At 51.8% G+C, this 57,062-nt stretch carries 61 protein-coding genes and 2 tRNA genes (2 of these 63 running past the window's edge); 23 read left to right on the top strand and 40 right to left on the bottom strand.

The features are described from left to right. Both FJ146_02680 and FJ146_02675 read left to right on the top strand, forming a co-directional pair. Positions 1–164, top strand: partial view of a PilZ domain-containing protein gene (locus FJ146_02680; protein MBM4250853.1) — the 3' end only. 799 nt of this gene lie to the left of the window's left edge; the window shows 164 of its 963 coding nt (coding positions 800–963); its start codon lies off the left edge, out of view; its stop codon occupies positions 162–164. A 4-nt stretch (positions 165–168) separates the two neighbouring features. After that, positions 169–999, top strand: a complete 831-nt coding sequence (locus FJ146_02675) for a 3'(2'),5'-bisphosphate nucleotidase CysQ (protein MBM4250852.1) — start codon at positions 169–171, stop codon at positions 997–999. Here the strand turns inward: FJ146_02675 and FJ146_02670 are convergent. The 15 genes from FJ146_02670 to FJ146_02600 all read right to left on the bottom strand — a co-directional run bounded on the left by FJ146_02670 (position 986) and on the right by FJ146_02600 (position 11,588). Continuing rightward, positions 986–1,372, bottom strand: coding sequence for a hypothetical protein (locus tag FJ146_02670; protein MBM4250851.1), 387 nt, complete (start codon positions 1,370–1,372; stop codon positions 986–988). The genes FJ146_02675 and FJ146_02670 overlap by 14 nt on opposite strands. A gap of 2 nt (positions 1,373–1,374) precedes the next feature. Continuing rightward, entirely contained in the window at positions 1,375–2,100 is a 726-nt protein-coding gene (locus FJ146_02665) for an acyltransferase family protein (GenBank protein MBM4250850.1), read from the bottom strand. After that, entirely contained in the window at positions 2,097–3,038 is a 942-nt protein-coding gene (dapF, locus tag FJ146_02660; protein MBM4250849.1) for a diaminopimelate epimerase, read from the bottom strand. Before dapF ends, FJ146_02665 begins: the two co-directional genes overlap by 4 nt. A 9-nt stretch (positions 3,039–3,047) precedes the next feature. Continuing rightward, complete coding sequence (locus tag FJ146_02655) at positions 3,048–3,767, bottom strand: response regulator transcription factor (protein ID MBM4250848.1); 720 nt, start codon at positions 3,765–3,767, stop codon at positions 3,048–3,050. Positions 3,768–3,796: 29 nt separating this feature from the next. After that, entirely contained in the window at positions 3,797–4,774 is a 978-nt protein-coding gene (locus FJ146_02650) for a HAMP domain-containing histidine kinase (protein MBM4250847.1), read from the bottom strand. A gap of 19 nt (positions 4,775–4,793) precedes the next feature. Then, the gene (locus FJ146_02645) at positions 4,794–5,618 is read right to left on the bottom strand and encodes an SDR family oxidoreductase (protein ID MBM4250846.1); all 825 of its coding nucleotides are present in this window, start codon (positions 5,616–5,618) and stop codon (positions 4,794–4,796) included. Positions 5,619–5,637: 19 nt separating this feature from the next. Then, on the bottom strand, positions 5,638–6,255 hold the full coding sequence (locus FJ146_02640) for a hypothetical protein (protein MBM4250845.1): 618 nt from the start codon (positions 6,253–6,255) through the stop codon (positions 5,638–5,640). A 32-nt stretch (positions 6,256–6,287) separates the two neighbouring features. Next, positions 6,288–6,707 carry a transcription antitermination factor NusB gene (gene nusB / locus FJ146_02635; protein ID MBM4250844.1) on the bottom strand — a complete coding sequence of 140 codons (420 nt, stop codon included), beginning with the start codon at positions 6,705–6,707 and terminating at the stop codon, positions 6,288–6,290. After that, a complete protein-coding gene (locus FJ146_02630) occupies positions 6,704–7,153 on the bottom strand; it encodes a 6,7-dimethyl-8-ribityllumazine synthase (protein MBM4250843.1) in 450 nt (149 codons plus the stop codon). Before FJ146_02630 ends, nusB begins: the two co-directional genes overlap by 4 nt. A 28-nt stretch (positions 7,154–7,181) precedes the next feature. Further along, positions 7,182–8,339: a 3,4-dihydroxy-2-butanone-4-phosphate synthase gene (ribB, locus tag FJ146_02625; GenBank protein ID MBM4250842.1), complete on the bottom strand. Its 1,158-nt coding sequence runs from the start codon at positions 8,337–8,339 to the stop codon at positions 7,182–7,184. Between the two features lie 98 nt (positions 8,340–8,437). Beyond that, the gene (locus FJ146_02620) at positions 8,438–9,064 is read right to left on the bottom strand and encodes a riboflavin synthase (GenBank protein ID MBM4250841.1); all 627 of its coding nucleotides are present in this window, start codon (positions 9,062–9,064) and stop codon (positions 8,438–8,440) included. Then, positions 9,064–9,516 carry a transcriptional repressor NrdR gene (gene nrdR / locus FJ146_02615; GenBank protein MBM4250840.1) on the bottom strand — a complete coding sequence of 151 codons (453 nt, stop codon included), beginning with the start codon at positions 9,514–9,516 and terminating at the stop codon, positions 9,064–9,066. Before nrdR ends, FJ146_02620 begins: the two co-directional genes overlap by 1 nt. 30 nt (positions 9,517–9,546) lie before the next feature. Next, positions 9,547–10,791 (bottom strand): serine hydroxymethyltransferase, encoded by a 1,245-nt coding sequence (locus FJ146_02610; GenBank protein ID MBM4250839.1) that lies wholly within the window; start codon positions 10,789–10,791, stop codon positions 9,547–9,549. 70 nt (positions 10,792–10,861) lie between these two features. After that, positions 10,862–11,326, bottom strand: coding sequence for a ribose 5-phosphate isomerase B (gene rpiB, locus FJ146_02605; protein ID MBM4250838.1), 465 nt, complete (start codon positions 11,324–11,326; stop codon positions 10,862–10,864). A gap of 19 nt (positions 11,327–11,345) precedes the next feature. Further along, positions 11,346–11,588, bottom strand: a complete 243-nt coding sequence (locus FJ146_02600) for an acyl carrier protein (protein ID MBM4250837.1) — start codon at positions 11,586–11,588, stop codon at positions 11,346–11,348. Between the two features lie 143 nt (positions 11,589–11,731). On the opposite strand from FJ146_02600, the gene FJ146_02595 reads away from it, so the two are divergent. Further along, positions 11,732–12,532: a hypothetical protein gene (locus FJ146_02595; GenBank protein ID MBM4250836.1), complete on the top strand. Its 801-nt coding sequence runs from the start codon at positions 11,732–11,734 to the stop codon at positions 12,530–12,532. On the opposite strand, the gene FJ146_02590 is transcribed toward FJ146_02595, so the two are convergent. The 7 genes from FJ146_02590 to FJ146_02560 all read right to left on the bottom strand — a co-directional run bounded on the left by FJ146_02590 (position 12,519) and on the right by FJ146_02560 (position 22,641). Next, positions 12,519–13,412 carry a trypsin-like peptidase domain-containing protein gene (locus tag FJ146_02590; protein ID MBM4250835.1) on the bottom strand — a complete coding sequence of 298 codons (894 nt, stop codon included), beginning with the start codon at positions 13,410–13,412 and terminating at the stop codon, positions 12,519–12,521. The genes FJ146_02595 and FJ146_02590 overlap by 14 nt on opposite strands. 117 nt (positions 13,413–13,529) lie before the next feature. Continuing rightward, entirely contained in the window at positions 13,530–14,882 is a 1,353-nt protein-coding gene (locus tag FJ146_02585; GenBank protein MBM4250834.1) for a hypothetical protein, read from the bottom strand. Positions 14,883–14,986: 104 nt separating this feature from the next. Then, entirely contained in the window at positions 14,987–16,786 is a 1,800-nt protein-coding gene (locus FJ146_02580) for a hypothetical protein (GenBank protein MBM4250833.1), read from the bottom strand. Beyond that, positions 16,752–18,245: a SpoVR family protein gene (locus tag FJ146_02575; GenBank protein MBM4250832.1), complete on the bottom strand. Its 1,494-nt coding sequence runs from the start codon at positions 18,243–18,245 to the stop codon at positions 16,752–16,754. Before FJ146_02575 ends, FJ146_02580 begins: the two co-directional genes overlap by 35 nt. A 4-nt stretch (positions 18,246–18,249) precedes the next feature. Beyond that, entirely contained in the window at positions 18,250–19,359 is a 1,110-nt protein-coding gene (locus FJ146_02570; protein MBM4250831.1) for a DUF444 family protein, read from the bottom strand. Between the two features lie 24 nt (positions 19,360–19,383). Next, a complete protein-coding gene (locus FJ146_02565; GenBank protein MBM4250830.1) occupies positions 19,384–21,456 on the bottom strand; it encodes a serine protein kinase in 2,073 nt (690 codons plus the stop codon). Between the two features lie 81 nt (positions 21,457–21,537). Next, positions 21,538–22,641, bottom strand: coding sequence for a peptide chain release factor 2 (locus tag FJ146_02560; protein ID MBM4250829.1), 1,104 nt, complete (start codon positions 22,639–22,641; stop codon positions 21,538–21,540). Positions 22,642–22,727: 86 nt separating this feature from the next. On the opposite strand from FJ146_02560, the gene FJ146_02555 reads away from it, so the two are divergent. From FJ146_02555 to FJ146_02535, 5 genes are all read left to right on the top strand, one after another. Then, the gene (locus FJ146_02555; protein MBM4250828.1) at positions 22,728–22,934 is read left to right on the top strand and encodes a flagellar protein FlbD; all 207 of its coding nucleotides are present in this window, start codon (positions 22,728–22,730) and stop codon (positions 22,932–22,934) included. A gap of 30 nt (positions 22,935–22,964) precedes the next feature. Then, entirely contained in the window at positions 22,965–23,723 is a 759-nt protein-coding gene (locus FJ146_02550) for a flagellar motor protein (GenBank protein MBM4250827.1), read from the top strand. A gap of 5 nt (positions 23,724–23,728) precedes the next feature. Beyond that, positions 23,729–24,535 carry a hypothetical protein gene (locus tag FJ146_02545; protein ID MBM4250826.1) on the top strand — a complete coding sequence of 269 codons (807 nt, stop codon included), beginning with the start codon at positions 23,729–23,731 and terminating at the stop codon, positions 24,533–24,535. Continuing rightward, on the top strand, positions 24,522–26,795 hold the full coding sequence (locus tag FJ146_02540; GenBank protein ID MBM4250825.1) for a hypothetical protein: 2,274 nt from the start codon (positions 24,522–24,524) through the stop codon (positions 26,793–26,795). Before FJ146_02545 ends, FJ146_02540 begins: the two co-directional genes overlap by 14 nt. A 107-nt stretch (positions 26,796–26,902) precedes the next feature. Continuing rightward, on the top strand, positions 26,903–28,207 hold the full coding sequence (locus FJ146_02535; protein MBM4250824.1) for a hypothetical protein: 1,305 nt from the start codon (positions 26,903–26,905) through the stop codon (positions 28,205–28,207). Here the strand turns inward: FJ146_02535 and FJ146_02530 are convergent. Together FJ146_02530 and FJ146_02525 are read right to left on the bottom strand one after the other, a co-directional pair. Then, positions 28,199–29,167, bottom strand: coding sequence for a putative sulfate exporter family transporter (locus tag FJ146_02530; protein ID MBM4250823.1), 969 nt, complete (start codon positions 29,165–29,167; stop codon positions 28,199–28,201). The two genes, FJ146_02535 and FJ146_02530, sit on opposite strands and share 9 nt — an antisense overlap. 102 nt (positions 29,168–29,269) lie before the next feature. After that, a complete protein-coding gene (locus tag FJ146_02525; GenBank protein MBM4250822.1) occupies positions 29,270–29,845 on the bottom strand; it encodes a hypothetical protein in 576 nt (191 codons plus the stop codon). A 107-nt stretch (positions 29,846–29,952) separates the two neighbouring features. On the opposite strand from FJ146_02525, the gene FJ146_02520 reads away from it, so the two are divergent. Both FJ146_02520 and FJ146_02515 read left to right on the top strand, forming a co-directional pair. Next, positions 29,953–30,795 carry a hypothetical protein gene (locus FJ146_02520; protein MBM4250821.1) on the top strand — a complete coding sequence of 281 codons (843 nt, stop codon included), beginning with the start codon at positions 29,953–29,955 and terminating at the stop codon, positions 30,793–30,795. Positions 30,796–30,830: 35 nt separating this feature from the next. After that, entirely contained in the window at positions 30,831–31,460 is a 630-nt protein-coding gene (locus FJ146_02515; protein MBM4250820.1) for an HAD family phosphatase, read from the top strand. Positions 31,461–31,536: 76 nt separating this feature from the next. On the opposite strand, the gene FJ146_02510 is transcribed toward FJ146_02515, so the two are convergent. Beyond that, positions 31,537–31,623 (bottom strand) — tRNA-Leu (locus FJ146_02510). Between the two features lie 163 nt (positions 31,624–31,786). On the opposite strand from FJ146_02510, the gene FJ146_02505 reads away from it, so the two are divergent. Continuing rightward, on the top strand, positions 31,787–32,713 hold the full coding sequence (locus tag FJ146_02505) for a hypothetical protein (GenBank protein ID MBM4250819.1): 927 nt from the start codon (positions 31,787–31,789) through the stop codon (positions 32,711–32,713). A 5-nt stretch (positions 32,714–32,718) separates the two neighbouring features. Here the strand turns inward: FJ146_02505 and FJ146_02500 are convergent, their stop codons facing one another. Beyond that, the gene (locus FJ146_02500) at positions 32,719–33,966 is read right to left on the bottom strand and encodes a hypothetical protein (GenBank protein MBM4250818.1); all 1,248 of its coding nucleotides are present in this window, start codon (positions 33,964–33,966) and stop codon (positions 32,719–32,721) included. 117 nt (positions 33,967–34,083) lie between these two features. On the opposite strand from FJ146_02500, the gene FJ146_02495 reads away from it, so the two are divergent. The 8 genes from FJ146_02495 (at position 34,084) to FJ146_02460 (ending at position 42,585) form a co-directional block, all read left to right on the top strand. Continuing rightward, a complete protein-coding gene (locus FJ146_02495; protein MBM4250817.1) occupies positions 34,084–34,926 on the top strand; it encodes an outer membrane lipoprotein-sorting protein in 843 nt (280 codons plus the stop codon). A 16-nt stretch (positions 34,927–34,942) separates the two neighbouring features. Next, the gene (locus FJ146_02490) at positions 34,943–36,175 is read left to right on the top strand and encodes an ABC transporter permease (protein MBM4250816.1); all 1,233 of its coding nucleotides are present in this window, start codon (positions 34,943–34,945) and stop codon (positions 36,173–36,175) included. Between the two features lie 22 nt (positions 36,176–36,197). Further along, a complete protein-coding gene (locus FJ146_02485) occupies positions 36,198–37,448 on the top strand; it encodes an ABC transporter permease (protein ID MBM4250815.1) in 1,251 nt (416 codons plus the stop codon). A 122-nt stretch (positions 37,449–37,570) separates the two neighbouring features. Continuing rightward, entirely contained in the window at positions 37,571–39,133 is a 1,563-nt protein-coding gene (locus FJ146_02480; GenBank protein MBM4250814.1) for a hypothetical protein, read from the top strand. 111 nt (positions 39,134–39,244) lie between these two features. After that, complete coding sequence (locus FJ146_02475; GenBank protein MBM4250813.1) at positions 39,245–40,549, top strand: AarF/ABC1/UbiB kinase family protein; 1,305 nt, start codon at positions 39,245–39,247, stop codon at positions 40,547–40,549. 28 nt (positions 40,550–40,577) lie between these two features. After that, on the top strand, positions 40,578–40,922 hold the full coding sequence (locus FJ146_02470) for a PilZ domain-containing protein (protein MBM4250812.1): 345 nt from the start codon (positions 40,578–40,580) through the stop codon (positions 40,920–40,922). Positions 40,923–40,971: 49 nt separating this feature from the next. After that, a complete protein-coding gene (locus FJ146_02465) occupies positions 40,972–41,559 on the top strand; it encodes a thymidine kinase (GenBank protein ID MBM4250811.1) in 588 nt (195 codons plus the stop codon). A 3-nt stretch (positions 41,560–41,562) separates the two neighbouring features. Further along, the gene (locus tag FJ146_02460; protein MBM4250810.1) at positions 41,563–42,585 is read left to right on the top strand and encodes a 2,3,4,5-tetrahydropyridine-2,6-dicarboxylate N-succinyltransferase; all 1,023 of its coding nucleotides are present in this window, start codon (positions 41,563–41,565) and stop codon (positions 42,583–42,585) included. Positions 42,586–42,628: 43 nt separating this feature from the next. On the opposite strand, the gene FJ146_02455 is transcribed toward FJ146_02460, so the two are convergent. Then, positions 42,629–43,450: a class I SAM-dependent methyltransferase gene (locus FJ146_02455; protein MBM4250809.1), complete on the bottom strand. Its 822-nt coding sequence runs from the start codon at positions 43,448–43,450 to the stop codon at positions 42,629–42,631. 85 nt (positions 43,451–43,535) lie between these two features. On the opposite strand from FJ146_02455, the gene apaG reads away from it, so the two are divergent. Together apaG and hemH are read left to right on the top strand one after the other, a co-directional pair. Further along, on the top strand, positions 43,536–43,928 hold the full coding sequence (apaG, locus tag FJ146_02450; protein MBM4250808.1) for a Co2+/Mg2+ efflux protein ApaG: 393 nt from the start codon (positions 43,536–43,538) through the stop codon (positions 43,926–43,928). Then, positions 43,897–44,982 carry a ferrochelatase gene (gene hemH, locus FJ146_02445; GenBank protein MBM4250807.1) on the top strand — a complete coding sequence of 362 codons (1,086 nt, stop codon included), beginning with the start codon at positions 43,897–43,899 and terminating at the stop codon, positions 44,980–44,982. Before apaG ends, hemH begins: the two co-directional genes overlap by 32 nt. 11 nt (positions 44,983–44,993) lie before the next feature. Here hemH and FJ146_02440 read toward each other — a convergent pair whose 3' ends face one another. The 11 genes from FJ146_02440 to FJ146_02390 form a co-directional block, all read right to left on the bottom strand. Further along, on the bottom strand, positions 44,994–45,479 hold the full coding sequence (locus FJ146_02440) for an NADH-quinone oxidoreductase subunit B (GenBank protein MBM4250806.1): 486 nt from the start codon (positions 45,477–45,479) through the stop codon (positions 44,994–44,996). Between the two features lie 3 nt (positions 45,480–45,482). Further along, positions 45,483–45,977 carry an Rrf2 family transcriptional regulator gene (locus tag FJ146_02435; GenBank protein ID MBM4250805.1) on the bottom strand — a complete coding sequence of 165 codons (495 nt, stop codon included), beginning with the start codon at positions 45,975–45,977 and terminating at the stop codon, positions 45,483–45,485. A 28-nt stretch (positions 45,978–46,005) separates the two neighbouring features. Then, positions 46,006–46,425 (bottom strand): hypothetical protein, encoded by a 420-nt coding sequence (locus FJ146_02430; GenBank protein MBM4250804.1) that lies wholly within the window; start codon positions 46,423–46,425, stop codon positions 46,006–46,008. Then, a complete protein-coding gene (locus tag FJ146_02425) occupies positions 46,422–47,042 on the bottom strand; it encodes a NifU family protein (GenBank protein MBM4250803.1) in 621 nt (206 codons plus the stop codon). Before FJ146_02425 ends, FJ146_02430 begins: the two co-directional genes overlap by 4 nt. Then, on the bottom strand, positions 47,002–47,466 hold the full coding sequence (locus FJ146_02420; GenBank protein MBM4250802.1) for an SUF system NifU family Fe-S cluster assembly protein: 465 nt from the start codon (positions 47,464–47,466) through the stop codon (positions 47,002–47,004). The genes FJ146_02425 and FJ146_02420 overlap by 41 nt, the downstream gene beginning before the upstream one ends. After that, positions 47,463–48,698: a cysteine desulfurase gene (locus FJ146_02415; protein ID MBM4250801.1), complete on the bottom strand. Its 1,236-nt coding sequence runs from the start codon at positions 48,696–48,698 to the stop codon at positions 47,463–47,465. The genes FJ146_02420 and FJ146_02415 overlap by 4 nt, the downstream gene beginning before the upstream one ends. After that, on the bottom strand, positions 48,695–49,996 hold the full coding sequence (sufD, locus tag FJ146_02410; GenBank protein ID MBM4250800.1) for a Fe-S cluster assembly protein SufD: 1,302 nt from the start codon (positions 49,994–49,996) through the stop codon (positions 48,695–48,697). The genes FJ146_02415 and sufD overlap by 4 nt, the downstream gene beginning before the upstream one ends. A gap of 12 nt (positions 49,997–50,008) precedes the next feature. Next, the gene (gene sufC, locus FJ146_02405) at positions 50,009–50,761 is read right to left on the bottom strand and encodes a Fe-S cluster assembly ATPase SufC (protein MBM4250799.1); all 753 of its coding nucleotides are present in this window, start codon (positions 50,759–50,761) and stop codon (positions 50,009–50,011) included. 1 nt (position 50,762) lies between these two features. Further along, positions 50,763–52,208 (bottom strand): Fe-S cluster assembly protein SufB, encoded by a 1,446-nt coding sequence (gene sufB / locus FJ146_02400; protein MBM4250798.1) that lies wholly within the window; start codon positions 52,206–52,208, stop codon positions 50,763–50,765. A gap of 180 nt (positions 52,209–52,388) precedes the next feature. Continuing rightward, positions 52,389–52,478, bottom strand: a tRNA-Ser gene (locus FJ146_02395). A gap of 69 nt (positions 52,479–52,547) precedes the next feature. Further along, positions 52,548–53,537, bottom strand: a complete 990-nt coding sequence (locus FJ146_02390) for an FAD-dependent oxidoreductase (GenBank protein MBM4250797.1) — start codon at positions 53,535–53,537, stop codon at positions 52,548–52,550. Between the two features lie 166 nt (positions 53,538–53,703). Between FJ146_02390 and FJ146_02385 the strand changes: the two genes are divergently transcribed. Next, complete coding sequence (locus FJ146_02385; GenBank protein MBM4250796.1) at positions 53,704–54,246, top strand: glutathione peroxidase; 543 nt, start codon at positions 53,704–53,706, stop codon at positions 54,244–54,246. Here the strand turns inward: FJ146_02385 and FJ146_02380 are convergent. Next, the gene (locus tag FJ146_02380; GenBank protein MBM4250795.1) at positions 54,236–55,615 is read right to left on the bottom strand and encodes an NAD-dependent epimerase/dehydratase family protein; all 1,380 of its coding nucleotides are present in this window, start codon (positions 55,613–55,615) and stop codon (positions 54,236–54,238) included. The two genes, FJ146_02385 and FJ146_02380, sit on opposite strands and share 11 nt — an antisense overlap. 69 nt (positions 55,616–55,684) lie before the next feature. Beyond that, complete coding sequence (locus FJ146_02375; protein ID MBM4250794.1) at positions 55,685–56,203, bottom strand: hypothetical protein; 519 nt, start codon at positions 56,201–56,203, stop codon at positions 55,685–55,687. Positions 56,204–56,732: 529 nt separating this feature from the next. Here FJ146_02375 and htpX point away from each other — a divergent pair. Continuing rightward, positions 56,733–57,062, top strand: the beginning of a protein-coding gene (htpX, locus tag FJ146_02370; protein MBM4250793.1) for a protease HtpX. Its footprint extends 558 nt past the window's final position; 330 of the gene's 888 nt are visible here — the first part of the coding sequence; the start codon lies at positions 56,733–56,735; the stop codon falls past the right edge of the window.

The following is a 57,062-nucleotide window of genomic DNA, read 5'->3' as shown; positions in this document are numbered from 1 at the left end:
TCAAATTGTCGGGTCGGGTCCGGCGTACCCTCATGATCGGTAAAGAAGCTGGCATTAGCTTTGAGCATTTGACCGAGGAAAAAAGTCTGATGCTTGCGCGTATCATTACGAGTTTTGCGAATGCTCAGAATATGCGTCGCCCCCCCACATTGAAGATTGGCTGAAGCCATGCGTGGAAGTGAATCAGCAGTTAATTTATCCGAGCTCTGCCGTTTAGCGATAAGAGCCGGTCAAGCAGCGATGCAATGGTACAAACGGGATAACATTACCGTTACCTCGAAGCAGGACTTCTCGCCTGTAACAGCTGCGGATTTGGCCGCGCACAAGGTGCTTATAGACGGTTTGCCCCATTTACTCCCCGGGGTGCCGGTAGTTTCAGAAGAGGGAGATACTGACTCGAGGCAAAAAATACTGACAGTCATGACCGAGGATACGTACTGGCTTGTTGATCCTTTGGACGGTACGAGAGATTTTCTGGCGCAGACTGACGACTTCACAGTCAACATTGCCCTGATGGTCGAAGGCGTACCCAAAGTTGGATGTGTGGTAGCTCCGGCACGATCACAAGCCTACGTAGCAGACTTAGGGCTTGGAGCTTTTCAAGTAAGCGGTGATGGCCAAAATTTACAGACTATCAGGGTGCGGAAGGCAGATCCGTCTCAATTGGTTTTTCTCGTGAGCAGATCTCACCTCCATGGTGAGGATGGGCTCATCCAAGGTTCTCACCAAAACGCACAGATCCGTCGTGTTGGAAGCGCTCTAAAGTATGCACTCATTGCAGCCGGCCACGCGGATATCTCGGTCCGCAATTCACCAACGAGCCTATGGGACACTGCCGCAGCTCAGTGCTTGCTTGAGGCCGCTGGTGGGATGATGCTGCAATTTGACGGTTCACCAATGACATACCGAACTGGGCGATTGATAAATCCACCATTTATCGCCGTCGGAGATCTGTCCATTGATTGGCGTAAAGTCGCTGCTCTGTTTACGGATCGCTGAGTTCTGTTTGATCGACGCCCTGCGCAATAACCGCCTTCAGATAACGGATCACAGTCTGCGCCTGCGCCGTCTGATTCCAGGTTGGATCCATATAGGGCATATCGCCACTTTCGATTGACTGCAGAATGATAGCAGCATCCCGGTTAACCTGTAGCGGGGTATTGAGCTGTATGCCACCGCGGTGGTGACCATCCTGGTGACAGCGGCCACATGCTGTTTTTAAAATTCTGTGCACTGTGGGAAACGGAGGGGCTGAGGTTTCGGTCGCCTCATCGTCTGTATTTGCCAGGCCTTGAGATGAGAGGCAGACAAGACTGATAGCCATGAGCAGCACTCGCGAAAAAATACTTAAGGTTCCAAGATTGCTAATCATAATCATTCTCCACGGTGCATAAGTTCTTCCATGACTTGAACAATTTGCTGGTGGTAGCTCTCGAGGCTTTTCTCACGTTTCTTCTCGTCGTCGCTCCATTTGGGAGGAAACAAAGGTTCGCTGCAGTAGTGAGTCAATTTCACCGGCCGCGGTATGGGCGTGAGACCTAAGCCTTTAGCTAAGAATACCGGAATTTTGTAGGTCTTGTAAAACCACGCAGTGAGGTGCGATGGGTATACCTCATAAACGTCGTCGGCTTTAGGGCATGCAGCGAGCACGATGGGGGTTTGGGTCTTCATTGCTAAGCGACAGAAACCTACTCGATGATCCCAATTAATCTTGTACTTGTCTCGCGATGGTCGTAATGCCTCACGCATACCGCCTGGAGCGACAGTAATCACTTCTCCAGCCATCAGGAGATTCTCGGCAGCTTCCTGACTACCCTGTACGGCACCAAAGTAGTTTGATGCAATGGGTCCAACTACTGGGACTTTAAAAAACAGCCGATCCACTAACGGCCGTGGTAGAACGCCACGTTCTGTGTACATGGCGGTCATAAGTAAAGTTATGTCGTAAGTCGCTAGACTATGGTTGACCGCAACAATGGCACTGCGATTATTAGGTATGTTCTCAATACCGATCACCTTGTGTTGGTGATAAAGGCGCGCAGTTTCCATCGCTTGCGTCATGATTTTCAAAAAGGTTTCATGCTGTTTTGCAGGATTCAAATGCCGATCCTTCCTGAAAAAGTGCACTGTCCTGGTCCCGCCAATAGCACTGAATCACCGCTGGAGGACTCTTTTACGTAAAGTCGTCCACCGGGCATGTCTACAACCACCCAGTGCTCTCTCGCAATGAGACCCGTGTCTAGGGCTAGGGCTGCAACAGCGCAGGCTCCGCTGCCACAGGCCATGGTTTCGCCCGCTCCGCGTTCCCATACAAAGACCTGATACCCTTCTTCAGAAACCTCCTGACCAAGTTCTAGAGCTGCACGCGCATGGTCTTTTGGCGTAAGGGCGATCGGTTTGGCAATGTGCACATTGACACCGTCCCAGGGGTAACCGTCCTGTAACGCAGGTCCAAGCTTTAACATGAGTTCTCGCGTAGCCAGGTCAGTATTGATAACGATGTGAGGGTTGCCGATCTCGCAGACCCCCATGTCGCTATGCAAATCAGGAGTTTTCGTATCAGCGCCTAGTTTTTTTACGGCAGCGACAGCCACCTGATGCCAGGAAACTTCATGGTTCAACAGTGCAGATCCCATTTCGACAATCACCAAAGGCTGCGCTACGCGTCCGGGGGCAAAGCGGCAGCTCAGCTGCTCGCCCTCGACTAAAAAATTCACCAACTCTGGCAACTCTTTGGGGTTACCTAGCTCCTCATGACGTTTGCGAACGCTGAGGGCGGCACAGCGCAGACCGTTGCCGCAATTTTTTGCTATAGAACCGTCGCTATTGATGATTGTCAGACCATAAGGTGTCCAATCTTTAGGATTTTTGGTCCTGAGGACAAGCACGCCGTCGGCGCCGATACCTGTATGACGGTGACAAATAGCTTGGGCCTGGCGTTTAATGCTGTCGAGTACGACGTCACCATCGACATCACTCATCCACAGAACGACAAAGTCGTTCATGCATCCGTGCCATTTTTCAAAATTTAGATACACGATTTACCTCTAAGGTTCATCAACCAGGCGGTATCCACGTCCACGGACGCTGACGAGAAATTGCGGTTTGCTGGGCTCAGTCTCTAGGTAGCGCCTCAATCGTACGATGAAGTTGTCGACAGTGCGTGTTTCAATATCTCCCTTCATACCCCAAACTGTATCCAAAAGGTGCTGGCGCGACAGTACCCGACGTGGATTTTGCATGAACTCCTTAAGCACGTCGGCCTCTAGTGCCGTCAGCGTATGTTGTCCTGTTGGGGTTTGCAGACGTAGCAGTTCCGTATCGAGGCGAAAAGGTCCACAACTTAGAATCTTGTCCTCATCGCCGGACGCCAGAGAGGTTTGAAAATAACCTGATCTTTTAACCATGCGCTTCACCCTCAGGAGAAACTCCTTCAGATGAAACGGCTTGGTGATATAGTCATCGGCACCCGCTTCAAATCCTCGTAATCGATCTTCCTCTTTACCCAGAGCAGTCAGCATGAGGATGTGCGTCTGATCGTCCGTTTGACGGATGATTTCAGCGACTTCGAAACCATTAAACTCAGGTATCATGACATCAAGAATGACTAAGTCAAAGGGACCGTCGTGGCGGAACTTTTCAATGGCAATCTTGCCGTCAACAGCAGGCACAACCTCATAACCTTCAACCTGCAAATTAAACTGTAGGTTAAAGGCTAAGTTGGGCTCATCTTCGACTAGAAGTATTCTTTTCTTGGCCTCGCTCATTGCTGCTCCGTGGATGCTCTTTTTGCTCGCTATTCTTTTTGTTCAGTCGGTAATGAGACGTAAAAGGTAGATCCCGTCCCGCCTCCAGCGCTCTCTGCCCATACTCGTCCGCCGAGGACGCGGACTGCCGATTTAACGATATAAAGCCCTAAACCTGTGCCTGGGATCGCCTTCTTAACTGCAGCTTCGCCGCGGCGGAACAGCTTGAATAGCCGTTTCATATCTTTCTTGTCCAGTCCAATGCCCTGATCTTGAACGTACATAAAGACATCTCGGCCTCTTTGATCAAAGCCAATTTTTATCGGTGACTGACGCGGAGAGTACTTAATCGAGTTCTCAACTAAATTATTCAGGATCAAGCTAAGAGCCATCCTGGACGCCCGCAAGGTAAGTCTGGGAGGACAGTCGATCGAAAGGCGCGTTCTTAAGTCTGGGTCCATATAAGACAACTTATCGACGATTTTGTTTATTAAGTCGTCCATCGGCACGACAGAAGAAGCATCGTCAAAACTTAAAATACCGCGGTCTAAGCGTCCAGCCACGAGTATTTGATCGATCAACCGTCGTAGGCGGTCGATATCTGAGTAGATCATATCGGCAATACGCGTGCGGGTCGGTGGGTCCAATTGGTGGGTCATCATGGTTTCGAATGCTAGCTGTAGACTCGCCAATGGAGACTTTAGTTCATGGGTAACACTAGAAACAAAGGTACGTTGTTGGCGCGCAGCAGAGCTCTGTCTTTGGCCGGCGACAAAGAGGAGTATGGTTCCGACCAGTAGCACACCGAGCAAGATACACCCGACCACTAGGATGGCGACGGTGATCTCAGTGCTAAAGTATTCCTGACCAAAGCGGCGTGCCAATGCCCCAATTTCGGCGCGCTCGGTGACAAACCAAATCACCCAAATGAGAGTGATTGCTAGCCAAACGACTTGTAGTGATACAAAAATCGTGATTGGGTGCGTGACCCAACTAAGTCGCCGTATAAGTCGAGACCATCGTAGCATTATCTATGCGCCACATCATTTAGCTCTTGGCGGCTAATTTTTCCCAAGTTGCTCTGTCAACAAATGCTGGTTTTACCAACCAAGCACCACCGTCGACTACTAAGATTTCACCCGTAATGTAAGATGCCGCACCTGAGGCGAGAAATACGGCGGCGTGAGCTATGTCCTCAATAGTGCCTAGCCGACGCAGAGGCACTTCGCTCGCAATCTTTTTATCGGCGCCCATGGGAGCGAGGCGGCGCATGCCCTCGGTATCACCGATGGCCCCCGGAGCTATCGTGCATACGCGGATACCATATTCGCCCCATTCGCAGGCCAGATTTTTGGCTAAAGCATCAATGCCAGCTTTGGCAGCCATCACGTGGGACTGCATAATGGTGCCTTGGTAGTGCAAGGTAGCCGAGATGTTTAGGATGAGACTGTCGTTAGTGGCCTTGAGCTGGGTAAATGCCGCTCGCGACATATTGAATGTACCCAGGAGGTCGATATCAATGACGGTTTTAAACCCGTTGGAGCTCAACTTCTCGGTTGGGCATAGAAAATTACCAGCGGCCCCATTCAGTAGGATATCGAGTTTACCGTATTGCGCTGCGGTCGCAGCTACAGCTTTCTCGGCTTGACTAAAGTCACGGACATCACCAGCCACAAAAGAGGCCTCAATCCCCTGCTTGGCGAAGGCTACGCAAGCGTCCTTAAGGACCTCTTCGCGACGTCCCATGAGCATGAGTTTGGCCCCATGCTTGCCGAGGGAATGAGCTATTCCATGGCAAATGCCGGTGCCTCCACCGGTGATTAATGCAACTTTCCCGTTTAATATATCCTGACGAAACGGTGATTGGGGCATCTTTAATGGCTCCTGTCTTCTAGTGGTAGACGTAGAACTCAAAGTCATCCGTGCTGACCTCACGCTTAAGCCTGAGGGCAGCGTTAAGCAGGTGATTGGTGCCGTGGTTACCTGTAAGGAGGTATATCTCACGCACGCCAATACCCCGTAATACTTTGCGCAGCACTGATAGCAGCAGGGACATCTGGGGGTCGGTGCCTATCGCTTCCGGGGCTAGATAAATGCCGAGACGTGTCGGTGCCCAGGGGGTTAAAGTTGCATGCATGCTTGTTAGCCAGTTGTCGAGGTTCTGAGAGCCGCTATCAGGCACTGGCATGAGTACAAGCCCACGGGGGCGCTCACCGTCGGAGTCGAACAGCACGATGGGACCAGCTTCGCTGATACCCTCGGTTGCAGCCCTCTGCAATAAATCATCGGTGCCAATGTCTCTTAGGAGCACCAGGGGATTGTGGTTGCCTGGTTTGGTGATGCCAAACCAAAATTCGCATTCAGATTCACTGGCACTGCGGATGATGTGAGTCGTCACGCGGCGCCCTGGGTCAACGTCGACGGGTGGATTGTGCTCATTTCCGGCTTGGTCAGGTAAACCGAGGGCCGGACTTTTCGTGTCGGTGCCTTCGATCAAGGGATCACTCATGGCTCACTCCTACCAGATGTCCTCTGGTAAGATTATCCCACTGGCGTCGATTTGGCGATGCGATCGAGCAATCCGTTAACAAATCGGCCGGACTCAGCGGAGCCAAACTTCTTGGCGAGCTCGATGGCTTCGTTAAGCACCACGCGTTGAGGGGCTGCCGCCACTAGTAGCTCGAACGTAGCAAGCCGCAAGACATTGCGGTCGATCACAGACATACGCTCCAGCTTCCAGTTGGTAGACACTGATTGAATAAGGTTGTCGATTTCTGCAGTCCGCTCGAGGGTTCCTCGGGCTATTTCGCGCACCTCGGCAACGTGGCTTGCCGGAATCTGTTGATTGGCGATAAATCCCTGGAAGTGACTGTCCGAGAATAGATACAACTTCTCCATCTCAGACTGGTAAAGAAACTGTAGAGCGTATTCGCGCGACTTTGTTCTCGTATGTGTACTCACCGACGTGCAAGCTCCGCTAGACGACCCATGGTCTTGACCATACTGAGAGCCGATTGGGCGGCGTCAACACCCTTATTTCCGCCTTTGATCCCGGAACGAGTCAAAGCCTGCTCGACGGTGTCTGTGGTAATGACACCAAAGATAACCGGTACCCCCGTATCAATGCCGACGCGCTGCAGACCCGCGGCGGCTTGGCCGGCAACGAGGTCAAAATGCGGGGTGTCACCGCGTATGACTGCACCTAGACATATGATGGCCGCATAGGTCTTCGATCTGGCAGCCTGAGCAGCCACCGTCGCAAGCTCGAAAGCTCCTGGTACCCAAAGGATATCGACATGACTTTGGTCTATCCCAGCGTCCTGCAGGGTATCCTGAGCGCCACTCAGTAGTGATTTAGTGATGGTGTCATTAAAACGGCTAATAATGATTAAAAAGCGTGTGGCCATATTGTTGTCCTTATACGTTTTATTATGATTATGTCAGTTCAGACGGAATTTCGACAGTCCCAACCAGCTCCAGCCCAAAGCCGACCAGTCCCTTGAGCGGGGCGGCATGAGAACGATGCACACGCATCCGACGCACGCCGAGATTTCTTAGCAGCTGGGCGCCTATACCAAGTTGACGAGGATCCATGGGAGCGTGTTTCGCCCCTATCGCTGCGCCACTAATGGACTCTCTTGGTCGGGTCAAAATTTCAAAATCAGCGGCAAGGCTGGCCTGCGCGTCAGCCTGCGTCAGGTAGATCAGGACGGCGTGATCAGCATTGCGCAGCAGTTCCAGCGAGTAGTCTAAACGGAGGCGACTAGTACACATGCTGACGCCAAACACGTCCTGTAGCGGCCGCTGCCTGTGGACGCGAACCTCAGTCACATAATCGTCAAATTGCTCGCCCTTGATGATGGCCAGGTGAGTGAGGCCGTCAATATCACTCTTAAAGAGGACGCTTTGAAACTCACCGAAGGCGGTCGTGACTACGCCCTTTGCCACGGGCTGGATCATAGTTTCTAGGTGCAGACGATAGCTAATTAGGTCGGCGATCGTAACGATAGGCATGTCGTGACGCTTGGCAAAACCCTCAAGGTCGGGCATACGGGCCATAGTACCGTCATCATTCATGATCTCGCAGATGACCGCAGCGGGTGCTAACCCTGCCAGGCGCACCAGGTCTATCGACCCCTCAGTGTGTCCGGCACGTTGTAAAACCCCACCCCGACGGGCTTTGAGAGGGAAGATGTGTCCTGGGACTACCAGGTCTTCCGGCTTGGCCCCGGCAGAAGTAGCGACTTTGATCGTATGGGCACGATCAGCGGCGGAGATTCCAGTCGAGACCCCATCCCGAGCCTCAATGCTCACCGTGAATGCGGTTGACTTAGACGGGAGGCGTTTACTGCTGTCCTCCATCATCGGAAGCTGGAGCTGATCAACAGCCTCTTCCGTCAAGCTGAGACAAATCAAGCCTCGAGCCTCTTTGGTCATGAAGTTGATCTTAGCGGCGGATACGCTCGCAGCAGCAAAGACTAAATCACCCTCGTTCTCACGGTCTTCATCATCAACCATGATGACCATGCCGCCATTTTTGATGGCTTGGATTGCGAGGTTTACCCTAGAAGTGGCAACGTCCTGAGATGTCATAGAGCTAGCTCCGGTGGAACAGGTCGGGGATGCTAGCAAAGATTCATCACTAATGCACTGCTTTTTAGGTCTTAAAATTAATCGATGATTTTATATGGTTAGCGGACTCTTTGGGTGAGTCGTTCCACATACTTGCCAACCAAATCGACCTCAATATTGAGTCTTTGCCCCACGGCTAGGTGACGGAATGACGTGAGACTGACCGTGGTAGGGATGAGCATCACGGTGATTTCAGTGTGGTCGGTATGATCATCAACTGTGTTAACTGTTAAGCTGACACCGTCTAGGCAAATCGAGCCTTTGCAAATGACGTAGCGACTGAGGGCCTTGGATAGACTAGCCCTAAGCTCCCAGCCCTCCGGCTTTTTACCGACTGAGACTACTGCCCCAACGCCATCGACATGACCCGAGACCATGTGGCCACCAAGACGGTCACCCAACTGAAGGGCGCGCTCTAAATTGACTTCCGTACCTTCGCCTAAATCGCCGAGATTGGTTAGTTTTAGAGTTTCACTGCTGACGTCAAAAGCCAGCATCTGAAACTTGTTACTGGTAACCGTGAGGCAGCATCCATTGACGGATACGCTATCCCCTACATTAGTCTCGTAGCCCTTGCCAGCGTCTACAATCAGTTGGGTAATACCGCCCATCAGGCTCGCTGTGGCTGCTGCGGGTTGAGAGATCGAGAGTATTTTGCCCGTACGTTCCACCAGTCCAGTAAACATTAGTCTTTATCCAAGCTGTGGATCTCGCGCATGAACTCGCTGGGATCCTGAAAATCCTTATACACCGACGCAAAGCGCACATAAGCCACTTTGTCCATACCCTGTAGGTGCCCCATTATTAAGTCGCCAAGCTTTTGGCTCGGGACACTACGCTCTCCCGATTCTTGGATTTGCTTTTCAATGCGTGCAATCATCACGTCAATTTGGTCGTAACTGATAGGTCTTTTTTGACAAGCGATCTGAATCGAACGGAAGATTTTGTCGCGATTATATGGCTCAACGCGGCCATCTTTTTTTGCGACGGAAAAGGCAAAGCTCTCCTCGCGTTCGTAAGTCGTAAAGCGATAATTGCACGCCATACAACTGCGACGCCGTCGCAAACTGCGACCAGAATCCAAGATCCTACTTTCGAGCACCTTGGTGTCATCAAAGCCGCATTTTGGACATTTCACAGGTCACACTCCCCTGCCCCACTGACCACCCTAGACAGTCCAAACCGGGTAGAGCGGAAACTTACGTGCCAATGCTTCGACCTCGCGTCTTAGCACGGAAAGTTTGTGATCGTCACCGACGTGTTCAAAAGCCTGACGCGTCCAACGGGCTATTTGCGCCATCTCGGCCTGCCTGAGACCCCGGGTCGTCACGGCTGGTGTGCCAAGACGAACACCACTAGTGACGAATGGGCTTCTTTTCTCACCTGGAACCGTATTTTTATTGGCTGTTATCGCGATCTTGCCCAGAGCCTCTTCCAATTGTTTGCCGCTCACTGCGGTATCGCTCAGATTAATGAGGACCAGATGGTTATCGGTCCCGCCGGACACGAGTTTGAATCCGTGCTCCATTAAGCTCTCCGCCAAAGCGGCGGCATTACGTACCACATTTAGCTGGTAATCAAGAAACGTGGGTTGCAGGGCTTCCTGAAAGCAAACAGCCTTAGCTGCAATGATATGCTCGAGAGGGCCGCCCTGGGTGCCAGGGAATACGCCCTTATTGATTTCCTTGGTCAAGGCGTCGTCGTTCCATAGAATCACCCCACCGCGTGGACCGCGCAGCGTCTTGTGAGTTGTGGTCGTCACGACGTGGGCATGGGGGACAGGGCTTGGATGGAGTTTCGCTGCAACGAGGCCCGCAATGTGAGCCATGTCGACTACTAAATACGCACCAACCTCGTCGGCGATTTTCCTGAAAGCGGCAAAGTCTATGGTCCGCGGATAGGCGCTAGCACCTGCGACGATGATCTTAGGCTTGACCTCAAGAGCCTTAGCCCTAACCTCATCCATATCAATAAGGTCAGTGCCGGCTTGAAGCTGGTAAAAGTGTGATTCGTAGATCACGCCAGAGAAATTGACTTTGGACCCATGGGTGAGGTGCCCCCCGTGGGCTAGATCGAGTCCCAAGATCCGATCACCGGGCTTAGCCAACACCAAGAACACGGCAGCATTAGCTTGAGCGCCAGAGTGTGGCTGCACATTAGCGTACTTGGCTTCAAACAGCTTGGTAAGTCGCTCGATAGCGAGAGACTCCATGGCGTCTACAACCTCGCAGCCGCCGTAGTAACGCTTGCCTGGTAGGCCCTCGGCATACTTATTGGCGAGGACATTGCCCATACACGAGATGACCTCTGTCGAGGCGAAGTTTTCTGAGGCAATGAGCTCAAGGCCCTCCTGCTGCCTTTTTAACTCGGCTTCGATCAGCTGGAAGACCTGGGGGTCTTTATTTGCCAAAATTTGCCACGGCTTCTGCACGGTATCTCCCCCGCTACCCGCGCTCGCTCAGTGTCATTGTGATGTCACCTAGTCAGCGAACGCAGAGCTTTTTTTCAATTTCGCGAATTTTTTCTAGGCGAGCCTTATGCCTATTGCCCTCAAAAGGAGTATCCAACCAAAGGTTCACAAGTTCAGCGGCGCGATGATGGTTGAGTGCGCGCGCACCGAGACAGATGATATTGGCATCATTGTGGATACGGCTCATCTTGGCCGTGAACTCATCCCAAACCGACGCGGCCCGGACACCAGGGAACTTGTTTGCGGTGATACACATACCGATACCCGTACCGCAAATCAGTACCCCGTAGTCTAGCTTGCCTCCCGATACATCTGCCGCCAGGATGGCGGCATAGTCGGGGTAATCTACTGACTTTTCCGAATCGACGGCGACGCCATAATCGATCACATCGAGATTTTTCATTTTCACGAATTCAGCAATAAGCTGCTTCAGCTCCTTGCCGGCGTGATCCGATGCTATACCGATCTTGGTGGCCATGCGGTCGGATCCTTATGACTTAGGCGTCTTCGGCCTTTTTGATGAAGGAAACTGCGTCATCAACGGTACGGATATTTTCGGCCTCTTCGTCTGGGATGTCGACGCCAAAGGCCTCTTCCATCGCCATAACCAACTCGACGATATCGAGGGAGTCCGCACCAAGGTCTTCAATAAACTTGGCTTTGCCGACGACAGAGCTCTCTTCTACGCCAAGCTGATTGACGACAATTTGCTTTACTTTTTCTTCGACGGAAAGAGACATGAAGGCCCTCCAGATTGATGCCACGAAAAAGGTTATGATGGACGTAGCTGTCCTAAAAAACCAGACTCCTCAGTATTTTGCAAGAGCATTCCCATGCCAGACGAGGCTATGCTAGGTGTAGTTCAGACTCTAGGGCTTTGACTATGCAAGATTCACTTACATCCAATCTCCAACTCATCGCAGCTCCTTTTGTGCTGGCATCGGATGTCCACATCCAACATATGACGGATCTACGCGCACGGTTGCTACTCGACGCGCTGAGACGGTTGTCACCAGCAGTAGAGGTCGTCGTTTTAAACGGTGACATCTGTGATTTTTGCTTTGGCGGTAGTTCCTACTTCCGCCGCAAGTTTCGGCCCCTTGGAGCCGCCTTGGAGCAGTTAGTCAGCCGTGGCATCCGGGTCTACTTTGTCGAGGGTAATCATGAGTTTCATCTCGAGCGTATAGGCTGGGATGGTGTCCAGATTGTACAATCAAGAGACCTCACCGTTGCCCTAAAATCAGGCCATAAAATCAAGCTCATGCATGGGGACCTCCTGATCGACGAGCCGCTTTATCGGGTCTTCCGTGCAACGCTGAAGTCACAGCTCATCCGGCGCACCGCTGCCTTAGTACCGGGCGCTCTGCTGGACGCCTACGCATTACGTCACGCAAAGTTTTCACGAGCGCAAGATCAATACCGAGTACTTAACCATGAGCGGATACTCAGCGCATTTGCGGCGTGGCTGGCGCTTGATGAGGCCCATCATGGGATCATCGGGCACTTTCACGTGCCCTACGCAGAGAACCACCCCCAGACGGAGCGCATGATGGTTAGCGTCGACAGCTGGGACAAACCCAATCTACTTCTGTTCGCCGACGGCAAATTTAATCGCGTCCACCTGAACGAGCCTGGCGCGCCTTTTTCAGCGACGCCAGCGCAATCGCTTTTCACTTTGGCTTAGGTAACAGACATCCTGGCTTTTGGAGGTCAACAGCGATACCACTGCTGTCTAGGCAGCTGTGAAACCAGTAAACCTGCTCACCGTATCCAATACCCTTACGCACCACAATATTACCTGTGCGATCGACTTCGCAAGGGTTGTTGCGGGTACAACGGGCGCCGTTCTCGTTGATGGTGTTGTTGATGCCGACGATGGTACGGTCGCTACCAGCAATAATCGGGGCTCCTGAGGTGCCACCAATCACGGCGCAACCGTCAGCCGAATACCGAATGGCATCGCGGAAAATCCATCCGTCTTCGCGCAGTTCCGGGACGAAACCGTCGATTGTGCAGGAATAGGTACGCCGCCAGTAGCCGGATACGATGCTGATCGGGGTCCCCGTGACTGGCTTCTGGTCGGTGACGGTCAACGGGTCGATACCATACTGATCTTTTATCTCTTCGTAAGTCAGGTCGAGGAGGTAGAGAGCGACATCGGTGTCTGTCATCGTCGCGTAGAGCATAGTCTTTGCGTTCACCGTACCCAGTACGTTTCTGGCCGCGCGATCGAGCAGGTTGAAGGCGCGCCGCGACGGGATATTAACTAGAACTTCCCCAGGTTGGGGCAGTTGTCGCTCAACGCAGTGGCCGTTGGTTAGGACCAGAGCTGGGCTAGTTGGGTCGGTTTCACCAAACTGGACCAAGGCTCCAGAGCAATTGCTCAGTGCCACTGTCCCAAGAAAGTTTTGAGTATTTACTGAGACTTCACTATCCGTCGGCCCATCGCTTAGCATTTCATAAGCAGAGCTGTCCCGTAATGGGATCGCGAGGGCGGGTGCCGCTAGGCTACAGGGAAGGATTACCAATCCTAAAAATGACTTAGCAATTGTAACTAACTGCATACTTGACTCCGGGCAAAGGCCTTAGTGCCAGGGTTTCCCCATATCACAACCAGGCCCAAGTCCAGAGTGAAAAGCGACCAGGCACCGGCCAATGCTGCGGTGCCCAGCGCCAGGTGCTTAGAACGGAGTTACGTAAGTGAAGTCCCCAGTCGCGCTATCGTACTTACCTAGCGGCGCTTTATCGGAAACAGCACGTTTGGCGGCTTTGATAGCACTGCGCAGATCGGTGGACTTCGAACCCTGTGCAGCCGCAAGAGCACGATCATCGTTCAAGACGCCCTCAGAGTAGGAGCGACCCTTCAGAAAGTCTTTGCGATCGATAGTGCCCATCAGAATTTCACGGATTTCTGAAGCCTTAAGGTTTGGGTTGGCGTCTTTAATCAGGGCAGCTACTCGTGCCACTTCGGGCGCTGACATGCTGGTTCCGCTCATGGGCAGGTACATGTTTTGGCGCGGAACCGAAGACCTGGTACCTACACCTGGCGCAAAAAGATCGACGCGTGACGCACCGTAGTTGCTGAAGGGTGCAAGACCTACATTGCCGATGCTGGCGCCAACTGTAATGACGTTGTCTAGACGCACGCCAGCAGGGGCCTCCGGTAAGCGATCATTGTCCGAGCCGTCGTTGCCCGCGGCAAAGACAAACAGGATATCGGGGTACTTAGCTAGGACTTTTGCCTGCTGGTCGATCATCCGCTGCACAAAAAAGCTTGCATACTCGTCAACTAGTTCCGCCGAAGGTTCACTGCCAATCAGCGCAATGAGGATCGGAGTTACTAGTCCGCGAGCTTGCTCCATCCCGGTGCCAAACGAACCATTGGCAACACTGACACCATTAGCACTCAGGTAGGCGCCAATTTGCTCGAAGATTTTCGATTGCTGAATAGCGATGCCGTACATGCCGAGCTTAAAGACGAATTCCTGAATGAAGCCGACGTCCTTGCCTGCCGCCAGGGAGTGGCGCACGCGGTCTTTCAGGCGTTGAAACATGGTTTTGGTCGAGAGGATTTTGGCAGCGAGAATTTTTGCTTCGGGATTGTCACGAGCAACGATCCCAGCCACGTGGGTCCCGTGAGCATAACCAGCATAGGTTTGGATACTGTTTACGAAGTCAGCATCAGTTAGGCGCTCTTTCATCCACAGTTTTTCACCTTCTGTCGCGGTACCCTCAATCGCAGCAAGTTGCAGCTCAAGGAACTTTTCAATATCCGGACGATATTTTTCCTGGAGCGCATAATCGATGATCAGGGCATCGTTATCCGCGAAATTCCAACCATGGATATCATCAATTTTTCCATTGCCATCGTTGTCGGTTTTGTCCCCATCAGTCTCGGCCGTATTTGTCCACATTTTCTCTGCCAGAGCTTCATGCTCGTAGTCGACTCCGGAATCGATTACGGCTACGGTGGTGGCCTGCGCCGTCAGTGGAACCATTGCCCCAAATAAGATCGCGCACAAATTCGTTTTCACGATTCCGCTCCTCTCGCTTACTTAGTAAATTTGGCTAGATTTGTTTAGCTTCTGTTAAGCTATCCGGCCCGTCAGCGAGACTCAAGCGAAAGTTGACGCCGATTCTAGAATCTGTATTTAGCTAAGACTTGGATGTCGAAATTCCGAATCGACACATTCTGGCTGTTACCCATAGACCACGTGCCATTTCCCATGTCTATGCCAGCTCCCCAAGCTAGCACATGGGCTGGCCGGTATTGCGTGAAGGCAAGATTGATCTGCGTAGCAAAGGCAGATTGCACGCGCTGCCATTTGCCGCCAAGCCCTAGTCTACCAATGACTACCGGGATTAATGAGAACTCACCCTGCCAATCGTAGCGATCGCCCAAAAGGCTGCCGGGCAACTGGCCGTAAAGCGCAGCGAAGCCGCCGCTTGAGAACCAGTCGCCGCCACCGAATGATTCGCCGGAGACAGAGAGTCCATTGACAGTGGCTAAGCCACCGCCACGCCAGCCGTAGATGAAACCAGCGAGGATTGCGGGGAATTCAGCATCCCAATAAATACGCACAAGACCGCGATAACCACCAAATCGGCCGTTCGTGGTGCTTCCACTTAGCAATTGAGCGCCGAAGTCATTGCGGAGTCTAAACATGAGATTTCGCGTCACACTCGCGCCAATGTTATTTATGAGTAGCATGGGCATTTTGCTGCCGCTGCCTGTAATCCCACCTCCACTCATACGCCAGAGGCTAGGTCCGCCGTAGGCCTGGGCGTGTTCTACGAGACGATGGCTAGTGGCTTCTTTGGTGATGTCGTCCCATAGGTTAATGCCGGAATCCTCCCGGGATATATCCGTAGCCGTAGGGGCAGAGCCGCCCGGTTCGCCTGGAGTTGCTGGGGGGGCCTTACCAACAGGCAGGGACTCACCTATCACGACGTCAGAGGTGCTGCTGCCACTTTGATTTTCGGTTTCGTTATGCTGATCGGTTATCGCCGCTGGCCGCTCCGCTTCAACAACTTTTGCCACAGTCGGTTGCGGCATACCTGGCACGTAAATGGGTGAGACAATCACTGTGGACTGGCGTCCGGCGTCCTTGAGGCCTTGACTAGCTGCGAGGCGAGCGAATTTGACGCGCGAGCTCAGAGACTTAATTTTGGCGCCGTCGCCCACTTCTATGGCTTGGTCGTAGGTCTGGTTCAGAATTTTGGCCACGGAGGTAGTGGACTTCAGGTCCACGACTTGTGCCACGCCAGTGGGTTTTGAACTGAATTCTAGCCAGGTACCATTGGCGGGGTGAAGACTGCGGACCGAGGTGCGCACGAGCTCTACCCGATCACCCACTGCTATATTTTGCTCGGAGCCACCGGACAAAGTTATGTAATGACCTTGGATGGACGTGACTGAAACATCTATAGGCAGACGATTCACTAGGCGAAAAACTAAGCTTTCAAGCTTATCTGTGACCTCTGAGGATTTTGCCTCATTAAACCAATTTGTTTCGATGGTGTCACTTTCAAGGAGCTCAGAATGCATGTTGAGATCCACGAGGCGGACACTAAAAGTCGTTACATCATCGCGCACGGCAACAGTCAAACTAAGGAGAGCTTGAGCCTCATATTGGTCGCGCAGATCAGCGCGGCCTTTCTCCGTCTGCCACTCTTCAGCGATGAGGTCGTCTCCTAGAACGCGGAATCTGTGACTAGATCTGACAGCAGCGGGGAACTCCCGAGCAATCAACTCTTTGACTGGGAGACGGTGATAGGAGCCCTCCCACTGCACTGGGACGACTCCAACATTCTGAATGATAGGCAGCTTAACGGGGCTAACGGCTGCCCTTGCGACCGCTGCAAAAGACACGGCGACGAGAATGAGAGCGGCAAAGCGCACGTCAAATCTTTTCGATTTGGTGGTTTGATCCATCATACGAGATCCTTCTTTTAACCTCTTCGATCATGGTCTCGATGTGCACCGGTCGCTTCCATACTCGATGCAGATTCTTCAACGTTTCAAGAGTCGTGTCATGTTTTAGGTCGACACTCTCGTGACTATGCTGCAGCAGCAACTCGCCTCTATTGCGGAAATTACCGTCGACTACCTTGATAATCGGCTGGCCAAAATTCGTTAGCTGCTGAAGTAGCTTCTGCTTAATCTCACGGAAGTCCCGACTTGAGATTACATATTTATTGGAGCGCCTATCGTAATCATAGATGAACATCTTTGACTCGTGACAGAAATCCTCGTCCAAGAACTCGTCCAGAAATGTGATGTCATTATGGATGCGTCGGACTTCGAGGAGCTTCTGCTTACCTAGTCCGAGATTCTTGTTCCATTCCGCCCGCTTTTTTGGGTCGTCGCAGTGAAGGTAGTCGATACCGAACTGACCGCGATCCCAGCGTCGCTCGATGTGTCGTAGTAATTCGACGCCTAGTTTGTAGGGATTCAAACTGCCGGGATGAGATGCCACGACACCGGCAAAATGATCGCAGTAGTCGATAATTTCGCTTTCGTGCAAGGGAGCAATTTGCGTCATCATCTTGCTATGCCAGTAGGTGGCCCAACCTTCGTTGAGAATTTTTGTTTGGGCTTGTGGCGCAAAATAGTAAGACTCGTCTCTAATGATGCCTAAAACGCGCTTTTCCCAGCTAGTCATGGGCGCGTGATCAATTAGAAACTTGAGGACATCACGCTCGGGATTTTCCGGGAAACTTTTGACCCTTTGGGCCTCTTCAACCTGTTTGCGCCGCTGATGCTCAAGAAACTCGGCGGGATTGATATAGGTATCCATGTAGGGCTTGGCTTTGATCTTTGCGGGCGGCTTTGGCCGACCATACTCATCGGTATCGCTGCGTGGCTTTTGCGGTGACTTAAATGGCGCGTGGATGTCGATCAGGTTTTCGAGAGACAAACAGGTGTCGATAAATGATTCGACGTCATCTTGGCCAATATCATCAATAAATTTTCTGATCATAACGGCATGGTTGGCCATCTGATTCAGCATTTTGCGATTCGTCTTACTGAACCAGTAGTTGTTCTTAAAAAAATCGCAATGCCCGTAGACGTGCGCAATGACGGTCTTTTGGTATACGAGGTCGTTGGCGCGCAGTAGGTACGCGTAACAAGGATCGTTGTTGATGACCATCTCATAGATAATCGAGAGGCCATAGGTATAACTTTTCGATAGACGTTCGTATTCCATGCCCCAGCGCCAGTGGGGATAGCGCGTAGGGAACCCACCGTAGGCGGCTATTTCGTTAAGCTGCTTATAATCGACGAGCTCAAAGATCGTGTCGAAGAAATCAAGGCCAGCAGCACGTGCGGCATCAGCCAGTTTAGCTGCAATGTCCTGAAGCTCGGGAGTTAGTTGCGTGTTGTAGCCGTGCATAACCTTATTTGCCTTTACCAAGGAAGGTTTTCAGCGCATCGACTATAGCGTCACGATCTTTGATTTGCGCTAAGGTTATTTTGTTACTAGCGTCGCCAAAATGCTTTTGTAAATCTCGTAGGAATTGTCCCGAACCATAACGCGATTCAACCTGACCGTAGGCAAAAAGGTTGGCAGCAGGGATCAAATGGGACTCGAGTAGTTTCATACACTCGGCGGTATCGTTGCCTGACCAGTTGTCACCGTCAGAAAAGTGAAACAGGTAAATATTCCACTCAGATGGATCGAACGATTCCTCGATCATTTTCAGTGCGAGTCGGTACGCCGAGCTGATTAAGGTGCCGCCTGACTCTTTGGTGCGGTAGAAGGTTTGTTGATCCACTTCCCGAGCAGTCGCATCATGGATGATATAGCGTCGCTCAAGTCCCGCATATTGCGTGGATAGCCAGGTGTCGAGCCAAAAGCTAGTCAGGCGGACGATCTCTTTTTGTTCGTCACCCATGGAGCCGGAGACGTCCATCATGTAGATGATGGCTGCATTGGCTACGGGCAGGTTATATACGCGATACGAGCGATAGCGTTTATCTTCTTTGATCGGAACGATCACGGGATTCTCGGGATCGTAAGTACCTGATGAAATCGCCCTGCGCAGCGCCTGCTTATAGGTGCGCTTAAAATGGCGTAGGGACTCGGGACCTTGTTTGAGAATCCCAGTATATTTATACTGACGGTCCTCGATGTTCTTTTTGCCTTTATTCTCAATATTGGGCAGCGCCAATTCTTCGCCAAGAATCTCGGCTAGTTCTTGCAGAGTGACATCAACCTCAAGACTGTGCTGTCCCTCACCGTCGCCCGCTTGACCCTCTCCTGGCTGCGGTTCCCCCTGCCCCACCTGATCCCCGACTTCACCTTGGCCTTGGCCAACGCCGCCTTGCTCGTTGGAGCCGTACTGAAAGTGAGGAATGTCTATCCGCGGCAAAGGAATCGTCACTCGTTTCTTGCCCTGTCTGCCGATCAGATCGCCGGACGAGATAAAGCGACGCAGTTCCTTTTTGATTTTGCCGCGAACGATTTTGCGAAACCGGTTGAGGTCCGATTCCATGTGCATGGGCATTGGGAACCTCTTAGAAAAAAGACCTTAAGGCTGTTTGTCTTTGTCGGCTTTGGTGACATCGCCACGGGCGAATATGCTGGCAACGAAGCTTAGAGCATCGCTAGCGCAAATCTCGCAGTACCCGTAGTTTTTGATCAGGCGGTTTTTAACCACGTCGATCTTAGCTTGAGTTTCGCGGTCGACCACGCTCGACACCAACGTAGTAAGTTTGATGGTGTCCTTTTGGTCCTCAAATAACTTCAGTTCAAGGGCACGGTGTAGGCGCTCATTAGTACGGAAATCAAAGGATCGGCGCTCGAGAGCTAGTGCCCCGATATAATTCATGATTTCGCGACGGAAGTCATCTTTGCGACTCTCGGAGATATCGATTTTCTCCTCAATGGCACGCATCAAACGCTCGTCAGGCTCTTCGTCGGCGCCTGTAAACGGATTGCGCACTTTTTCCCGCTGCACATAGGCTTTCACGTTATCGATGTAGTTACCGCAAAGCTTGTCGATCGCAGATTCATCAGCAGAAATAGCTCGCTGAACCTCGTGTTTGACCACATCTTCATACTCGCGTTTGACCTCAGAGAGCAGCTCGCGGTAGTGCTTGCGAATCTCCTCATTATTAATGAGGGAGTGAGCTTTGAGACCCGAATCTAGTTCGTTCAGGACTATGAATGGGTTGATACAACCCCCACCCTTATCGACTACCAGAGCATTTGAGATCTTGTCCTGAATGTAGCGTGGAGAAATCCCCTCCATTCCCTCGCGCTTAGCTTCTTTGCGCAGCTCCTTGATGTTGTCCTCAGTGAACTGCTGCGTAGTCTTACCGTTGTAGAGCTTAAGCTTTTGCATCAGCGTCAAGTTGGCTTTCTTAGGCTCTTCAAGGCGCGTCAAAATGGACCACATGGCCGCCATCTCAAGTGTGTGAGGCGCTACGTGGATGTGCGGTACAGAGGTGGGATTAAAGTCTTTCTCGTAGATCTTTATTTCTTCCTGGAGCTTGGTGATATACGGCACATCAATCTTGATGGTCCGGTCGCGCAGAGCTTCCATAAACTCATTGTTTTGCAGTTTTTTAAATTCAGGTTCGTTGGTGTGGCCGATGATGACCTCATCGATGTCGCACTGCGCGAATTTTTTCGGCTTGATTTTGTGCTCCTGACTTGCCGTGAGCAAGTCATAGAGGAACGCAACGTCGAGTTTGAGGACCTCGATAAATTCAACGATGCCGCGGTTGGCGATGTTGAATTCGCCATCGAAGTTGAAGGCACGGGGGTCGGAGTCGGAACCGTACTCGGCTATTTTGCGGTAATTGATGTCACCCGTGAGTTCAGTTGAGTCCTGGTTTTTCTCGTCTTTAGGCTGGTAGGTGCCAATCCCCACTCGGTCACGCTCGGATAACACTAAACGACGCACTTCGATATGGTTGGCGATCATCTTTTCCCAATCGCCGCGATAGTGCTCCATTAAAGCACGATAGACGTAACGGCTAGCCGGATTGAGGTCACCCTCAATAGCTACCTGACGACCGCGGTCGCGGTTGTGGTTGATGGCCTTGAGGACCGCCTCGCGTCGCTCCACTGGAATGAGGTGCAGTGGCTCTCCGTGCATGGGATCGGGCATGACGTCTTCCATACCGACTATGTCGGCAAGATTACGCCAAACAAAGGTGTACAGAGCTCCTTCGGGCGTCCTCGAGTAGCGCTCGAGACCCTTCTTTAAGAGGCGCGCGATGGTCGATTTTGACGAACCAACGGGGCCGTGCAGTAAGATGACGCGCTTTTCCGGTCCATAGCGCTGCGCGCCAGCTTTGAATACGAGAACAAGCTTCTGCAAGTGGACATCGAGGCCGTAGATGGCATCCTTGCCATTATCGACTGGATCATCGAAGAAGTTGAAGTGAGTGATTTCCTTTTTATATTCGGTGTAAGTTCTCGTGCCGTACGACATGATCATGTCGTAGCAACGCTGGAACGCAGTCCGAGCCACCTCAGGCCTCTCGACTACCACATCAAGGTAGTCACGGAAGGATCCAGACCAATTAAGGTCAGCAAACTCTCGACCAAAGTCGCGGCTGTTCACAAGGTCCAAGAGCTTCTGCGCGTCCATGCGGCACTCCTATTCCTAAAACGGCAATCACCAAGTCTTCAATATTCTATTGTATGGTATTCCTTAAGTTTTCACCATGGGCTAAGACGGCTTGCGAGTAGCCACTAAATAAGAATTGATGAATGCCTCAATGTCCCCGTCCAAGACCCCCCCGCTGTCCGAGGTCTCATGATCCGTACGCACATCCTTGACCAGCTGGTAGGGATGAAGGACGTAGTTGCGAATCTGACTGCCAAAGGAGATGTCACTCTTGGCCGCTTCAACATCACCCTGAGCCTTGCGTCTTTTCTCCATCTCGCGCTCGTAGAGCGCGGAGCGCAAGAGCTTCATACAGTTGTCGCGGTTTTGGTGCTGTGACCGTTGCGTCTGACTTGCGACCACGACCCCGGTAGGTATGTGGGTGATCCTCACCGCCGATTCGGTCTTATTCACGTGCTGACCACCGGCACCACTAGCGCGGTAGGTATCGACGCGCAGGTCGGCGGGATTGATCTCAATCTCGATGTTGTCGTCGACGACCGGCGAGACAAAAACCGAGGCGAAACTCGTATGGCGACGGGCATTTGAGTCAAATGGGCTAATCCGTACCAGGCGATGTACACCTGATTCAGACTTAAGCATTCCGAATGCATAGGGCCCTGCAACGGTAAATGTGACGTTCTTAATTCCAGCCTCTTCGCCTGGTAGCAGGTCGTAGATCTCAGTGGTCCAGCCCTTGCGCTCGGCATAGCGCAGGTACATACGGAAGAGGATGGACACCCAGTCTTGCGACTCAGTGCCACCGGCCCCTGAGTTGATGGTGACAACGGCATCGTTGAGGTCCATCTGCCCCCCAAGCAGGCTCTGCACCTCTAGCGTTTGGAGTTCAGCTGAAAGTTGCTGAAATAGGCTGTTAGCCTCAGTTAGATAGTCGTCGTCACCCTCTGCCGCTAACTCAAGTGCGGCTGCTAGGTCGTCCCGGGTGGATGCCAACTTGTCGGCTCTCTGCAGGGCTAGTTCGAGCACTTTTTTTTCTTTTAACACAGGAGCGGACTTTTCCGGGTCATTCCAGAAATTGGGGTCGGCGTTAACCTTGTCGTCTAGCGCCTTGAGCTTCTCCCTCTTCCCCGGGATGTCAAAGAAACCCCCAGACTCGGGTGTAAGCCTCGTGGGCCTTCTTGGTTTCGTTGGCAAGCTGTTGATAATCCATGATATTTCCTAAGATTGACAGAGGTTGTGCCGAGGCCGTACGATAAATCGAACGGTGTCAGCTAGACAAGGAAAACTAAGCTGTGATCCATCTGACTAGGCTCGACAATTCACCGCTTCTTATCAGTTTGGACGCGATTAAGTACATCGAAGCCACGCCAGACAGCGTCATATCCTTTATAAATGGCGATAGCTTAATTGTCCGTGAGTCACTAGAAGAAATCGACCGCCGCGTGCTACAGTATAGAGTGAAACTCCTCTCTCAAGCCAAATCCTCCTCCAAACCCTAGTTTCGATTACAATCCGCGGAGCCAATCACCATGGATTTGACCAGTCTTATCGGTCCAGTCTTGTCGCTGGGTATGATTATCGGTGGTCTCTTTCTCGAGGGCGGCCACCTTTCCTCCATTCTCCAGGTTACGGCAGCCATGATCGTACTGGGCGGGGCCTTGGGGGCTCTCATGGTGGCTTATCCCCTGCCTGACGTGATCTTTGCCTTTAAGTCTCTAGGCGTGTGGTTGAAGAACCCCGGTGCCAATCCCGATGAAATCCTGAAAGACGTCATCGATTTGGCGCAGACGGCGCGCAAGGAATCGATCCTCGCTCTTGAAAAGAAGCGCGATGCCATCAAGTTTGCACCCCTTGCCAAGGCGGTCAAGCTAGCCGTCGACGGTACCGACCCCAATGTCATCCGGGATACTCTTGAGACCGAAGCCCACGTGACCTTAGAGGAGGGCGAGGTTGCCGTTAAGTTCTGGGAGGACTTCGGCGCTATTGCACCGACGATCGGTATCTTGGGGGCCGTGCTTGGTCTCATTCACGTGATGGAAAATTTGGATAAACCGGAGCAGATCGGTCCCGGTATTGCCGTTGCATTCGTGGCAACGCTCTACGGCGTGGGGTCTGCCAACATTTTCTTCATTCCCATCGGTAAAAAGATCAAACGCAAAGTGATCTTGGATGGCCACGCCCGGGCCATGGTTTCCATTGGCGTCGACGGCATCCTCTCTGGTCTCAACCCAAAGGTCATAGAAGAAAAATTGGCAGTATTCTGCCATGGTCACCATAGCGAGGAGTAACCGGGGTGAAGCAAAAGTGCCCTGAATTCGAGAACCACGAGCGTTGGCTAGTTAGTTATGCCGACATGGTGACGCTCCTCTTTGCCGTATTCGTGGTGTTATTCGCCCTGAAAAAAGAGGGCGCCAAGCAAGAGGTCAAGGTAGCTGCCTCAATCCAGGAGAGTTTCAACACGCCGCTACCAGACATCCCAGTAGATCGGCGCACCGGCCCTAAAGAGCAGGGCATGGGGATCTTTGAGCACTTCAAGGGTCAGTCTGTCCGACCACCTTTGATTGAAAAGTACCCTGCCTCGCCGGTCAAAGTTAAGACCATTGATAAGGAGATGAACCGTCTCAGGGTCAAGCTAGAAGAGCGACTCTACGGCAAGGAAAAATTTCGCGATAAAAATCGAGCCGGCCAAGAGCGCGTCATCGATATTCAAAGGACCGCTAAGGGCTTCAAACTGCAAATGCTGGCCCGCCATTTTTTCGACCCAGGGTCTGTGGAAGTGAATCGCGAGGCACTGAGCGAGTTGGATCAAGTAGCCGAAATTCTGAAAGAACTTGGACGTCCTATCAACATCCAAGGTCACACCGACTCGGTACCAGCTCAGGGTGAATACAGTAACTGGGAGATATCGGCACTACGTGCCACCAACGTGCTCAAGTATTTTGTACGTAAACATAATTTCCCGACCACTATGCTTTCAGCATCGGGCTATGCGGACACCCACCCCATTGCCAGCAACGGTACTGAATCTGGCCGCATGCTAAACAGGCGTATAGAAATCCACGTAGATTACGATCACGAGACGGCAAGTGATCCGCAGTAAATGGCCAGTTATCGTCGTTCTACTCGCTAGCAGTCGCAGCGCGCTGGCAGCGGAAAAATCACGCCTGGACGAGTTGCTCGACAAGTATACCTTTGTCGGGGATTTCTACCAGAAGGAGGAGACTCGAGAGATTTCGAAGGAGATCTTTTGGAGGTACCCCTACAAGTTAAAACCTGTTGAATTTCCAATTCATGTAAAGTTCGAGCAACCTACGATTGAGATGCCGGCCACACGTGGAGAGGGCCGGCCCATCGACCACTTGAACCGGGGACGTGTGCTCTTTCTCGAGGGCAAATTCGATCAAGCCCGTGCGACTTGGTTAAGCGGTCGCGCCCGCTACGGCAATAAATATCCCTTTCACCGCCGCAATGATTACTTCATCGGATACTCGTTTCTCAATTCTGGTGCCCAACTACTTCAGGATAAAGCGCTGAATTATGAGTCACCGGACGTTCGCAAGAATATGGCTAATGCCAGTACCTTTTTGAGTTGGGCCTTTATCGTAAAGGTCGATCAACCTGATCCGCTACTCGAAGAGGTCACGCCAAAGGGACTTTACAATCTTGCTGCCATTTACTGGCGCTATACGAGGTACGATGGAGCCTTTGGTGCCGCAACCACGGGCCTTAATTTCCTGAGACAAACTGGGCGTAAGGAATTTCGCTCCGATTTTCACCGTATTCTCGCTGAGTCTTACGTGAAGAGTCATAGCTATTTGGAGGCCGTGCAGGAGCTCGATACCGCTATACGTCAAGATCGCATACCCGAACAAGCAGCGATGGCCTTTGCCCGTGTTGGCGATATTTACTTTGATATGAATAACTACGAGTTGGCTGAAGATGCCTATGCTATGGCAGCTCGGGTGGATGATCACCTGCAGCGATTCAATCCAGCACAGCTCGTGCTCAGAGCCGAATCACTTTTTTGGCTAGGTAAGTTTTCAGACGCGCAAAAAATGCTGCATTTCGCCCTTAACGGCAGCGTCTATCAGAGTGGAGAGTCTGAGTCACTGGATCCTGAATACCGCGCGTGGGCCTCTTTGCGCTACGCAGACGCCTATCTCGCGTTAGGTAATCTGGAAAAGGCCAAACTTGAATACTTTAAAGTCATTCAAGAGTTTCGTACTAAACCGGCTGGACGCTTGGCGATGGTTCGCGAAGCCTGTTTAGAGTTACCCTTCTACGAAGGGAATAATATTTCGCATGCACGCTCTCTACTCGAAGAAGCAAAAGTCGGACCGGAGATGCCTCCAGCCATGCGTGAGCTTGCATGGGCATGTCAGGTTGGTTCTTATACGCAGCGGGAAAGGTCTGCTGATATGCTCAGGCGCGTTGCAGACTTTGCTGCAACCTATCCTAACTCTGACTTTCTAAAATCATTTGTTGCACCAGTACGGGAATACCAAGCCACTCAGATTGAAAAATACTTTAAATCTGGGGACACATACAGTGCGATGAGCTTTTTTGAGAAAAACAGAAAGCGACTTTACCCGAAAGTCCCGGACGCTTTAGCGCGGCGTTTATTTGCCGCCTATGCCGATGCTCATCGGTCTGAATCCGCTGCCGAGTTTTGGTCAGCCTACAGCAAAGTTCCAGAGTCTGACATGAAGCAGCTACGTATGGCGGTTGTCGCTGCGGAGTTGGCGGCAAATTCGAAGGATAAAAAATGGCGTGCGCGTGACGATAAGACACAACACGAATTTCTCAAGCGCAATTGGAATATTCAACCAGATCCCTTAACAAAAGCCTACGTGACGCGCATGCAACAGCAAGCGCAGGGTCCGGGGCATTGGCGGTGGCTACTAAAACTATCTAGGCATTTCGCCGCCAATGATAAATCCTACGTTTGCGATATGGAGTATCCACTTATTTCCAAGTTACATGCTCTGGGTGGAGCTGATGCCATTGCTGCGCAGAAGGATAACGACAGTTTGATTGTCACTAACCTGCCTGATTTGTTCCAGACTGATGAGTCCTGTGCACTGTCACTCCTCGATCTCGAGGCATCAGCGTTGAAAGCTATAGACCCAAAGGTCATGGCCAGTCGCTACCTGCAGCGGCAGGATTGGCCGCTCATTGGTGGTTACCTGCATTACTACTGGACAGTGTCAGAATATCTGCATGATGTTGGCGATGCAGATGATGCGAAAAAGCTTTGGCAGGTGATTGTTGATAAAGGGGCCCCGGGATCACCTGAGGTCGGATTCGCTAAAGCCAGACTTGATCCGACCCGTACTGAATTAGAAAACCTATGGAATTAAGTTAATAATTTCGGCTTGTTTTCATATGGCGGCAGCCATGACACCGGTGACATAAGTTCAATATTTGAGGCAATCGTGCCGATCCCATTCCAAACGGAGGATCAGCCATGTCGAAGAGTCTCTGGCACAACCTTTGGTTTATAAGTCTGGCAGCAGCAGTGCCGGCATCTTCAATCGTCATCGGCGCTGGTTTTGAGTCATTAAGCCCTTTAATACTGGCCGCCACGTCGGTACTTTGGGGTCTTTGTGTGGCACTTGCGGCAGCCATAAGTCGTAAACACGAACTACTCAGTCACAGCCATAAAGAAGGGCAAGAACTGCGTCAAAAAATGGTAGCCTCACAGAGTGCAGTCGCTGCAGAGGGGCGAGCAGCTCTATCTCAGATTGAGGCCCTCCATAAGAGTAATCTTGAGAATCTTGAACGGCGGCTACTTGAAAGTGAGGAAATCACTTCAGCTCATTTGAGGCTGATCCGCAGGATTGCCGAGATCATTCCCTCCACTGAATCTCAACTCACTGCTCTTGTAAGCAGTACCGATAGCATTGCTACTAGCATAAGCTCAAAAATAAAAACGATTAAAGAAAAAGCTCATGAGCACGTCGGAGAAAATACCGCATTGAGGAAGCATTTCACCGGCAAGAACAACACTATCAACGCCCGTGACGAGGCTTCGCTCTCATACGTATTAGGTAGAGCTGTGCAATTGCTTCATGAGACGACGCTGATGCTCGAGGACAATCTTAAGCTAAATAGCGACTTTTCCAGGTCGATAAATATGATTCTCCAAAATACAGCAACGATTAATAGAATCACCGAAGATATCCAGTATATTTCAGATCAGACTAACCTCCTCGCCCTGAACGCAGCCATCGAAGCAGCGCGAGCTGGCGAACATGGACGAGGCTTTAGCGTTGTAGCCGAGGAAGTCCGAAAACTTTCAGATCGTACTAATCAAGCTTCAAGCGATATTACTCAAATTGTTAGTCATGTGAACGCATCAGTTGCTGAAATTTCAACCTCGCTGAATGACAATTTGCAGAAGACGTCGACTAAAAAAGATGGTGTTGAGGCCTCTGTGCAATCACTTGCACATGCTGCCAAACTCGTTTCCAGTGAGTTTTGCAAGCTCGTTGAAAATGCCTCGGCCACGTCGCAGACATTTGCGCAACAATTGGAGCAGGTCAGTGGCTATCTCGATTTTAATGAAATGACACGTCACTCAGTTGATACGGCTCTGAGTAGTATGCGTCAGATGCATGCCTTGGTAGACGACGTATTAATTAAGCAAGAGCAAAAACCAACGGCAGATGCACGCTCTCAGCAAACACCGGAAGGCGAAGCGTCGAATCTGGTCCAGCTGAGTGTCGCGAATTCCATCAGTAAGGCCTCTGGGGATGTTTATTTAGTTTGAGATCAGGCCACAGAGAATAGCTCCGAGGGTGGCGCCACCCACAAGAAACCACAGGGAAATGCCGTGAATTAATGGTCTAAGACCGACGGCCTTGAGCGTTTTGGGGCTCAGATTAACGCCAATCAAAAATAAGGTCATGACAAGGCTGCGCTTAGCCGTAGTAGCGATTATGTCAGCAACATCACTGATCGCAGGAATAAAGGTGCGTGCTGTTGCTGCAAGTAAAAAGCCGAGTATAAATAGTGGAATCTTCGGTTTGGCGGCTGACTCACTCTTTTTCAGCAGCCGTGAGTAGATCGCACCAATCGTCAAGGCAACGGGAGCGATCCAGAGAGCTCGGACTAGTTTGGTGGTGGTGCCAACTGCTAAAGCTTCAGGTCCAAACAGCATACTTGCGCCTACCACAGAACTAGTGTCGTGGATGGCCAGGGCGCTCCAAGTGCCAAATGCAAATTGCGAGAGGTTGAGAGCGTGCCCAATATAGGGGAAGACGACAAGTGCAGCGGCATTTAAAACAAATACAGTGCCCAGGGATACGGTCACGTCCTTATCTTCGGCTTCGATAACAGGTGCCACTGCAGCAATGGCACTGCCGCCACAGATCGCGGTACCGACACTGATGAGGGTCGCGAGCTTAGGCGGTACGTTTAACCATTTTGCCAGGACGAAGCCTAGCATGACTGTACCAACGATACCGATAATCGTGTAGATGACGCCATGAGCTCCAACCTTACCGATGACACTGAGGTTCATGCCGGCACCGAGTCCAATGATGGACCACTGGAGTAGAGGCGATACGATCTTTTTCGTCACGGTTTGATGGGGATTGCCGAGCAAGGCAGCGATCATCACGCCGCCGAGTAGCGCAAGCGCCGACGACACTGCTGGCAACCAGCAAAAGAGCGCTAGAATGGGTATTAAAATGTATGAGCATCGCTGGCGCTGATGATCTGAAAGCATCCAGTTCAAAGGTTCCCCAAAGCTTAGGCTTAGTCACTATAGATGTGACTATCGGCCTAAATGATATCATTCTGGTTGGGGTGTGCCGAGCCCTCTTGGTGACTATTTCTGAGGTGTTCCGGCGGTTTGTGTATTCGTTGGAGGGATGACGCCTGCGAAATTGCCGTTGAGTAAACTCGTAAGGTCAACGCCGCCGAGTGCGGCACCAAGGTTCTGTTCACCCAACGCGGAGCCACCACCAACAGCGCTCAATATAGCGTTGAGTTGCGCCGAGTTCAGGTTCTGGGCCCCTGCTACGCCAAACTGCGCCACGAGGTTATTAAACTGTGGGCTGGCCAATACGGTTCTGAGGCGTTCTAGGTCCTGCGCGCTGTTCATGAAAGCTGTCGGATCGGTACCCAGAGTGGTTGGGTTGCCACCGACCTGAGTTCCGCTTCCAGTCACACTCGAACCCTTGGTTTCAAGTGGAGGTGGGGTGTTATTGGTACCGTTTGAGGATGAAACGGCACCGTTCTGGGCCGTTGGCTTTATTTTCGCACTTGAGTCTGGAGTTTTGCCTCCGCTCCCGTCTTCCGGAGCCACAACATGGTTTTCCGTTATCGGATTCATCCCACAATTGACGAGCATGCTCGCAAGTGCGACAGAGCAAACTGAGGTACAAGCCCGACGAAACATCATGTTAGCCTCCAAGTGTACCCGTCTTATCGGTAAAACTGTAAAAAACTTTAGTTGAAAATTGAATTTACAGTAATTATCCCACTCATCGACATTAGCGGAGTGAGTTTATGAACGACGAAGATCGTAAATTTGTAGAGGCTGCGGTCATGGCTCTGGAGAACCCAGGCTTTTTGATGAAAGCCTCAGCCTATCTGGGACGTCCGATTAGCGCACTGACCAAGCGTATTCCTGATAAGATGCAGGCGGTGATTCAAAAAGGTGTGGATAAGGCGCTGGCTACCGGTTTGCGCATCGCCATAGCCAGCCTCAAGGATACAGACACAAAGACCGTTTCGACTCTAGAGGCGAAAAACCGCAAGTGGGGACACACCGCCGCTGCGATGGGTCTAGGTGCGGTCAGCGGAGTGACTGGTGGTTGGGCCTTAGCTCTGGAACTACCGCTAACCACCACACTGATGATGCGGTCGATCGCGTCTATGGCCCAGGCGTCTGGCTTTGATCCCTCTGATCCGCAAACGGCCCTGGAAATATTGACCGTATTTGCTTACGGAAACCCCTCGCTCAAGGGCGACGGAGCTGGTGGAGACGGGACATTTTACATGCAGAGGGCCGCCTTGGACGTTTTGGTTCGTGACGGCGCTAAGTTTATTGCTGGTAAATCAGCTGTCCAAGTGCTGGCAGCAGTTGAGAGTGGGGCAGCTCCGCGGCTGATTGAACTCTTGGCTAAGATCGGGGCGCGAATGAATGTGTTAGTGGGCGAAAAATTTATTGCCCAGAGTATGCCCCTTGTGGGTGCCGCCGGTGGTGCCGCGATCAATGGCATGTTTAATGACTATTACAGTAACATTGCCTATTATGCATTCGGCCTTAAGCGCCTGGAAAAGCAGTACGGACAGGCTGTCGTGCGCGAGGCCTACGATGCGGCATCGAGGCGCCAAATCGGGACTTAATTTGGTTTTTAGAATTAACGGGAGTGTACTGCCGCATGTTTCAGCCACCCACTGGGCACCAAGTGATTTTTGACCTTGGCAATGTGTTGATTCGTTGGGATCCACGTAACTTATATCGAAAAATCTTCGGTGAAGATGTACAGGGGATGGAGTGGTTTCTTGCTAACGTATGCAACCCTGCTTGGAACGATCGGCTTGATGCGGGACAGTCTTTCGCCGCGGCGGTGGCCGAACGCATAGCTGAGTTTCCCGATCATGCGGAACTCATCCGTGCCTATCATGAGCGCTGGTTTGAAACCTTGGGGGAGCCCATCAACGCCAATGTCGAGGTGTTGGCCGACCTAAAACGGCTGGGCTACAGGGTTCACGCTCTGACCAATTGGTCGGCCGAGACCTTTTATCCGGCAAAGAAGTTGTTTCCCTTCCTGACCTGGTTTGATGGTGTCGTGGTATCCGGTGAAGAGGGCTTAGTGAAGCCAGATTCACGGATTTACAAGCGTCTACTGGAGCGCTATCAAATCGATGCCGCATCTGCGGTCTTCATTGACGATGTCACGCGGAACGTTGAAGCTGCGCGGCAGTTGGGCATCACGACGGTTCAGTTCGTTGATGGGGTTGATCTAAGGCAGGAGTTACGCCAGCTAGGTATGCCGATACCAGCTTAAGCAGCCGAAATAACATTAAAAAACCCAGGTCGACGTCGCCGCCACCTGGGTTTTATCAGTAAAATTGAATTGTTACTGGTGCGAGCGAGAGGACTTGAACCTCCACACCCTTGCGGGCACCGGCTTCTGAGACCGGCTTGTCTACCAATTCCAACACGCTCGCATCGTGTCTTAACCCCGCCTGAACGGGACCTGATTTTTAAAATAACCCCGACAGGTAGGCAACTAAAAAAGCGATATTCTCGAATTTTTCCGAATTACCTAAAGTTTTCGGCCCGAAATGCCGATACGTGTGTGTGCTGCAACATTGTAAGAGGATTCTAGAGATGATTTCCGCCTGGTGCAGAAAATTGAGTTATGCCTTTGTGAGTGCGCTGCTGACGTTTGCTTGCAACTCCGAGCCGGAGGCTAGCTCGAGCCCCAAAAAGCCCAGTGGTAAGCCGCCGCGCAAGCCCCCGAAGGAAATTCCGGTGGGAGAGTGCGACGATGGGCTCTGCAACAGGCCAGTTAAAATCACTGCCGTTGCCGAAAAAGAAAAAGTCCCGACACTGACCGCTTGGTGCACGAGTGCTGCCACAGTCGGAGCGGTGTCAGGTCAGCTGGCGGATCACTTTAAACAAATCTGCGCCACCGGCGCCCCTACGGATTTTTTAGTGAACACCCTGATACCCAACGCCTATACGGGGGCTGGGGAGCCAGCTCTCAACCTCATCGGCAAGCTGGGTACCGACAATGGTACGGTGTCCGCGTTTTTCGCTGTCGCGATCAAGATGCCGATTAATGCCGCGACCCACTATAACAATGTTGGGCCGCGAGACGGGACCGTCGATACTGAAAAAGGTAAAATCCAAGCCCAAGGAAGTAAGCCCAAAGATAGCGCGATAGCTGTAACCGCGGCGAGTTCGAACGGCGACCCGAGCTGGACTCGTGGTTGGGTTATCGACACTAATTCAAGCGCCGAGGTGAACGCTTTTCCCAAGGTGACTGTAGAGACGATCTTCAAATATCAGATGGACCACTACAAAATTAGTGACGCTGGCTATCTCTATGCATCCATGCTGCAAAAATCGATCAAAACGGTAAAAAGCTACCAAATCCTGAACGCAGTGCTTGACTATAACAACAGCGGCTATCAGATACTCGTAGTGAAAATCAGTGCTGATGATCAAAAACAGTCAGAAAAGGTACAAGACGCGGTACAGAAGATCGCATCAAACCTTGTGAAGTACATGCAGCAGCAGAGCGCTCGCTAGACTGTTCAAAAGTAAACGGCGGTCTGTATCGAAAGAACTGTTGGATATAGGCCGTATTCGGTCACCGGTGTGGTTTCCTCAGGTGGTTTGCCGCGAGGCACCATCAGCGCCACAACCAGATTGGCATTAGCTGCAACGGAGTAAGTGAGATACAAATTCCCGAGCATCGATTGATCGCTATCGTTAATTATTAGTAAGGTTTTGAGATTGAGGACGCCGGTGATGTCGTAGATTCCTGTGAGTGCTGTGTAGAGGCGGCCAAGCTGGAGGGTTGGCGAAGTGAACCCGGGGCTTTCCTCATCAACCAATTCACTGGCTTTTCGCAGTCCCCCACCGTTAAAGTATTGCTCCATCTGGACAGCAAACTTCGAGGTGAGTCGGTAGTCTAGGCCTCCCGCTACGGCAAGGGTTTTCTGTTTGCTTATCTGGTTTGCTCGTTGATTACCCTCGGCTCTGATGCCAAAGTTGCCAAGTTCGCCCTGGAGCGAGAACCCGCCGAGCAGGCTCGGACCGACTTTTCCTCCCAAAAAACCAAGCTCAAAGCGACGTAGCGCGTAGGTGCCACGAACTAGTGCCGAGGCATTAATGGGTGAGTAATTGCGTGAGGGTTTAGTTTCACTGCCGGTTCGACTTGTGACACCGTAGGATTGGAACCCAGCCAGTCCTAAGACCGATAATTGCCCCCTACGACCCAGGGCTACATCAAAGCGGGCGCCATCAACACCAGGCTTGAACTCTCTGTAGTAGTCAAAGGCGCGGAAGGGGGCAAAAAAATCATTTGGAACGAAAACAAACATCGTCGATAAATTGACGGGAAATCGCCCAATTGTCAGATCCGCATGGCCGAGGCGTAGGCTGACGTTTAAGCGATCTAGCGTGAGGTAGCCGTCAGAATTTGTGCTGTTGTGCCAATGGCGCTCTAGGTCAGCCGTGCGGTTCGTCTCATCCGACGCATTGAGAAGGGTCTGTACCAATGAGCTCTTCGATGAAGATCCTATGAGCAAACCAAAGGCGTTGATCTCGAAGCGAACGCTGCGATTAGGCTTGATTTTGACGCTGTCGCGGAGAATCACCTGCTGGTTTAGATCAGACTTAGCGGGATAAAGGCTTTCGCTACCGTTGGGATTTTGTAAGTAACCAGAAAATGTTCTAAGGCTCACCTGCTGATCAACGCTGGTTCGAGCCAAGGCAGCGCTACTCACTCCCAACCAGGCGGCATTCAGGACCAAGCAGTGAATAAATTTTGCTGCCATGTAAGCCTCGTCCTGGGTATTGCTGGCCGCTAGTGACAAGCCCCTATGCGGCGGCCGGTCTTGTACAACTTTGCAGAATGTCTTATTGTATAAAGAAATCTTCTAAATCGGTAGTTTATGCTGTTATCAAACTTGCTCTCTCGCTTTCGACTGGGGTCAATGACTGGCCTCCTGCGCAGGTACGTGACAACCCTAATCGCAGTGATTTGCGGTGCTGTACTTATTGCCGCCAGTGAAATTGCACTGGCGGACGGCAAACCGACCAAGGCTGATATCGCGGAACTAGGCAAAGTGTTGGATGGTGTAGACAATCTTTGGTTCTCTGCAAAATCATCGGCTGACATGACGATGTCAGTGAAGACGTCCCACTATGACCGAACGCTAAAATTGACTTATTGGACATCAGGGGCGGATAAAGCAGTCGTCAAAATCAATTATCCTCCGTCAGAAAAAGGCACGGTTACCCTTCGCCTTGGCTCTGACATGTACAACTACCTGCCAAATGTTGATAAGACGGTGAAGGTGAGTGCTGCGCTACGTAGCGCGAGTTGGATGGGCAGTCACTTTTCTAACGAGGACCTCGTTCACTCGGCTTATCTCGCACGAGACTATGACGGTACCATTGTGGAGACCAAAAAGAAGGGTTCCGCCAACATTTGGACAGTCGATTTAGTGCCGAAAAAGGGAACGGCTGTGGTTTGGTCGAAGATTCGGATGATCGTCGAGAAGGAGCGTCGCATTCCGCAGAGTCAGATTTTTTACGACGAGCGTGGCACCAAAGTGAGAACTCTGAGTTTCTCCGATCTCAAAAAAATCGGTGGTAAAATGGTGCCATCAAAGATTCTCGTAACTCCAGCTGATCTTCCCGGTGAGCATACGGAAATGGTGTACGAGGCTATACGTCACGGTGTTAAGTTTGATTCCGGCTTCTTCTCACTAGAGCGCCTTAAATCCCTATAAATGGGGCTCGCTCGCCATGAATCTAATCGTTTTTGCTCTAAGAAACTTAGGCCGTGCCAGACGACGGACACTCATGCAGGTGGCTGGGATCGGTGCAGTTACCGCAACGATGCTGGTGTGGGGCGGTCTCAATACCGGTCTCGAAGAGCTGCTTCAAAGAACTGCCACTGATCTCGATGTCGGTGAGCTTCAGTTACATTTGCCTGGCTACGTGGATAATCCAGATCTCTATAAAACGATACCATACATAGAGAACTGGCAAATGCAGTTTGCAAAAGTTGGCTTTAAGGCTGCGCCCCGATGGTACGGCTTTGGACTCATGGGCGCTGGAGACCAGTCCAGTGGGGTTCAGTTGAGGGGCGTAGACCTAAATCATGAGCCGCAAGTCACGGAGCTAGACCAAAATATTCGTGATGGGAATTGGTTTGCTCCCGACTCAGCAAACGAGCTGGTCATAGGTCGCACCTTAGCACGGCGCCTCCATCTTAATCCGGGCGACAATGTGGTATTACTCGCACAAGCCGCTGATGGTTCGGCGGCAAATGGCGTCTTTCGCATCCGCGGTATACTGGGTACTGTGAATGACGAAATAGACACTCGAGCGGTCTATTTGCCGAGTGCTTCATTTCAACAGTTTTTCCGTCTGCAAGCCGGTGTACACGAAGTAGCACTCAAGCGAATAGACAAATCGATATCGCTAAAAATAGCGACCTCTAAATTGAAGTCTGTAGTTGAGCGTACATATCCGGCTGCAGAAGTTAAGACGTGGCGTGAGTTAAAGCCAGTTGTGTCAAAAATGCTAGATGTTCTATCGATTTCGAGCAAATTTTTGTTTGCTTTTATTTATCTGTCACTCGGCGGTATCATAGTAAATATTGTGTTTATGACTATTTATGATCGCCTTGTTGAGTTCGGTACGATGACCGCTCTTGGTATGACGCCTAAGCAGGTTTTGGGTCTAATCATTGCAGAATCCGCGTGGATTGGAGCGTTCAACGCCATTGCAGCGTGGTCTGTTGGCATTCCAATCGCTCTTTTTTTACGCCGCTATGGTCTCGATCTACGGTTTTTCTATGACCAATGGTCGATGGCAGGTATCACACTAAAGCCGATTCTCTATCCGAGTTTAGGGCCCATAGAAATTTTTGCACCCGTAGTCTTCATGTTTGTCGCCCTTCTTGCCTTCAGTTTGTACCCAGGTGTCGATGCCGCGCGTATGGAGCCAATAAAAGCCCTGCGTGCAGGATAAACAAATCTTCCTGGAGTGATAAGTGATCCAAGAGATCATTCGTATTGGTACTCGCAACATTACGCGTAATCCGCGCCGCACGATCGTCACGGCCTTGTCCGTCGCTCTTGGTGCCTGCGTCTCGACGGTGCTAATCGGTACCCGCCAAAATGTCTACGATAGGTTGATTGCTAATGCGGCTAAGAGTGGTTACGGAGTGATTAGTATTAGCGAACCGGGATTTTTGGCAGATCCCATGCCATCAAGTCGGATAAAATTCGACGAGTCCTTGTTGCAATCCTTGAAAAAGGCGCCAGGAATCCAATCGGCTAGTCCCAGAACGGCAGTGGCTGCTGTGGTGTACACGGCCAAGAACAGCACTGGTGCACAGCTTGTCGGTATCGATACGCGATACGAGAATGCCTCGAATAATTTGATGTTGGGAGCTATGAAAGGAGGCGCTCGGCTACAGCCTTCAGTTGCAGATGACTGTTTAGTTGGGTCGTTAATGATGACTCAGCTTGGTTTAAAGTTTGGTGATCGATTGATATTCACCACTACCGATGCTATAGGTCAGATGGTGTCAAATGTATTGCACGTGAGTGGGGTCTTTGAAACTGGTAGTCCTGATGCTGATGGGCATCTGGTCTTAATGCAGCTGTCAACCCTGCAGAAAACGCTTGGTTTCGAGAGCAATGAAACGTCGTTCATTGCGGTAAACGCCGAAGCTGACGCTGTTTCGCCGCGTCTCGTATCACCCGTGGAGCGGCGCCTGATGAAGTCCGTTGCCGCTAAATCGCATGTAGCTTATTGGCGAGAAAATTTTCCGCAGGTAGCACAAATCATCGATGTTGACAGCACGCTGTATGGTGTTCTGTTAGTGTTTGCCTCGCTCATTATCGGCATCGGTGTGCTGAATGCCATGATGCTAAACATCATAGAGCGACGTCGTGAATTCGGTATCATGCTTGCAACGGGAATGCCGCCTTTGGGTGTCGTCGGTATGGTGGCCTGGGAGGGCATGCTTTTGGGGTGTATCGGACTGGCGATAGGAGCTCTCGGAGCCGTCCCCATGTACCGGTATCTACATGACCGCGGCATCGATATAAGTGAATTTATTGGTGAAAAAAAAGGCAACTCGTTCGCCATCGTCGATCAGGTCATTGGTTGTCGCTTAAGTGTCAATCAGGTACTTGGCATTGTCGTTGCCCTGATGGCGGCTGGTCTGCTGGCCGGGATTTATCCTGCGATGCGGGCTGCGACGACCGATCCGATAAAGGTCATTAGATCCTAAAAAAGACCGATGTGATCGGTGTTTAGAGAAAACATCTAAAGTTTTATTGTGAAAATGCCGATACGACAGCGCTCCTGTTGTGGTGGGAGATCCATCTGCTGTCTTCTTGGAAAGGGTTTGAAATGCGATTGAAGTCTGTACCTACCTCTCGTTTCCGCCGTACTCAAAGTTTAGCGATATTACTTGCATTGGCTGCTTGCCATCCTCTGGTTAAAAAAACCAATGAAAACAAAAAAGCCAGATCAGTAGGCGTGCTATCGCTCAGCGAAGCCATTGCACCCGCCGGAGTCACCCAGGTTCAGGTGGTACTCCTTGACGAGGCCAAGTGCAAGGTCCCGACACCAAATGCCGAGCCCGCAGACATTGATATTACGACTGGCACTGGTAGCGGGACTACCGGGGCCAACACCATCGCGTTAACTGACGGCCAAAAGACTAAGCGCAAAGATTACAGGGGGCGCCAGTCTGGTGGTTGGTATGCTACCGGCATGTTCGGCCATTCGGGTACACTAGACGCAGTATTAGCTAAGATATTCAACTTGGTCGCGACTACCAATATCGGTCCGATCACAGTGACGAACAACATCACCAATAATTATTACAACACACCGGCGCCAAGTCCTGCACCAGCGCCTGAACCAGCTCCTGCGCCAGCGCCTGAACCAGCTCCTGCGCCAGCGCCTGAACCAGCTCCTGCGCCAGCGCCTGAACCAGCTCCTGCGCCAGATCCGACAGGCTCTACCGTTAACGGTGGCTACGTGCCTGCCGATCCGTCTTGCGTCGTTATGAACGTACAACAACCGTACGTTCAATCGGAAACCCTAAACTTTCACGGTGTCCCTGCTGGTACCTATACTATCCTCGTCCTTTGGGAAGACGAGAACGGTGTACCTCTGCAACAGGGTTCGAGCACCGTCACAATCAGTGCGGACAAGGTATCTGTGGCAAACATCGTGATGCAACCAGTGACGTCCACGAACGGTGGTCTATCCGTGAACGTTGTGAAAGGCGCCACCAAACTAGCTTTCCTTGATGCTCTGCCGATGGCCGCTCCTGGAGTTTGCACTGCAGTTAGGGTAGAAACACAAGAAGGCGACAAGGGACCGGCACCGTTAGCCTCGACCATTTCTCTCAGCTTTGCTTCCAGTGCTGCTACCGGATCGTTCTACACTGACAGTGGCTGTGCGGGTACCCCAGTAGTTGCGGTCAGCCTCATTAAGGGTGCAACCGATGTGACGGTTTACTACAAAGACACCGCAGCTGGTGGTCCGACTTTGACAGTGTCGAGTCCGGATGCCAATCTGACTATGGCGTCTTCTGTGATGGGTGCTGCCGCAGGCCAGACCTCATCTACTCCTGCCAAAATTGCCTGGGCTACGGCCATACTAAACGCGAAAGTAAACGAGTGTAGCTCGTTGTTGGCACTGATTCTGGACGCCAACGACCAGCAAGCCTCATTCTCAGCACTTCGTTTACTGAACGTCAGCTCGAGCTCAGCTACAGGTACTTTCTATGCGGATGCTAGCTGCACGACAAGTATGACAGCTTTTAATCTCGCAATCGGTGCTACTCAGGCTAGCCTTTTCTACAAGGACGCTACTGCTGGTACTGCAACACTCACTATAGCTGACCCCGCTTCGGGAGGCTTAGGATCGTCGTTGAAGAGTGTAACCATAAGCAACTAATTCTTAATTTGTCTCACGACACCGCAGGCGGAGGGTGATCCTCTTCCTGCGGTGGTCTTTTTTTTGCTATGCTGACAGTTCACAGCTCTTTCCATCAGCGTGGTCCTTTAAATGGCAAAACGTAGCGACAAGATTCCTCAAAGTGTATTTGCACGAACCAGCCGCCTTCTCTTTTCGGGGGCTAAGATTGCTGTGCGTGAGGTTGCTGGGCGCATGGGGGCAGAGGACTCAAAGTTAGCCAGTCGCATCAAGCAAACGGAAGAGCTCGTAGCTACTCTGGGCCAGCTCAAGGGTGCAGCCATGAAGGCGGGGCAGTTAGTTAGTCTCGAGTTTAGCGATATCCTGCCGCCAGAGGTGGTAGCTATCCTGAGACAGCTTCACGACAGCGGTACGTTCATGCCTTTCGATCAAGTCCGGTACATTCTCGGCCGCGAGCTGGGAGCTGAGCGACTGTCCATGCTTGAAGATATTTCTCCTGAGCCTATTGCAGCTGCCTCGATCGGGCAGGTACACAAGGCGCGCCTGAATAATCAGGATGTTGCGGTCAAGGTACAGTTTCCTGGCGTAGCGAACAGTATAGACTCCGATCTTAACGTTTTGCGTAAGTTGGTCTCAATGGCAATTCAACTGCGCGGAACACCAGTGGACATGGACCCTATTTTCGCTGCAATCGCTGCAAGTCTAAAGCGCGAGGCTGATTACCGACTAGAGGCGGCAAATGCCGATGCTTATAGGCATGCAATTGCAAGTCAAGGTTATGTCATTCCCACTGTTTTTCATGACTTTACGTCATCCAAAGTGCTTTGCCTTTCTTACGAGAGCGGTGTCCGTATTGCGGACTGGATTAGTACCAAGCCAGCGAAGGCTGAAGCCCAGCATTTTGCCACTCTCATATTGAATCTTTTAATAGATGAGCTGATGACGCATGGGATCATGCAGACTGATCCAAACTTTGGCAATTTTCTGTACCGGCCAGACTCTGGCGAATTGGTGCTTCTTGATTTTGGTGCGACTAATTTATTCCCGACAGAATTTAGGCGCATATTACGCCGGATTATCCATGGCATCATGACCCATAATTTCGACGATGTAATCGCTGTCACTCTGGATCAAGGTTATCTCTCTCGGGAGGAATCGCTGGAGACCCTGGCCCATTTTCGCGAATTGATCATGCTCGTCACGCAGATGATGCAGCCACAGTTTCAGCCATTTAAGTTTCGTAATGATGATTGGCTGAAATCGGTTCGGGATCTTGCGGCAAAATTTGCCTTGAGCGTCAAGCATTCAGCGCCACCGCATCAATTGATCTTTCTCAACAGAAAACTCAGCGGCATGTATCACTTGCTCAAGGACCTGGATGTTGAGGTTGAGATGATGCAGTTTTTGGACCGTGGGCTGGCTGCAAATCTTGACTGAAATGGTCTTCTGATTGCGGGGTCGAGAAATGGCTAAGAGTGATATTGAGCAAAATCAGCGCGAGCACTACAGAATCAATTACCCCGAATTAGAACGACCACAGCTACAAGTCGGTAAGGTTGTTTATAAGGTGCTTGACGTGTCGGAGCGAGGCATTCGCTTTCTCCTACCGGCGCAGCATGGACATATCGAGAACCAGGTCGTCAAGGGTACGTTGGTATTTCGATCCGGAAAGCGCGTTGCTATCGAGGGCAAGATTATCCGGATCATGCCGCTAGAGTTGACTTGTAGTTTGCATCTTAAAAGATCCATTCCTCTAGCCTACATTATGGAGGAGCAGCGTATCCTCCTCCAAAAGTACAACGAGTTGTAATCAGTTTCGCCTCGTGCTTAAATGGCGCCACTAGAGACAGGTGGAGCACATGGCAAAACTGTACTTTCGCTACGGTTCAGTGGGTAGTGCTAAGACCCTTAATTTACTGGCAGTGGCTCATTCATACTCCCAGCAGAACAAGACTGTGCTCGTAGTAAAGCCGGCTCTTGATACTCGATTTGGGGAGAATGCGGTCACCTCGCGCGCCGGTTTAACGCGTGACGCAGATTATCTCGTGTCTTCTGTTGGTGACTTGCCCGAGGATCGTCTGTCGCTTGCCGACTGCATCTTAGTGGATGAGGTGCAGTTTTTGAGTGAGTCGGTGATCGAGAAGTTGCGGCATATTGCTACAGCACTAGATGTACCAGTCATTTGCTATGGGCTGCGCGGTGATTTCCGGACCCGCTTGTTTCCCGGTAGTCGCCGCCTGATGGAACTAGCGGATGAGATTTCTGAGGTTAAGACCACTTGTGCCTACTGCAATCGCAAAGCAGTATTCAACCTGAAGTTAGTGAATGGTGTGCCAAGTTTGACCGGTCCGGTGGTCGATCTTGGGAGTGAAGAGAAATATCTGCCGACGTGCGCCAAGTGCTATAGTTCTCGGCTGCCTGAGGCTTGGAATTCGCAGGAGTTATAAGTCATGACTATAAGTAAAACAGAGTCTTTATTTGCCTTCGGCATTGGGGTTGGCACCCAGAACAAAAACGGCGATTGGATCGAAGTTCTTTATCCTCAGCCGGTATTGCATCCGGTTGGTCTCGAGGTTGCAGCATTCGCTGAAGCATTCGGTTACCAGGGTGGAGAGCAATCCCTTGAATTGAATGCTGATCAGCGTAAGGCATTGGCCGTCATCGATCCAGATTACGCTGCTCTCGTAGCGACAGATTCGCCGCTTTGTGCGGTTTTTCTTGGCGAGGATACGGCCCCTTCCGATGTTCCCGCGGCATATTTGAAACTCCACCTTTTGTCGCATCGTCTTGTACGTCCTAATGCGATTAATTTGACTGGAATCTTCAAGATACTGCCCAACGTGGCATGGACGAGCCTGGGACCCGTGGATGTAGCAGAGTTGCCGGAGCTTCAATTGGCCTGTCGGATGAAGGGAGTGCCGTTAACTGTGCACATGGTAGATAAATTCCCCAAGATGACAGACTACGTATTGCCGTCAGGCGTGCGCATTGCGGATGCTTCAAGAGTTCGTTTGGGAGCTTATCTAGGATCGGGTACCACGGTCATGCATGAGGGCTTCGTGAACTTCAATGCGGGATGTGAGGGCCCCAATATGGTTGAAGGGCGCATTTCTTCAAGTGTTTGGATTGGAGCTGGTACCGACCTCGGTGGTGGCTCTAGCACCATGGGTGTATTGTCCGGGGGCAACTCTACGCCGATTTCGCTCGGTAAGAATTGTCTCCTGGGGGCTAACGCTGGCCTAGGCGTCCCTCTCGGCGATGATTGTACAATCGAGGCCGGACTGTATTTGACGGCCGCTAGCAAAGTGCGCGTTCTAAATAAAGATGGCGAAGTGACGCGTAAACTCAAAGCGAGCGAGCTTGTTGGTCGCAGCGGACTTCTCTTCCGCCGCAACTCTCAAGATGGTGCTATTGAGTGTCTACCTAATAAAAAGTCCATTGAACTCAATCAGGATTTGCACTCCCATAATTAAATGGGTGAACTGAGGCGGTCTCAACCGATCGCCTCTTGCAACTTCAGGCGTAAGCGGCAAGGTATGCGACCCAGGCTTCACATTCCTCACCTTTATTCACGGCTTTGAAGTCACCGTCACCTTCGCCATGTTCATTGGTGCCTTCCCAGAGGTACTCTACGCGGCTAAAACCGGCCTCGAGAAGCAAATCTCGCAGCTCGGGAAGCGTCCACATGCGCCAATCGTAGGTAAAGACATTGAGCCTTTTCTTTTCGCCCTTGCGCTTGAAATGGATGTGAAACACCGCCTCGTGAGTAAGCGGATCAAAGGAGTCTTGGTCCCAGTAGTAGTCAAAAGGTGGGTTGCCGTTTTCGCTGACCTCCTCATTGGCCTCTTGGCACTTTGGTCCTCCAAACGCATCAATAACAAATACACCTTTAGGATTCAGGGATTTGCGACAGGCTGTGAAATACTTTTTAAGAACCTGACGTTCCTTGAAAATGAAGTACGAGAAGTTCAGCGCACAAATGACGTCGGCTCGTGGTAGGTTACGTCCGAGGACGTTCTGTAACTCGATATGAACACGCTTTTGCTGTTCTGCTGTCAGCTCAGTGAGATAATGATTTTTGCCGTAATTGATCGGCTCAGGATCAAGATCGAGGCCGTAGGCTCTATTTTTGCTGCTGCGTTTTACCCATGCGCAGCAATTGGCGAAGGTGCCGCAAAAATCCTCGCGAAAAACAGTGGGATTGCGCCCTCTAGCTCGGCGGTAGATTTCCTCTAGAAAGGCTGCATCGGCATCTGGTGATTGCACGCTCTCCCGGTAATGATAGTACTTGTCGAATTCTGGTAGGTTTTTGCCTGTAACAGTGGGTTTCTTTGCCATGCGTCCCTTGCGCTTTTGCTGCAACTGATTAAAGTAGGGTGACGGTCCTGCAACATAGACTACTACGGCTTAGAGAGCACGCAGCATGTACAGTCAGATCACTAATGCTATCGAAGTCACGGTACAACCTGCCTTTCTTACCGATCATTCGCAACCTGAATCAGGTGTTTATGTATGGACTTACGAGGTTACTATTAGCAACCATAGCACTGCATCGGTGCGTCTTCTTCGTCGCCATTGGCGCATTACCAATGCTTTTGGTCAAACAACAGATGTCAAGGGTGATGGAGTTGTGGGCAATCAGCCACTGATACCGCCAGGTGCCACTTTTAATTACAGCAGTTTTGCCAATCTGCCGACCGCTTCAGGTATCATGGTCGGTACCTATGACATGACAAGTGAGAACGGGGACCTGATCATCGTAGCGATACCAGCGTTTTCCTTAGATAGTCCCGATCAACTTGCACGACCCAATTAAATGCGAAGGTGATATCGCTTTGACCAACCAGCTTACAACAGATCCTTGGCGCGACGTACCCCATGTTGTGGTTCTTCTTAACTTTGGTGGTCCTACCTCGGATCCGGAGGTTGAGCCATTCTTGCGACGCCTGTTCGAGGATCCCTTTATCATCAGAGCGCCACTTCCGGCGCGATTCCGGCGATTTTTGGCGCGACGCATTGCTACCAAGCGAGCACCAAAATCATCGGCAGAATATGCCAAGATTGGCTACTCGCCGATCAATAAGATGACTGCGGCACAGGCTGAGCATTTGCAGACCGCGTTGCGACAAATGAGGCCTAATACCAAGGTCGTTGTGATCAACAGATATACGGCACCGACTGCAGAGGAAACGGTCCGCAGTATCGATTTTGCCGGTAGTCGTATTTTCATGGTGACGCTCTATCCACATCTTTGCCACAGCACCACGGTGAGCTCACTGCGTGATTTTGACTTGGCTGTGGAGGCTCATCTTGGGCACCGGCATATTCCGACAACGAGAATTTTCTCATGGTGGCAGACGCCGCGTTACCTCGCGCATACCTATCAGAGATTACAGCAAGGACTGGAGCCACTCCTGACCTCTGAACCGTCGCAACCACTGACCGTCGTCTTTTCAGCGCACGGGATTCCTGTCAAATACCACAATAGGGGCGATCCCTATGTGACCGAGACGCACGCCCACTTTAATGAGTTGAAGCGCCGCGGTGAGGTATGGCTCAAGCAGCGCTTTCCGCAATCAGATGTGCTCTGGGACCTGTCGTTTCAAAGCCGTGTGGGGCCGGTTGAGTGGGTAAAGCCCTATACCGATGAGACTATCGAGCGACTTGGACGTGAGCGAGGCGGGGCGGTGCTATTGGTGCCGATTAGCTTTACTGCTGACCATATCGAGACTCTTTATGAGATGGATCACACCTACAGAGAGTTAGCTTTGGCCTCTGGCTTTAAGCGTTATGCGCGCGTCGTACCGTCAAATGACGATCCTGAACTCGCAGCCTCTCTGGTAGATGCCCTGACGGCTCATGGGTTTTAGAAGTAGGCCGATTAGGCCTGCTTCTTTGCACCGACCGCCTTCTCGACGATTTTGTCCTGCAGGGTCATGAGACCTGCCAAAACTGCTTCAGGAGTGGGGGGGCATCCAGCGATGTACACATCTACTGGGATCACCTTATCGACACCCTGGAGCACATGGTAGGCCCGGTAGAAGCCACCACTGGAGGCACAGGCTCCCATGGCAATGCACCATTTGGGCTCGGCCATTTGATCCCAAACCTTCTTGATAACCGGTGCCATCTTTTCGGTAATGGTGCCGGCAACGATCATTAGATCGGCCTGACGAGGTGAGAAACGGACAGCCTCAGCGCCGAAGCGTGCGATGTCGTACTTGGGACCCACAACGGCCATGTACTCGATGCCGCAGCAGGCGGTGCCGAAAGGATAGGGCCACAGCGAGTTCTTGCGCGCCCAGGCCAAAAATTCGGCAGCTTTGGTGGTAATGAACGACTGCTCTTCGCCTTGTTGGTGCTTCATATGCTAGCTCGTGCCTCCTGCGCGTCGTTTTGGCGCCCGACATTCTTGGGGGGCGACATTCAAGAATTCAAGCCCCTTAGTCAGTCCCCTCTGATGGACCAAATCCCACAATATAATGCCAGAAAGTGCGCCACGAATCGCGCTTGAAATGATACCCCAGGCGTCTTTAGCGCCACAAACGTGTTCAGCCCCGCAGGCGGAGGCATCCTCTAGGCACCGAACAGGCTCGAAAACATCCTCAACCGCTGTAAAGATATCCAGTACAGACAGCCTTTGTGGTGGAACCGCCAGCCGGTAGCCGCCGCCACGCCCGCGGGTGCTCTGGATGAGTCCACCCTCTTTGAGACGACTGAGAATATGGTCCATGTAGTCGAGCGGGACACCCTGGCGGGAGGCAATATCAGTACGTTGAATCACCAAATCGCCATCGGCACTGTAGTGCTCAGTGAGATCCATCATGATCTTGAGCGCGTAGCGGCTTTTCGAGGTGACATTCATCAGTGCATCCGACCTCAAATTGGGGGGCTTAAACCACCGGGACGATATCGATTATGCTGTCTTCGCCAAATCGTTCTTGCAGCTGCTGCTGAACCCCATTCATGAGCGTTAGCGTCGACGACGGGCAGCCTTGGCAGCCGCCCCCTAGCCGGATGTGGGCGATACCACTCTCAAAGGCCTCGAGACGGGCAAAGCCTGAGTGGAAGGCCAGCATGTCTGAAACCTGACCCTCGAGAAACTCCGCAATCTCTTTGGCTAGGCCACTGAAGCGATCACTGGTTAGCGGCTCGACAAAAGCACCCTGCTCAGACATGCCAAGTAAGGCGCGCATGCCTTCCTCGGCCTCGTCTTTGGTAAGACCGTGGGCCACTTTGCCCGATGGGACATGAACGGCCTGCCAGCTGCCGTCGGCCTTGGTGCTGATGACGACTGATTGAAGTTGACTCATACTGCCACCACCTCCAGGTAAGGATTGAACTCCGTGCGCAGGATACTTTCGATACCTTGTAGGGTGCCCATCATAGCACTAGGGCAACTACCGCAGGCGCCTTGATAGCGAACTGTCAGGATGTTGCCGTCTAGCTCGAGGACCTCAATATCACCGCCATCGGCCTGCAGTCCCGGGCGTATGGTCCGATCGAGGATCTCTTCCAGATGCTGAAGTTCTATGGGTAACGCGGAACGCTCTAGTTTCTTGGGTTTCGACACGGATTCGACAAAGTCTGCATCATGCTCTCCGATACAGTAGCGAATTACGTCCTGCACACTTTGCGATAATGCCGTCCATTCCGAAGCGCCGTTTTGCGTCAACGTGATGACATTTTCGAAGAAGTGCACTTGAGTCACATTGGCGAGACGGAGCAATGCAGTGGCCATAGGCACATGGTCACATTCGGCCATTTCACTGTAGGAAACCTTCCCCTCGCGTTTTATCGGCGCGGACAGAATAAACTTCCAAGCATTAGGATTGGGAGTCCGTTGGGTACGAATCTGTAGGTTGTCAGCCACGTTGGTCATAGACGTCTCACTCGGTCGATACAGTCTTTTGATTGTTAAGAGCACCATTCAGAGCATGCCAGGCAAGAGCGGCACACTTGACCCGTGCTGGGTACTGCCAAATACCAGAAAAGATCTTAAGCTTGCCGAGTTGATGGGCGTCGGTATCAGGATTCAGTGTGCCTTTGAGCAGGCTCTGAAATTCGTGGAATAGCGTTTTGGCAGCCTCTGGCGACTGGCCTTTAAGCGCCATGGTCATCATTGATGCCGAGGCCTTGCATATCGCACAACCACTGCCCTCGAACGCGGCGTCGCTAATGACCTCACTACCGTCGCCAGCAGCGTTAATTTGCAAGTAAACCCATAAGTGGTCGCCACACAGGGGATTGAACCCCTCGGCTTCGTGGGTGTGATGCGCTGGTTTACCAAAATTGCGTGGCTTTTTATTGTGCTCCAGAATTACCTGCTGGTACAGATCGGTCTGCGAACTCATGCGAACAGCCTTTGCACTTTGACGATCGCCGTCACAAGAGTGTCAATCTCGTCCTTGGTGTTATAAAATGCAAGGCTTGCTCTAGCTGTCGCCGGGACCTTGAAGCGATCCATCAGCGGTTGTGTACAGTGATGACCAGCACGAATTGCAATGCCCTCTTGGTCTAGCAAAGTCCCAATGTCGTGTGGGTGGATGTCGTCCAAGACGAAGCCAAGGATACTTGTCTTGTGCGCTGCTTGACCGATTAACCTAAGGCCGTCGAGTTCCTCAAGACGCTCCGTGCCGTATGCGAGCAACGCGGCCTCGGCCGCCGCAATTTGGTCTAAACCCACATTTTGGACGTAATCGATGGCAGCGCCAAGTCCGATAACGCCGGCGATATCAGGGGTACCAGCTTCAAATTTAGCCGGTAGATCAGCATATAGTGTCTTAGCAAAGGTTACGGATTTGATCATATCCCCACCGCCTAGGAAAGGCGGCATGCGGTCTAGTATCTCGCGTCTTCCGTAAAGCACACCTAGCCCAGTTGGCCCAAAGAGCTTGTGCGATGAAAAGGCGACAAAGTCGACACCCAAAGCCTGGACATCGATAGGCATGTGAGCAACTGCTTGAGCTGCGTCCAGTAGCACAGGCACATCGCGACTGTGTGCAAGGTCGATAATGTCCTGGATCGGATTGACTGTACCAAGTGCATTAGATACGGCTACAACCGCCACCAGGCGGGTGCGACTACCAATTAACTCAGCGAACTCGTCCATAAGGAGCTCACCGCGATCATTGATTGGCGCCACACGGAGTACGAGCCCCTGGCGCTCACAGAGCATCTGCCAAGGGACGATATTAGAGTGATGCTCCATGGCGCTGATGACAATCTCGTCCCCAGCCTTGAGCGTTGACCCGTAGCTGTTAGCGACCAGATTAATGCTGGCCGTAGTGCCAGCAGTAAAGATGATTTCTGCTTTTTCCCGTGCGTTCAGAAAGGCTCGCACTTTTTCACGTGATGCTTCGAACTCGGCAGTCGCTTTTTCACTTAGATAATGAACGCCACGGTGTACGTTCGATGCACCAAGCAGCAAATGCCTCTCTACAGCATCAACAACGGGCGTGGGCTTGAGCGTCGTAGCAGCGTTGTCCAAATAAACGAGCGGGCGGCCCCTTGCCGTCGTAGCGAGGATCGGAAAGTCTCGCCGTATGGCGTTGATGTTGAACTCTTTGGAGGTGGCGAGGGTCATACAAAATACTCCTCTGCAATCAACGGTCTCAACCATTCACGAATCACAGGAGCTTTGTAAAGCACCTCGTCGGCAAATCCCATAGTCAGGAGTCGCCGCGCCTCTTCCAGCCCGAGTCCTCGACTACGCAGGTAAAAGATCTGATCGTCCGTCAGCTGTCCAATGCTGGCGCCGTGCGCGCACTTGACGTCATCAGCGTCGATCAGGAGCTCAGGCTTCGTGTCTATTTCGGCGTCATCACTAAGTAGGAGGTTGCGGTTTAGTTGCTGCGCACTTGTGCTTTGTGCATCGCGGCTCACGACCACTTTACCGTTAAAAACGGCCCTACTATCACCGTCTAGGATACCCTTGTATAGCTGACGACTGACGGCGTTTGGTACTAGGTGCCGCATAGTCGTGTGATTATCAATCACTTGACCAGCTTTAGTTAGGTAAAGCCCATTCAGCGTGGCCTCTGCACCCTCTCCACAAAGGCTAACATCGAGATCATGGCGACTCAGTTTGCCACCGCTGGAAAAACAAAATGACTCGAGAGTGGCGCGCGCGCCGAGCTCAACGTGCGCACGACCGATATGCAGGGCCGCGGCTCCTTGGTGATCAATGCGAGACAGTTTCAATGTGGCATTAGTCTCGACGGAGGCCTCGAGGAGGCTATTGGTAAAGACTTTGGTCTCAGTTCCCAATGTCACGTGGGTTTCTACCAGGCTGAGAGATGCACCCTGAGCGACATGCACAAGATGGCGCAGTGCTGTTTGGCTCAGGTGAGCTTCAGCTGTATTCACGTGAATCAGATGCAGAGTCTTCGTTAGCGTCGAGTCAGCGGCTATTTTAATGAGGAGGCCGTTGCCAAGAAATGCTGTGTTTAGCTGGGTAAACGCGTCGCCCCGCGTGAGGGTACGCTCAATCCATGGACGGAGCAGGGACGCTTCTGACTCAAAGGCGTCGGCAATGGGAGCAAAGATCAACCCGTCTAAATGTAAAGGATCACTGAGATCTCCGGCTAGATGACCGTTGACGAATACTAGATTGTGGTATTCCGGCCGCAGCAGCCTGCTGATCTCAGCTTTAACGTCGCGAATGTCAAGAAGAACGGGAGCGACGCCAAACTCAACCTCATTCAAGGTTCTGAGGCTGACGTACTTCCAGGCTTCGTGTTTGCGTGTAGGTAGCCCGTCGGTCCGATACGCGTCAAAGGCCCGTAGTTGCAGTTCAGCCACCCAAGCGGGAGCCTTGCGTAGACTTTGCCACTTACCGAAGGCTGCAGCAAATGGGCTGTGTTGCTCTGTTAGCGCTTGCATCAGGTGCCCACCTTAGTTGAGTAGCCAGTCGTAGCCGCGTTCTTCAATCTCAAGCGCAAGACTCTTGTCACCGCTCTTGATGATGCGCCCACCGGCAAGGACATGGACGTGGTCGGGTACGATGTAGTTCAAGATGCGCTGATAATGCGTGATCAGGACTATGGCGTTATTCTCATTGCGCAACTTATTGACGCCTTCCGATACGAGGCGCAGCGAATCGACATCTAAGCCCGAATCCGTCTCGTCCAAGATCGCAAGCCGCGGTGACAGCACTGCCATCTGAAGAATCTCGTTGCGCTTTTTCTCGCCGCCGGAGAAGTCAACGTTGAGTTGACGCTCAATGAACTTCTCGTTCATGCCGAGAAAGCGAACCTTTTCCCGCAGGAAACTGTCAAAATCCAGAGGATCCATCTCCTCGCCACCTTGGTGACGGCATGCAGCATTGAAAGCAGCACGGAGGAACTCAGCGTTATTAACACCCGGAACTTCGACCGGATATTGGTAGGCGAGGAAGATACCCTCACGGGCGCGCTCATCGGGGCTCAGCTCAAGGAGGCTCTTGGGCTTAAAATTGATATCAAAAAGCACATCCCCGCCAGTCACGGTGTAGTCAGGGTGACCGGCAATGACCTTCGACAGAGTGCTCTTGCCTGAGCCGTTCGGGCCCATAATGGCATGAACCTCACCCTCGTTCACGGTGAGATTTAGTCCCTTGAGGATACTCTTTGCGTCCACTTCAACTTTTAAATCGCGAATCTCTAACATCTTAACCTACGCTCCCTTCGAGCTTCATTTCTAGTAGGCGCACCGCCTCGACGGAAAACTCCAGAGGCAATTCTTTGAACACTTCCTTGCAAAACCCATTGAGCAGCAAACTGATTGCCGCCTCATCATCGAGGCCACGCGATTTGAGGTAGAATACCTGCTCCGCGCTGATCTTTGACGTACTGGCTTCGTGCTCGACGCGCGCAGTTGGATTCTTAACTTCAATGTAAGGGTAGGTATTAGCGCTGCACTTACTGCCAACCAACATGGAGTCGCACTGTGAGAAATTGCGTGCGTTGGTCGCAGATGGCAGTATTTTCACCTGACCGCGATAGCTATTGATCGACTCATCAGCCGATATGCCCTTCGAGACAATCTTACTAGTGGTATGGGCACCAATATGAATCATCTTGGTGCCAGTATCAGCCTGCATCTTATTGTTGGTGAGTGCTACCGAGTAAAACTCGCCACGTGAATAGTCACCCTGCAGAATAACACTGGGGTATTTCCACGTAATCGCCGAACCTGTTTCTACCTGAGTCCACGAAATCTTCGAGCGATCGCCAAGACAGAGGCCACGCTTAGTCACGAAGTTGAAGATCCCGCCCTTGCCGTCTTTGTCTCCGGCGTACCAGTTCTGCACAGTCGAGTACTTAATCTCGGCATCTTTTAGGGCCACGAGCTCAACGACTGCTGCGTGTAGCTGATTCTCATCACGCATGGGCGCTGTGCACCCTTCGAGGTAGCTGACGTAGCTGCCTTCCTCCGCGATGATAAGCGTTCGTTCAAACTGGCCGGTTTCGGCCGCGTTAATGCGGAAGTAAGTCGATAACTCGAGCGGACATCGCACATCTTTAGGGATGTAAACAAATGAGCCATCGCTGAACACGGCAGAGTTCAAGGCGGCGTAGTAATTGTCTTTGTAGGGAACAACGCTACCGAGCCACTTTTTGACCAGTTCGGGATGTTCCCGTACGGCTTCTGAGAAGGAGCAGAAAATGACACCGTGTTTAGCCAACTCATCCTTGTGAGTGGTGGCAACCGATACAGAATCAAAGACAGCATCCACTGCCACACCAGTCAGCCGTTTTTGTTCGGCCAGCGGAATGCCAAGACGATTAAAGGTAGCGATGATCTCAGCATCGACCTCGTCCAAACTCTTGGGGCCCGGAGCTTTTTTCTTTGGTGCCGAATAGTAGCGGATGTCCTGGAAATCGATGGGAGCGTAGTCTACGTGAGCCCATTTAGGCTCCGTCATCTTTTGCCAATGCTTGAAGGCCTTTAGGCGGAACTCGAGGACAAATTCGGGCTCGTTTTTGACCTGCGAGAGACGACGAATGACATTCTCGTCCAGCCCCTTGGGGAAGGCTTCGGCCTCGACCTCGGTGACAAAACCATATTTATATTCGCGGTTTGAGAACGACTGTTTAGCCGCGTCAGACGTCATGCTGACCTCCAAGTCCCAGTATCGTGGACCCTAGGGTAGGGTTGCCGGCGTAAATGTCTACCAATTTGATCGAGATTTTACCAGCGCAACTTGACGGCCACAGAACGGCTCGCATAGGGAGCCGGTTAAAGCCCGTGGCTTGTGATAACAGACTGAAATCATGATTTATTTTAGGGGGGGTGGCGGAGAGGGTGGGATTCGAACCCACGGTCCAGTTGCCCAGACACTAGATTTCGAGTCTAGCACATTCGGCCACTCTGTCACCTCTCCAGGGCCTCGAGTTATAGTCCTATTGAAGAAGCTTTCAAAGGAAAAAGATGAACGCGTATCCATTACACCTCAAGATTGAGGAGTCCGCTGCTCCACCGCCGCGGCCAAAAGACGGCCTGCTGTGAAGGCACCCTCGACGCGGCCACCAACAGCCCAGTCGCCACCTGCACCTAATGCTGCGTCAGAGCTGCAGAGGATGCCAGGGGATCCCGGACTTGCAGGCGAGGCGTAGCGCCACTTGTGTACCAGTGCAACCTGACCCTTGGGTAGTTGACGACCAAGAGCCGTGGCTAGGGCCTCGAGCAAGTGCGGTTTCACCTCCTCTGGAGCTAGCTCCAAAATTTGACGCGAAAGCAGAGGGCCGGCATGTAGGGTCCATGCCGCCGGGTGCACCGTGCGACCGGGTTTGCGATGATTGGCAGCTATCCAATCCAGACCACCAACGCGGACAAAGGCGGCGTCAAAATCAACCTCCAGGGGCGCTTCGAATATGGCCAGACCGGCCCAGCATGGATTCATCGTGATCTGACTAAGTGCTACCTCGAGCTCAGTGCCAACAGCTAGGGCGGCAGCCTGGGCCGGTGGCAGTGCCAGGATCACGTAATCGTACGACGCATCTGAGTTATTGAGGCGCCATAACTTTTCCGGTGTGCGAACCAGCTTTTCAACGGTGTAATCGAATCTGATCTTGGATCTGGGCCAGAGGAGCTCTAGCCAGGAGTTCATGGCAGGCACGCCCAGCCAACGGGTTTGTTGCGTTGCAGGCTCGACTCCGTTGGGTCCGATGTAAGACACGCGTGCTGCCCAAGGTTGGACCAATCCCGCTTTCGTGGCGCGCTCGATGAAACTACTAAACTCCGGCGTTTGCACGGTAAAGAATTGCGCTCCCAGGTCTACGGTCCCCAAACCATCGACCCGTTTGGCAGAGAGGCGTCCCCCCATACCGCGGCTCTTGTCGTAAACATCGATAGCCCACCCCTTTTGCTCTAGGTAGTGTGCACATGTAAGTCCTGCAACCCCAGCGCCGATTACGGCAACGCGTCCCCTACTTGCGGTCATCTTTAACTTCTCCGGCGACTAAACTCGCATTGATGAGAATAGCTCCATGGTGACTTGTGTAAATAACTAAAATGTAGGTGGCTTTAGTAAATACTGATGTCTAAGATCAGAGTAGACATTCGATCCATGAAATTTAGGACTGGAGAATCTTATGCGACTCTTAGCAATGCTATGCTCCGTTATTCTAGCAGGCAACACTGTACTTGCGGCTGAGTCTAAGTCTTCCAAGTTTACTGATCTAGAGGCAACGAACCTGAAGGGCGAGTCAGTGCCCTTCAAAAGTTACGGTGGAAAGGTTGTACTTGTCGTCAATACGGCTTCTAAGTGCGGTTACACACCCCAGTATGGTGGTTTGCAGAAGCTATACGATCAGTACAAAGACCGTGGTCTAGTGGTTTTAGGGTTTCCTAGTGATGACTTTCATCAAGAGGATCTTGACGGCCAGGGCATCACTAAATTCTGCGAGCTAAATTACGGTGTCAAATTCCCTATGTTCAAAAAGACGCACGTGAACGGGAATGAACGCCATCCGGTCTACAAGTATTTGGTCGCTAATGCGTCGAAGACTGGCGATGTGCAGTGGAACTTTGAGAAGTTTTTAGTTAATCGTCGTGGCGAAGTGATCGGCCGTTTTTCCTCGGGCGTTTCACCTAGCGATGGCGAGTTAACCAAGGCGATCGAAGCTGCACTTGCCGACGCTAAGACTTAATGGCCTTGGCGAGTCTGTACATAAACCAGCGATGAACCTCCGCTTGAGTCCATCGGTAGATGATCCACGGTAACGCTGGGACAAAATCATGCACGGCGGCCAGGCAAGCTTGGCCGCCGAGTGTTTCTCTCAATTCCAGGCGACCACGACGGTTGTGGCGCGATACAAGCGCCCCCCCTACCACATAAAAAAGTTGTCTATCCGACGAGCTGCGCTCTGGGCTGTGACGCAACACTAAGAGCGTTATAGGCAGGAATGTTAGCTGTAAGAAAATACGTCCATCATGCCGACGCACCTTGATCAGCAGTGGAAATAGCTTAGGTAACATCGCAAGGTAGCGTTCAGCGACCCACTCCGCGGTTTTGCCGCGCGGAAGCGGTAGGCGCTGAATCGAGCGGACCGTGCTCTCGCGAGATGGTTTAGTGCCCCTGAAGGCATGTGGTTTTTCTACTGCGGCGAGTACCTCGGGCAAATTCTCCCGTGCGGCAGTGACAAAGTCTTTGAGTGGCGGTTGTTCATGGGGCCACTGATGGTCGGGTCGCACCAACATGGACTCCCTTAGACTACTGATCAGCGGATAAACTAAATCCTTGGGTGCGCCGGTGACTAAACTGACCCACAGTCTACTGAGGCCGATGGTGAAGAGTGGTGCATTGAGAAAGGTACGCCTCTTACCGAGCAGCTTAGCGGTGGTCTCGAGCATTTCGCGGTAACTTACGGCAGGCTTAGCGCCAAGATCAAAGGTGCGGCCTTGCAGCTCTGCATGCTCCAAACATTGTGCCAAGCAGCGGACTACATCATCGAGAACTGCCACCTGGCAACTGTTGCGCGTCCACGCGGGACAAACCATAAGCGGGAGGCGTTGCACCAGCCTCACCATCATCGTGAAGGATGATCCTTGTGGTCCAACGATCATACCTGCGCGAAGGCAGGTCACTGTCGGGACATAGGATCGCAGTGCGGTTTCAACCTCTAACCGACTCAAAAGGTGTTCGGATATCGTAGCCCCAGTTGGAGCTAGTCCGCTCAGGTAGATGACATGATTGACGCCACGCATACGTGCGGTGCGTGCAAAATTATCAGCGAGACTCAGATCAAAATCGGCAAAGCTACCCTGATTTAATCGTGCTCCCGGCAACATCGAATGCACTAGGTAATACGCCGCATCGATATCGTTGAGTGCATGCTCTAGTTGCAGGGAATTATGGAGGTCGCAGCTGACGGCATGATAGCGACCTTGTGCCCGAGGATGATCGAGCTGCAGGGGCGTCCGGCTAAGAGCAACCACCTCGTGATCGGTGTGATCGAGCAAATATTTGATGAGGGCTCGACCGACAAATCCAGATGCCCCGACCACGGCAACGCGCATGCTAACTCCACCACTTAGTCCAGTGATGATACTAGCTCATGTCGCGAACGGGTCCAAGCCGGCAAGAGGTCAGGGTAGCAATGGCTCGCCAGACTCGCGTAAGGCCTGCTCATGAGCTATCATCCGCGCGCGCTGATCTGTGAGATCAACCTCGCCACTTTCATAGGTAGCAGGGTTAACATGGTTTTCCAGCACCTTGTGTGGGCGCGACCCCCCTGCTTCCTCCCGCGCAGATTCGCACGATAGGCAAAAAGCAGTCTCCGGAATCGCTTTCAGTCTCTCAAGCGCAATTTCCTGATTGCATGCCTCACACACCCCGTAGCGCCCCTCGTGCAGCCGCCCGATGGCCTCATCGATCTGGCTCAGTGCCGTGGCTTCCATGTTAGTAATCATGAGCTCGGTATGTTGATCAGCAGCGTCCGCTCCGAGATCGGCTGGATGGAGCCGCAAGTGACTCAAATCTCCGGTCGCATCTTGCGACAGGTCAATGAGGGCATGCTGTTTAGCAGTGTTCATGGCCTCAAGAACCTCAGTCCGTTTAGTGGTAAGCGCGGACAGGAAGGTCTTCAGTTGTGAGCGTGTGAGCATGTTAAACTCCTTGACTCTCTCGTCATGTAACACTGCATCATGCGTGCCAGCGCGATTTGCCACAGTGTGCTGCTAGGAGTTTGTTCGGAAAAAGCAAATTGAAATTTATTCTTTATCGATTTTGACAAAACAAAAAGCAGCCCCATATTTCTCTCAAGGCAGCACTTCTGGCGCTGCCACTGAGTTGAGAAAGGAATCAGTATGGGGAGCATGTCCTCCAGTATCTTCAGCACTCTAGCCTTAAGTGTCCTATGTATCTTTGCTACGAGAGCCTGCCTTAAGCTCAAAGCCCCTGCTTTTTCCTTGGCTTATATCCGTACGCGGGATCGGACGAGACGGTAGCGGCTGTGCCAATCCCGGCGTGGAGGTGGCGGGTCGAATAGCGACCTGCCACTTACTTTGTTTAAAACAAATAAAAATATCATAAGTATCTATTTAAGATAATTAACAAACGAGCCGATAACCATACTGATGCGGGTGGCCAGCTAACCCACAGGTCACGACCGGCAATTTGTGGATAGGAGTAATTATGGCTTTTATGAAACGAGTGTTTCTCTTTTTGATGGTGAACATGCTGATCGTGGTCACCATTTCGACCGTCCTCTCACTCCTGGGAGTAAGCCCTTACCTAACGGCACAGGGCATCGATTATCAGTCATTGTTGACGTTTTGCCTGGTTTGGGGATTTGGTGGTGCTCTGATTTCTCTCGGGCTTTCCAGAGTCATGGCTAAATGGATGATGAGCGTCAAAGTGATTTCCGAGACGGATGCGAGTCCGGATGCCCGCTGGTTGCAAGCTACGGTCGCACGCCTGGCGAGCCAAGCTGGTCTACCTGGGACGCCAGAAGTCGGGGTATAC

The organism is Deltaproteobacteria bacterium, assembly GCA_016874735.1.
GTDB lineage: Bacteria > Bdellovibrionota_B > Oligoflexia > Oligoflexales > CAIYRB01 > CAIYRB01.
This window is presented reverse-complemented; position numbering and strand designations above follow the sequence as displayed.

Excerpts from the sequence above, each read along its gene's own strand:
- FJ146_02480 (MBM4250814.1), top strand. The coding sequence starts at position 37,571 with ATGCGATTGAAGTCTGTACCTACCTCTCGTTTCCGCCGTACTCAAAGT.
- FJ146_02490 (MBM4250816.1), top strand. The coding sequence starts at position 34,943 with ATGAATCTAATCGTTTTTGCTCTAAGAAACTTAGGCCGTGCCAGACGA.
- FJ146_02385 (MBM4250796.1), top strand. The coding sequence starts at position 53,704 with ATGCTATGCTCCGTTATTCTAGCAGGCAACACTGTACTTGCGGCTGAG.
- FJ146_02475 (MBM4250813.1), top strand. The coding sequence starts at position 39,245 with ATGGCAAAACGTAGCGACAAGATTCCTCAAAGTGTATTTGCACGAACC.
- FJ146_02630 (MBM4250843.1), bottom strand. The coding sequence starts at position 7,153 with ATGGCCACACGCTTTTTAATCATTATTAGCCGTTTTAATGACACCATC.
- FJ146_02645 (MBM4250846.1), bottom strand. The coding sequence starts at position 5,618 with ATGCCCCAATCACCGTTTCGTCAGGATATATTAAACGGGAAAGTTGCA.
- FJ146_02375 (MBM4250794.1), bottom strand. The coding sequence starts at position 56,203 with ATGCTCACACGCTCACAACTGAAGACCTTCCTGTCCGCGCTTACCACT.
- FJ146_02420 (MBM4250802.1), bottom strand. The coding sequence starts at position 47,466 with ATGAGTTCGCAGACCGATCTGTACCAGCAGGTAATTCTGGAGCACAAT.
- FJ146_02440 (MBM4250806.1), bottom strand. The coding sequence starts at position 45,479 with ATGAAGCACCAACAAGGCGAAGAGCAGTCGTTCATTACCACCAAAGCT.
- sufB (MBM4250798.1), bottom strand. The coding sequence starts at position 52,208 with ATGACGTCTGACGCGGCTAAACAGTCGTTCTCAAACCGCGAATATAAA.
- FJ146_02515 (MBM4250820.1), top strand. The coding sequence starts at position 30,831 with ATGTTTCAGCCACCCACTGGGCACCAAGTGATTTTTGACCTTGGCAAT.
- FJ146_02580 (MBM4250833.1), bottom strand. The coding sequence starts at position 16,786 with ATGATGGATCAAACCACCAAATCGAAAAGATTTGACGTGCGCTTTGCC.
- FJ146_02550 (MBM4250827.1), top strand. The coding sequence starts at position 22,965 with ATGGATTTGACCAGTCTTATCGGTCCAGTCTTGTCGCTGGGTATGATT.
- FJ146_02435 (MBM4250805.1), bottom strand. The coding sequence starts at position 45,977 with ATGAATGTCACCTCGAAAAGCCGCTACGCGCTCAAGATCATGATGGAT.
- FJ146_02570 (MBM4250831.1), bottom strand. The coding sequence starts at position 19,359 with ATGCCCATGCACATGGAATCGGACCTCAACCGGTTTCGCAAAATCGTT.
- FJ146_02520 (MBM4250821.1), top strand. The coding sequence starts at position 29,953 with ATGAACGACGAAGATCGTAAATTTGTAGAGGCTGCGGTCATGGCTCTG.
- FJ146_02380 (MBM4250795.1), bottom strand. The coding sequence starts at position 55,615 with ATGCGCGTTGCCGTGGTCGGGGCATCTGGATTTGTCGGTCGAGCCCTC.
- FJ146_02525 (MBM4250822.1), bottom strand. The coding sequence starts at position 29,845 with ATGATGTTTCGTCGGGCTTGTACCTCAGTTTGCTCTGTCGCACTTGCG.
- FJ146_02655 (MBM4250848.1), bottom strand. The coding sequence starts at position 3,767 with ATGAGCGAGGCCAAGAAAAGAATACTTCTAGTCGAAGATGAGCCCAAC.
- FJ146_02500 (MBM4250818.1), bottom strand. The coding sequence starts at position 33,966 with ATGGCAGCAAAATTTATTCACTGCTTGGTCCTGAATGCCGCCTGGTTG.
- FJ146_02495 (MBM4250817.1), top strand. The coding sequence starts at position 34,084 with ATGCTGTTATCAAACTTGCTCTCTCGCTTTCGACTGGGGTCAATGACT.
- FJ146_02465 (MBM4250811.1), top strand. The coding sequence starts at position 40,972 with ATGGCAAAACTGTACTTTCGCTACGGTTCAGTGGGTAGTGCTAAGACC.
- rpiB (MBM4250838.1), bottom strand. The coding sequence starts at position 11,326 with ATGGCCACCAAGATCGGTATAGCATCGGATCACGCCGGCAAGGAGCTG.
- FJ146_02430 (MBM4250804.1), bottom strand. The coding sequence starts at position 46,425 with ATGAGTCAACTTCAATCAGTCGTCATCAGCACCAAGGCCGACGGCAGC.
- FJ146_02505 (MBM4250819.1), top strand. The coding sequence starts at position 31,787 with ATGATTTCCGCCTGGTGCAGAAAATTGAGTTATGCCTTTGTGAGTGCG.
- FJ146_02390 (MBM4250797.1), bottom strand. The coding sequence starts at position 53,537 with ATGACCGCAAGTAGGGGACGCGTTGCCGTAATCGGCGCTGGGGTTGCA.
- ribB (MBM4250842.1), bottom strand. The coding sequence starts at position 8,339 with ATGACATCTCAGGACGTTGCCACTTCTAGGGTAAACCTCGCAATCCAA.
- FJ146_02455 (MBM4250809.1), bottom strand. The coding sequence starts at position 43,450 with ATGGCAAAGAAACCCACTGTTACAGGCAAAAACCTACCAGAATTCGAC.
- FJ146_02415 (MBM4250801.1), bottom strand. The coding sequence starts at position 48,698 with ATGACCCTCGCCACCTCCAAAGAGTTCAACATCAACGCCATACGGCGA.
- FJ146_02590 (MBM4250835.1), bottom strand. The coding sequence starts at position 13,412 with ATGCAGTTAGTTACAATTGCTAAGTCATTTTTAGGATTGGTAATCCTT.
- FJ146_02575 (MBM4250832.1), bottom strand. The coding sequence starts at position 18,245 with ATGCACGGCTACAACACGCAACTAACTCCCGAGCTTCAGGACATTGCA.
- FJ146_02530 (MBM4250823.1), bottom strand. The coding sequence starts at position 29,167 with ATGCTTTCAGATCATCAGCGCCAGCGATGCTCATACATTTTAATACCC.
- FJ146_02670 (MBM4250851.1), bottom strand. The coding sequence starts at position 1,372 with ATGATTAGCAATCTTGGAACCTTAAGTATTTTTTCGCGAGTGCTGCTC.
- FJ146_02620 (MBM4250841.1), bottom strand. The coding sequence starts at position 9,064 with ATGTTTACTGGACTGGTGGAACGTACGGGCAAAATACTCTCGATCTCT.
- apaG (MBM4250808.1), top strand. The coding sequence starts at position 43,536 with ATGTACAGTCAGATCACTAATGCTATCGAAGTCACGGTACAACCTGCC.
- FJ146_02595 (MBM4250836.1), top strand. The coding sequence starts at position 11,732 with ATGCAAGATTCACTTACATCCAATCTCCAACTCATCGCAGCTCCTTTT.
- FJ146_02600 (MBM4250837.1), bottom strand. The coding sequence starts at position 11,588 with ATGTCTCTTTCCGTCGAAGAAAAAGTAAAGCAAATTGTCGTCAATCAG.
- FJ146_02425 (MBM4250803.1), bottom strand. The coding sequence starts at position 47,042 with ATGGTGCTCTTAACAATCAAAAGACTGTATCGACCGAGTGAGACGTCT.
- FJ146_02650 (MBM4250847.1), bottom strand. The coding sequence starts at position 4,774 with ATGCTACGATGGTCTCGACTTATACGGCGACTTAGTTGGGTCACGCAC.
- FJ146_02470 (MBM4250812.1), top strand. The coding sequence starts at position 40,578 with ATGGCTAAGAGTGATATTGAGCAAAATCAGCGCGAGCACTACAGAATC.
- FJ146_02565 (MBM4250830.1), bottom strand. The coding sequence starts at position 21,456 with ATGGACGCGCAGAAGCTCTTGGACCTTGTGAACAGCCGCGACTTTGGT.
- FJ146_02535 (MBM4250824.1), top strand. The coding sequence starts at position 26,903 with ATGTCGAAGAGTCTCTGGCACAACCTTTGGTTTATAAGTCTGGCAGCA.
- FJ146_02640 (MBM4250845.1), bottom strand. The coding sequence starts at position 6,255 with ATGAGTGATCCCTTGATCGAAGGCACCGACACGAAAAGTCCGGCCCTC.
- sufD (MBM4250800.1), bottom strand. The coding sequence starts at position 49,996 with ATGCAAGCGCTAACAGAGCAACACAGCCCATTTGCTGCAGCCTTCGGT.
- FJ146_02460 (MBM4250810.1), top strand. The coding sequence starts at position 41,563 with ATGACTATAAGTAAAACAGAGTCTTTATTTGCCTTCGGCATTGGGGTT.
- FJ146_02675 (MBM4250852.1), top strand. The coding sequence starts at position 169 with ATGCGTGGAAGTGAATCAGCAGTTAATTTATCCGAGCTCTGCCGTTTA.
- sufC (MBM4250799.1), bottom strand. The coding sequence starts at position 50,761 with ATGTTAGAGATTCGCGATTTAAAAGTTGAAGTGGACGCAAAGAGTATC.